The organism is Coleofasciculus sp. C1-SOL-03 (assembly GCF_040220555.1).
In the GTDB taxonomy this organism is placed as follows: Bacteria; Cyanobacteriota; Cyanobacteriia; order Cyanobacteriales; family Coleofasciculaceae; genus Coleofasciculus.
The window spans coordinates 1-57,671 of sequence record NZ_JAVJUO010000058.1 but is presented as its reverse complement, the minus strand read 5'-3'; the positions used below and the strand labels follow the sequence as shown (position 1 = coordinate 57,671).

The 57,671-nt window shown below is 45.9% G+C and carries 49 protein-coding genes and 2 pseudogenes (1 of these 51 running past the window's edge); 26 read left to right on the top strand and 25 right to left on the bottom strand.

Annotated features, from left to right (window positions below):
• The 4 genes from RIE73_RS08480 to RIE73_RS08465 form a co-directional block, all read right to left on the bottom strand.
• Window positions 1–720, bottom strand: the start of a protein-coding gene (locus tag RIE73_RS08480) for a beta-ketoacyl synthase N-terminal-like domain-containing protein (protein WP_446400773.1). It extends 3,273 nt beyond the left edge of the window; 720 of the gene's 3,993 nt are visible here — the first part of the coding sequence; its start codon is at window positions 718–720; its stop codon lies beyond the left edge, outside the window.
• A gap of 226 nt (window positions 721–946) precedes the next feature.
• Window positions 947–1,171 carry a hypothetical protein gene (locus RIE73_RS08475; protein WP_446400772.1) on the bottom strand — a complete coding sequence of 75 codons (225 nt, stop codon included), beginning with the start codon at window positions 1,169–1,171 and terminating at the stop codon, window positions 947–949.
• Window positions 1,172–1,764: 593 nt separating this feature from the next.
• On the bottom strand, window positions 1,765–4,797 hold the full coding sequence (locus tag RIE73_RS08470) for a HEAT repeat domain-containing protein (protein ID WP_446400771.1): 3,033 nt from the start codon (window positions 4,795–4,797) through the stop codon (window positions 1,765–1,767).
• Window positions 4,798–4,830: 33 nt separating this feature from the next.
• Window positions 4,831–6,243, bottom strand: a complete 1,413-nt coding sequence (locus RIE73_RS08465) for an IS200/IS605 family accessory protein TnpB-related protein (protein ID WP_446400770.1) — start codon at window positions 6,241–6,243, stop codon at window positions 4,831–4,833.
• Between the two features lie 39 nt (window positions 6,244–6,282).
• Between RIE73_RS08465 and RIE73_RS08460 the strand changes: the two genes are divergently transcribed.
• Window positions 6,283–6,516, top strand: a complete 234-nt coding sequence (locus RIE73_RS08460) for a transposase (RefSeq protein ID WP_446400769.1) — start codon at window positions 6,283–6,285, stop codon at window positions 6,514–6,516.
• Window positions 6,517–6,565: 49 nt separating this feature from the next.
• Here RIE73_RS08460 and RIE73_RS08455 read toward each other — a convergent pair whose 3' ends face one another.
• Both RIE73_RS08455 and RIE73_RS08450 read right to left on the bottom strand, forming a co-directional pair.
• Entirely contained in the window at window positions 6,566–6,877 is a 312-nt protein-coding gene (locus tag RIE73_RS08455) for a hypothetical protein (protein WP_446400768.1), read from the bottom strand.
• Window positions 6,878–6,941: 64 nt separating this feature from the next.
• Window positions 6,942–7,379 carry a helix-turn-helix transcriptional regulator gene (locus RIE73_RS08450; protein ID WP_446400767.1) on the bottom strand — a complete coding sequence of 146 codons (438 nt, stop codon included), beginning with the start codon at window positions 7,377–7,379 and terminating at the stop codon, window positions 6,942–6,944.
• Between the two features lie 93 nt (window positions 7,380–7,472).
• Here RIE73_RS08450 and RIE73_RS08445 point away from each other — a divergent pair, with 93 nt between their 5' ends.
• Window positions 7,473–7,628 carry a hypothetical protein gene (locus RIE73_RS08445; protein WP_446400766.1) on the top strand — a complete coding sequence of 52 codons (156 nt, stop codon included), beginning with the start codon at window positions 7,473–7,475 and terminating at the stop codon, window positions 7,626–7,628.
• Here RIE73_RS08445 and RIE73_RS08440 read toward each other — a convergent pair.
• On the bottom strand, window positions 7,604–7,864 hold the full coding sequence (locus RIE73_RS08440; protein WP_446400765.1) for a DUF4278 domain-containing protein: 261 nt from the start codon (window positions 7,862–7,864) through the stop codon (window positions 7,604–7,606). The genes RIE73_RS08445 and RIE73_RS08440 overlap by 25 nt on opposite strands.
• A 468-nt stretch (window positions 7,865–8,332) precedes the next feature.
• Between RIE73_RS08440 and RIE73_RS08435 the strand changes: the two genes are divergently transcribed.
• Both RIE73_RS08435 and RIE73_RS08430 read left to right on the top strand, forming a co-directional pair.
• Window positions 8,333–8,602, top strand: a complete 270-nt coding sequence (locus RIE73_RS08435; RefSeq protein WP_446400764.1) for a hypothetical protein — start codon at window positions 8,333–8,335, stop codon at window positions 8,600–8,602.
• On the top strand, window positions 8,595–8,921 hold the full coding sequence (locus RIE73_RS08430; RefSeq protein WP_446400763.1) for a type II toxin-antitoxin system RelE family toxin: 327 nt from the start codon (window positions 8,595–8,597) through the stop codon (window positions 8,919–8,921). The genes RIE73_RS08435 and RIE73_RS08430 overlap by 8 nt, the downstream gene beginning before the upstream one ends.
• Window positions 8,922–9,777: 856 nt before the next feature.
• On the opposite strand, the gene RIE73_RS08425 is transcribed toward RIE73_RS08430, so the two are convergent.
• On the bottom strand, window positions 9,778–14,427 hold the full coding sequence (locus RIE73_RS08425) for a two-partner secretion domain-containing protein (protein ID WP_446400762.1): 4,650 nt from the start codon (window positions 14,425–14,427) through the stop codon (window positions 9,778–9,780).
• 1,091 nt (window positions 14,428–15,518) lie between these two features.
• On the opposite strand from RIE73_RS08425, the gene RIE73_RS08420 reads away from it, so the two are divergent.
• Window positions 15,519–18,143 (top strand): CHAT domain-containing protein, encoded by a 2,625-nt coding sequence (locus RIE73_RS08420; protein WP_446400761.1) that lies wholly within the window; start codon window positions 15,519–15,521, stop codon window positions 18,141–18,143.
• Between the two features lie 511 nt (window positions 18,144–18,654).
• Here the strand turns inward: RIE73_RS08420 and RIE73_RS08415 are convergent.
• From RIE73_RS08415 to RIE73_RS08400, 4 genes are all read right to left on the bottom strand, one after another.
• Entirely contained in the window at window positions 18,655–19,452 is a 798-nt protein-coding gene (locus RIE73_RS08415; RefSeq protein ID WP_446400760.1) for a DUF928 domain-containing protein, read from the bottom strand.
• Window positions 19,453–20,060: 608 nt separating this feature from the next.
• Complete coding sequence (locus RIE73_RS08410) at window positions 20,061–21,965, bottom strand: CHASE2 domain-containing protein (RefSeq protein WP_446400819.1); 1,905 nt, start codon at window positions 21,963–21,965, stop codon at window positions 20,061–20,063.
• 75 nt (window positions 21,966–22,040) lie between these two features.
• Window positions 22,041–22,712, bottom strand: coding sequence for a response regulator transcription factor (locus RIE73_RS08405; RefSeq protein ID WP_446400759.1), 672 nt, complete (start codon window positions 22,710–22,712; stop codon window positions 22,041–22,043).
• Window positions 22,663–23,580 (bottom strand): hypothetical protein, encoded by a 918-nt coding sequence (locus tag RIE73_RS08400; protein ID WP_446400758.1) that lies wholly within the window; start codon window positions 23,578–23,580, stop codon window positions 22,663–22,665. The genes RIE73_RS08405 and RIE73_RS08400 overlap by 50 nt, the downstream gene beginning before the upstream one ends.
• Before the next feature lie 577 nt (window positions 23,581–24,157).
• Here RIE73_RS08400 and RIE73_RS08395 point away from each other — a divergent pair.
• Window positions 24,158–24,325, top strand: coding sequence for a metallothionein (locus RIE73_RS08395; RefSeq protein WP_446400757.1), 168 nt, complete (start codon window positions 24,158–24,160; stop codon window positions 24,323–24,325).
• 89 nt (window positions 24,326–24,414) lie between these two features.
• Here RIE73_RS08395 and RIE73_RS08390 read toward each other — a convergent pair whose 3' ends face one another.
• The 6 genes and pseudogenes from RIE73_RS08390 to RIE73_RS08365 form a co-directional block, all read right to left on the bottom strand.
• A complete protein-coding gene (locus RIE73_RS08390; protein WP_446400756.1) occupies window positions 24,415–25,935 on the bottom strand; it encodes a bifunctional aminoglycoside phosphotransferase/ATP-binding protein in 1,521 nt (506 codons plus the stop codon).
• A gap of 172 nt (window positions 25,936–26,107) precedes the next feature.
• Window positions 26,108–26,737 carry a 50S ribosomal protein L25/general stress protein Ctc gene (locus RIE73_RS08385; protein ID WP_446400755.1) on the bottom strand — a complete coding sequence of 210 codons (630 nt, stop codon included), beginning with the start codon at window positions 26,735–26,737 and terminating at the stop codon, window positions 26,108–26,110.
• A 171-nt stretch (window positions 26,738–26,908) separates the two neighbouring features.
• Window positions 26,909–28,246 (bottom strand): adenylosuccinate synthase, encoded by a 1,338-nt coding sequence (locus RIE73_RS08380; RefSeq protein WP_446400754.1) that lies wholly within the window; start codon window positions 28,244–28,246, stop codon window positions 26,909–26,911.
• Between the two features lie 97 nt (window positions 28,247–28,343).
• Window positions 28,344–28,559 (bottom strand): hypothetical protein, encoded by a 216-nt coding sequence (locus tag RIE73_RS08375; protein WP_446400753.1) that lies wholly within the window; start codon window positions 28,557–28,559, stop codon window positions 28,344–28,346.
• Between the two features lie 9 nt (window positions 28,560–28,568).
• Window positions 28,569–29,438 carry a polyphosphate kinase 2 gene (gene ppk2, locus RIE73_RS08370; protein ID WP_446400752.1) on the bottom strand — a complete coding sequence of 290 codons (870 nt, stop codon included), beginning with the start codon at window positions 29,436–29,438 and terminating at the stop codon, window positions 28,569–28,571.
• A 76-nt stretch (window positions 29,439–29,514) separates the two neighbouring features.
• Window positions 29,515–30,139, bottom strand: a pseudogene (locus RIE73_RS08365) (Uma2 family endonuclease).
• Between the two features lie 296 nt (window positions 30,140–30,435).
• On the opposite strand from RIE73_RS08365, the gene RIE73_RS08360 reads away from it, so the two are divergent.
• The 5 genes from RIE73_RS08360 to RIE73_RS08340 all read left to right on the top strand — a co-directional run bounded on the left by RIE73_RS08360 (window position 30,436) and on the right by RIE73_RS08340 (window position 34,013).
• On the top strand, window positions 30,436–31,122 hold the full coding sequence (locus tag RIE73_RS08360) for a GDSL-type esterase/lipase family protein (protein WP_446400751.1): 687 nt from the start codon (window positions 30,436–30,438) through the stop codon (window positions 31,120–31,122).
• Window positions 31,123–31,465: 343 nt separating this feature from the next.
• A complete protein-coding gene (locus tag RIE73_RS08355) occupies window positions 31,466–32,278 on the top strand; it encodes an ion transporter (protein WP_446400750.1) in 813 nt (270 codons plus the stop codon).
• Between the two features lie 12 nt (window positions 32,279–32,290).
• On the top strand, window positions 32,291–33,133 hold the full coding sequence (locus RIE73_RS08350) for an urease accessory protein UreD (RefSeq protein ID WP_446400749.1): 843 nt from the start codon (window positions 32,291–32,293) through the stop codon (window positions 33,131–33,133).
• Between the two features lie 124 nt (window positions 33,134–33,257).
• Window positions 33,258–33,563 (top strand): urease subunit gamma, encoded by a 306-nt coding sequence (gene ureA, locus RIE73_RS08345; RefSeq protein ID WP_446390755.1) that lies wholly within the window; start codon window positions 33,258–33,260, stop codon window positions 33,561–33,563.
• 132 nt (window positions 33,564–33,695) lie between these two features.
• Window positions 33,696–34,013: a helix-turn-helix domain-containing protein gene (locus RIE73_RS08340; protein WP_446400748.1), complete on the top strand. Its 318-nt coding sequence runs from the start codon at window positions 33,696–33,698 to the stop codon at window positions 34,011–34,013.
• A 185-nt stretch (window positions 34,014–34,198) separates the two neighbouring features.
• On the opposite strand, the gene RIE73_RS08335 is transcribed toward RIE73_RS08340, so the two are convergent.
• On the bottom strand, window positions 34,199–34,516 hold the full coding sequence (locus RIE73_RS08335) for a DUF3067 family protein (RefSeq protein ID WP_446400747.1): 318 nt from the start codon (window positions 34,514–34,516) through the stop codon (window positions 34,199–34,201).
• Between the two features lie 238 nt (window positions 34,517–34,754).
• Here RIE73_RS08335 and petC point away from each other — a divergent pair, with 238 nt between their 5' ends.
• Together petC and petA are read left to right on the top strand one after the other, a co-directional pair.
• The gene (petC, locus tag RIE73_RS08330) at window positions 34,755–35,297 is read left to right on the top strand and encodes a cytochrome b6-f complex iron-sulfur subunit (protein ID WP_446400818.1); all 543 of its coding nucleotides are present in this window, start codon (window positions 34,755–34,757) and stop codon (window positions 35,295–35,297) included.
• A 76-nt stretch (window positions 35,298–35,373) separates the two neighbouring features.
• Window positions 35,374–36,363 (top strand): cytochrome f, encoded by a 990-nt coding sequence (petA, locus tag RIE73_RS08325; RefSeq protein ID WP_446400746.1) that lies wholly within the window; start codon window positions 35,374–35,376, stop codon window positions 36,361–36,363.
• Between the two features lie 196 nt (window positions 36,364–36,559).
• On the opposite strand, the gene RIE73_RS08320 is transcribed toward petA, so the two are convergent.
• The gene (locus RIE73_RS08320; RefSeq protein ID WP_446400745.1) at window positions 36,560–36,727 is read right to left on the bottom strand and encodes a hypothetical protein; all 168 of its coding nucleotides are present in this window, start codon (window positions 36,725–36,727) and stop codon (window positions 36,560–36,562) included.
• Between the two features lie 72 nt (window positions 36,728–36,799).
• Window positions 36,800–37,087: an RNA recognition motif domain-containing protein gene (locus tag RIE73_RS08315; protein ID WP_446400744.1), complete on the bottom strand. Its 288-nt coding sequence runs from the start codon at window positions 37,085–37,087 to the stop codon at window positions 36,800–36,802.
• Between the two features lie 280 nt (window positions 37,088–37,367).
• Between RIE73_RS08315 and RIE73_RS08310 the strand changes: the two genes are divergently transcribed.
• From RIE73_RS08310 to RIE73_RS08300, 3 genes are all read left to right on the top strand, one after another.
• Window positions 37,368–38,411 carry an AI-2E family transporter gene (locus RIE73_RS08310; RefSeq protein WP_446400743.1) on the top strand — a complete coding sequence of 348 codons (1,044 nt, stop codon included), beginning with the start codon at window positions 37,368–37,370 and terminating at the stop codon, window positions 38,409–38,411.
• A 155-nt stretch (window positions 38,412–38,566) separates the two neighbouring features.
• Entirely contained in the window at window positions 38,567–38,770 is a 204-nt protein-coding gene (locus RIE73_RS08305; protein ID WP_446400742.1) for a dodecin family protein, read from the top strand.
• A gap of 169 nt (window positions 38,771–38,939) precedes the next feature.
• A complete protein-coding gene (locus tag RIE73_RS08300; protein WP_446400741.1) occupies window positions 38,940–39,095 on the top strand; it encodes a hypothetical protein in 156 nt (51 codons plus the stop codon).
• A 36-nt stretch (window positions 39,096–39,131) separates the two neighbouring features.
• Here the strand turns inward: RIE73_RS08300 and RIE73_RS08295 are convergent.
• Together RIE73_RS08295 and RIE73_RS08290 are read right to left on the bottom strand one after the other, a co-directional pair.
• Window positions 39,132–39,266: pseudogene (locus RIE73_RS08295) on the bottom strand (POTRA domain-containing protein); the annotation flags it as partial.
• Window positions 39,267–39,613: 347 nt separating this feature from the next.
• A complete protein-coding gene (locus RIE73_RS08290) occupies window positions 39,614–40,039 on the bottom strand; it encodes a hypothetical protein (RefSeq protein WP_446400740.1) in 426 nt (141 codons plus the stop codon).
• Between the two features lie 365 nt (window positions 40,040–40,404).
• On the opposite strand from RIE73_RS08290, the gene RIE73_RS08285 reads away from it, so the two are divergent.
• From RIE73_RS08285 to RIE73_RS08260, 6 genes are all read left to right on the top strand, one after another.
• The gene (locus RIE73_RS08285) at window positions 40,405–42,186 is read left to right on the top strand and encodes a WD40 domain-containing protein (RefSeq protein ID WP_446400739.1); all 1,782 of its coding nucleotides are present in this window, start codon (window positions 40,405–40,407) and stop codon (window positions 42,184–42,186) included.
• A gap of 205 nt (window positions 42,187–42,391) precedes the next feature.
• Window positions 42,392–42,883, top strand: a complete 492-nt coding sequence (locus RIE73_RS08280; RefSeq protein WP_446400738.1) for an NC domain-containing protein — start codon at window positions 42,392–42,394, stop codon at window positions 42,881–42,883.
• A 546-nt stretch (window positions 42,884–43,429) separates the two neighbouring features.
• A complete protein-coding gene (locus tag RIE73_RS08275) occupies window positions 43,430–45,613 on the top strand; it encodes a DEAD/DEAH box helicase family protein (RefSeq protein WP_446400737.1) in 2,184 nt (727 codons plus the stop codon).
• Between the two features lies 1 nt (window position 45,614).
• Window positions 45,615–45,791 (top strand): hypothetical protein, encoded by a 177-nt coding sequence (locus RIE73_RS08270; protein ID WP_446400736.1) that lies wholly within the window; start codon window positions 45,615–45,617, stop codon window positions 45,789–45,791.
• Entirely contained in the window at window positions 45,788–47,866 is a 2,079-nt protein-coding gene (locus tag RIE73_RS08265) for an AAA family ATPase (RefSeq protein WP_446400735.1), read from the top strand. Before RIE73_RS08270 ends, RIE73_RS08265 begins: the two co-directional genes overlap by 4 nt.
• Window positions 47,866–48,336: a DNA phosphorothioation-associated protein 4 gene (locus RIE73_RS08260; RefSeq protein WP_446400734.1), complete on the top strand. Its 471-nt coding sequence runs from the start codon at window positions 47,866–47,868 to the stop codon at window positions 48,334–48,336. Before RIE73_RS08265 ends, RIE73_RS08260 begins: the two co-directional genes overlap by 1 nt.
• A gap of 85 nt (window positions 48,337–48,421) precedes the next feature.
• On the opposite strand, the gene RIE73_RS08255 is transcribed toward RIE73_RS08260, so the two are convergent.
• On the bottom strand, window positions 48,422–49,159 hold the full coding sequence (locus tag RIE73_RS08255; protein WP_446400733.1) for a class I SAM-dependent methyltransferase: 738 nt from the start codon (window positions 49,157–49,159) through the stop codon (window positions 48,422–48,424).
• 105 nt (window positions 49,160–49,264) lie between these two features.
• A complete protein-coding gene (locus tag RIE73_RS08250; RefSeq protein WP_446400732.1) occupies window positions 49,265–50,863 on the bottom strand; it encodes a DGQHR domain-containing protein in 1,599 nt (532 codons plus the stop codon).
• 428 nt (window positions 50,864–51,291) lie between these two features.
• Between RIE73_RS08250 and dndB the strand changes: the two genes are divergently transcribed.
• The 4 genes from dndB to dndD all read left to right on the top strand — a co-directional run bounded on the left by dndB (window position 51,292) and on the right by dndD (window position 57,220).
• Window positions 51,292–52,404 carry a DNA sulfur modification protein DndB gene (gene dndB, locus RIE73_RS08245; RefSeq protein ID WP_446400731.1) on the top strand — a complete coding sequence of 371 codons (1,113 nt, stop codon included), beginning with the start codon at window positions 51,292–51,294 and terminating at the stop codon, window positions 52,402–52,404.
• Window positions 52,401–53,357 carry an HNH endonuclease gene (locus tag RIE73_RS08240; protein ID WP_446400730.1) on the top strand — a complete coding sequence of 319 codons (957 nt, stop codon included), beginning with the start codon at window positions 52,401–52,403 and terminating at the stop codon, window positions 53,355–53,357. The genes dndB and RIE73_RS08240 overlap by 4 nt, the downstream gene beginning before the upstream one ends.
• 32 nt (window positions 53,358–53,389) lie before the next feature.
• A complete protein-coding gene (gene dndC / locus RIE73_RS08235; RefSeq protein WP_446400729.1) occupies window positions 53,390–55,036 on the top strand; it encodes a DNA phosphorothioation system sulfurtransferase DndC in 1,647 nt (548 codons plus the stop codon).
• Window positions 55,037–55,234: 198 nt separating this feature from the next.
• A complete protein-coding gene (gene dndD, locus RIE73_RS08230) occupies window positions 55,235–57,220 on the top strand; it encodes a DNA sulfur modification protein DndD (protein WP_446400728.1) in 1,986 nt (661 codons plus the stop codon).
• Window positions 57,221–57,671: the final 451 nt, after the last annotated feature.

The following is a 57,671-nucleotide window of genomic DNA, read 5'->3' as shown; positions in this document are numbered from 1 at the left end:
CATTTTGAGAGCGCTGAGTGAGCTAGCACAGGCGGCGTCTACGACACAGTTGATTCCGCCTAAATTCAAGCGATTGGCAATGCGTCCAGCCACCACATTGGCAAGCCAGCCAGGAAAGGAATTTTCTTGCCAACCCACGTAAGCGAGTTTGATTTTCTCGATGATTTTCTGGGTATCTGTATCAGAGAGTCCACTACTTTTGAGAACCTTTTCCCAAACCGGATATTGTAATCGGGTGGTTAGGGGGACAATGAGTTGCATCGAGCCTCCAACCACACCTAAAATGACTCCAGTGCGCTCTCGACTAAAGGGGCGAGATTCACCATAACCCGCATCATCCATGGCGGCTTTGGCGACAACTAATGAGAGTAATTGGGCAATATCTGTGGCTTCTAGACTATTAGGAGGTAGTCCAAACTCCAAGGGATTAAAGGCAATGTCGGGGATGAATCCGCCCCGCTTTGAATAGGTTTTATCGGGAACCGTAGGATCGGGATCGTAGTAATCGTCTAGATGCCAGCGGGAGGGAGGAACATCAGTGATGCCATCGGTTTTGTGAATAATATTCTGCCAATATTCCTGTAAGTTTCTCGCTTGGGGAAAAATCGAAGCCATGCCGATAATTGCAATTGGCGTGTGGTGTAGTTGACTCTGCCATTTTTGGGGATTGTTAGGGGTTGGATCAGTTGGTTCTTTCTCTAGAGAGGTGTTATTTTTCACGGTGTTTATCTCCAGGTTGATTGAGGATTAAATTTGAAACAGGAAGGGGATGTTTATGAGGGTTAGCTTGGTGTTTATCGGTTCAACTCCTGTAGAATCTCGTTGATTGACTACCTAATTAACTTCCAGTTTAGACAACCCTCTTTCGGGGTTCAAGAAATATTTTTGGGGAAAATTAGATATTTTTTCGCCATCCCGCCGCTTTGTGCGATCGCGAAAAGGCGGTTTAACTGATGATCCGACGGTGAGAGAGTAATTGCAATTGGTACAATTCGCGAGATTCTTGTCGCACGTAACCCTCCATTGTGGCTTGTTGTAAAGTCATGAAAGCGTTGAGTTCATCGGGGTCATGTTTCTTCGTTTGTAAAAGCTGCCGCAGTTGCTCTTCAGCGGTTAAAGTCAGGTAACCAAGTTTCAAAGCTGTTTGGACTAAATGATGGATAGAAAGCATGTCAAAATCTTAACCTTAAAAGAATAGATGCTGGGTTTTGGAGACGTTGTTTAGAGTCTGTTCCCTAGATTTTCCTATAATAAAGGAATAAAAAAGGGTATGCATTTATTCTTTGTGCCAAGTTTATGGCTAAAGTGGGATGAGTTAATTGCCGGAAAGGACAGATCTTATTGCTGGAATCGGCAAGGAATGATAAAGTATTATGGCAATAAGTAGTCGGACTGGCATAAAACGGTACTGTATTAAGTGTAAGTAAATAGCGCTCAAACTCTTACTGTTCCCTGTTCCCTGTTCCCTGTTTCCTGTTTCCTAATCTCAAATGATGTCCACCTACTTATTGGTAGGGTGTGTTAGCTTAGCGTAACGCACCTTGAACCAGGTTTGGGGAAGGAGCGATCGCAGGTAAAGAGATCCCCGACTTCTTAAAGAAGTCGGGGATCTGTCTGTGTTCACTTATAGCAGTAGACACATCGATTAAGACAAACAAACTGTTGTTCCAGACGTTCCGGCGGAGGAGTCTCTACCATAAGATGTGTCCTAACCGCTATGGCGGTTGCAATACTACCAAAAGCGCTGTATCTGAACTCTCAACTCTAATGGGATGGTATCTGCTGGGGAAATGTTATAGACTGGCTCTCTATCTGAATCTCAGTTGGAACCACACCCGTTCGTTGATTCAATTCCTCCACCACAAAGTTAGGTACTCCAGCTTGAGCCAGACAACAATCTCGCACCGCCAGCAGGAAGCCTTGAATCGCAGCGGGTGTTCCTTCTACATAGTCGGCTTTGTTTAAAAAATTGCGCCATTTTTGCTCATCGCTGCCGTAAATATCAACTAAGTGCAAACCCGCTAAATATTCGGCGATGGGATCAACCGCAAAACGGACTTGATCTTGAGCCGGACCAATAATTTGAATTAAACCCAGACGTTCTTTAAGATGATTGAGGTGTATTTCGGGTTCATCGCCTCCTAGGGCGTTGAGGGCATCTTGGCGTTTGGCTGGTGTGGGTCGATATTTGAGTCTTAGACATTCCCAAGCGATGATTTTGGCATCTTTCTGTACTGTGCAGTTATCCAATGTATCGCTGACGACATTTTGGTTGAGTTCATTTAAGTATGAGAGCATTAATTCAGGAATATTGTCGGGTAAATCCTGTTTACCTGTGCCTTCTTTAGCCGCAATCATCTGTTCAGCAAACAGCCTTGCCAGTAGCACAGTAATATTACGCTGTCCCACCATTAGGGAAAGTTGCCGACAGGCATCAAAGTATTCTGCATCGTCAAATAAACCCCGCTTACCCTGTTGAGTGAGGTAAGCTTCCATAAACGAGGAAAGGCGATTACCAGCAACTCGCATCGGTTGAATTTTTGTCTTCGTCACGCCACCCAGTTTTTCTTCAAATCGGGAAGTGACAATTAAACTGTTAATCGGGAAATCAGGCTGAGCCGGACAGATAGCACGGCGAGTGTCTTCATTCATTTCTGAGAGATGATCCACAATCACCAGAATCCGCCGACGTCGCAGCAGACGTTCCAGGAGTTTATTGGGTATTTTTTCTTCGATGTCGATTAGGTCTTGCAACTGCCCATTAATGGTGTCCAAAAGTAGGGATTGCGGTGATTTATCGGTGGCTTCAATATTGAGGTCTTGTTCAATGAGTACAGGTAACATCTGGTGTTTGCACAGACGTTCAGTTTCATCCTCTGACATTGCCCAGCGAGCGATTTGACAGGCGAGGCTAGTTTTTCCGGCTCCTCCTTCTCCCCAGATGAGTAAGCAGTCTCGTTGTTTTTTAAAGGTGGCGCGTAATTCTTTACCGGTGAGATTGGGGAGGGTTTTACCATTGAGAGTAACGGGCATGGAAATATAGACTTGGCGGTTTTTGACGGTTTCTTTGTCCTGAAATTCGGCTTGAGCGGATTGGATATGTGCCTTGACCCAGGCATCCAGGACTCTGGGGTGATAATGAAAAAACTGGATCATCAGAGCCGTGCGAAGCGATATCTTAAAACCGCCTAGGTTTGGGGGTAATTCGATAACATCGGTGTATTTCAGGATTTGATTGAGTTTCAACAACCACAAGGGGCGCAACCAGAGGAGGATTGACCAAAGGGATGGAACACAGATGAGGTAGACGATTACTGCCATTGCCCAGGGATTCTGGCGAATAAAATTGGAAAAGTGAGCGTTTTGTTGGTCTTTCAGGTCTGCGATCGCCCGACGTACAGCGCTAGTCTCTTCCTCTGAGAACTCAGTTTGATTAGCTTCTAGAATCTTTAGGGCTTTCTCCAATTCAGATCTTGTAGACGCTAATTCTTTCGGAGATAGTGTGTTTACGTTGTCCTGAAGGCTATCAGCCATCAGTCTTAGAGCCGAAGCCGCATTGCTACGAATATCCTTATCTGGGTCTTCGAGCGCTGCTGTTAAGTCGGGGATTGTCTCTTTGGCTTCAGCACCAATATCGCCCAGAGCATAAGCAGCGGAACTACGCATCTGCACATCCTCATTGTTGTCTTGGAGAATTGCTCTTAAGTCTGGAATCGTCTCTTTAGCATCAGCACCGATACCTCCCAAACCATAAGCGGCAGAGCTACGCACCTGCACATCCTCATCGTTGTCTTGGAGAATTGCTCTTAAGTCTGGAATCGTCTCTTTAGCATCAGCACCGATACCTCCCAAACCATAAGCGGCGGCGCCGCGCACGTACTTCTCTGAGTCTTTAAGTGCCGCTTTCAAGTCGGGGACAGTATCTTTAGCCTTGGCACCAATTTTCCCCAAAGTATAAGCGGCATAGCCACGTACATATTTATCGGAGTCTGTGAGAGCCGCTTGCAAGTCGGGGACAGCTTCTTTAGCCTCAACACCCACGTTACGCAAAGCCCAAGCCGCACTTCTACGAACCTGTACTTCTTTGTCTTCTTTGAGTGCTACTCTCAATTGGGGAACCGCTTCTTTAGCACCAATGGTTCCCAGCGCATCAGCCGCCCAGCTTCGCACCTGCGCTTCCTTATCGTCTTTGAGCGTTGCGATTAAATCAGGAACCGCCTCTTTCGCATCATGACCAATGGTTTCTAAAGCATAAGCCGCATAACTACGCACGTCTTTGTCTGAATCTTGAAGTGCTACTATCAAATCTGGAACCGCCTCTTTCGCATCAGCACCAATGCCCCCTAACCCATCAGCGGCACTGCTGCGTACTCGTGCCTCTTTGTCTTGGAGAGCTTTGATCAAATCGGGAACAGCGTCTTTGGCATCATGACCGATATTGCCCAGTGCTGAAGCGGCACTGCTGCGTACTCGTGCCTCTGTATCTTGGAGGGTTTCTATCAAGTCGGGAATAGCCTCTTGAGCATCATGACCGATACTTCCCAGCGCATCAGCGGCGCTGCTGCGAACTCGTGGCTCTGGGTCTTTAAGCACTACGATTAAGTCAGGAACAGCATCTTTCGCTTGAGAACCGATATTCCCTAACCCATTCGCGGCACTCCAACGGACTTGCTCTTTGTCTGATTTTAACCCTTCCAGTAGATCCGGGATAGCTGCTTTTCCAATTCTTCCCAGTGCATTAACGGCACCTTGGCGAACTTGCAAATTCTCTGACTGTAGGGCTTGAACGCACCCCACTCAAATCGAAGATTCTGAGTGGGGATTCTTATGCTAGGCTTGACTCAGCTCCCAAAGAGTACTGAGTGTCACTGGCGTTCGCAGCGTGTGAGAGGAACTTTTGCCTGACCACACCCTAGTTAATTTACTATTGGTTAATATGGCGTACCAATACCGTGCGCCGATGTTGTAGGAAGCAGATAAGTCAGCGTTGTACCGTTTCCCATTTGGGAATATTGCTATTGAGTACTTCTTGTTGCTCCGCTTAATTTTGCCACTACCATCAAAGGCATAGGCACTGGTATATTTAGCGTTAACAAGCTTGACTTTTCCTCCTAACTCAGAGAATTTCTGAATCGTTAACTCAACCAATTTGTCTTTGCACCATTGATGGAATCTCTGTTTTTGCAAAGAACCGTGCTTTCCACCTTTGGCTTTCCAGTTAGACAAGTCCTCGAACACTATCACATTAACATTATGTTTTTGGGCCAACTCAACAATCTGCCTCGAAACGGTTTGAGCAATGTGTTTGTTGATGTTTTTAGACTTTCGATATAAGCCTTGGCAGAAACCCTTGGGTAAGTCTTGGTTGGTAATCTTCCGAGTTAGTTTTGACCGAAAAGCAATACGCTGCTTCCGCTGGTCACGACGGTCTATGTCTCTGGCAGGATTAATGAATTTCCTAGCTTTTACAGTACCGTCCTTGCCAACTATTGAGCAGGTTGCCGTTGTGTTTATACCAATATCAATAGCACAAACATAATCTGAATTGGGTAGATCTTTAGGGTTAATCTCAACGGGTACGGAAAGATGTACACGGCGCTTATTAGCAATAAAAAAGGGGGATAATGGCTTGGCTCCCTCTCTTGTATGCCGACTCTTCCCATGCTTTTTGACTGGAATCTTTTCCATCCAAACCCAGTCAGTACCATTCCAAATTTTTAGCTCGACAAAAGCGAAATTGGAAGAGTATTTAATTTGCTGCCCTTTGTACAACGCTGGATAGCTGTTGCACATTGAAGTTAGCTTAGGTGGCTTGTCGTACCGATGCTTCCTTTTTCCCCTTTTCCAGGCATCCCAACGAGTAACGAAGCTACTAACAATACCCAAGGCATCTTGAATAGCGGCGCGTCTTAGATAGCTGGGAAACTTGCCGAATGAAGGATGATTACCAATAGCTTTCTGGAAATACCAATAGTATTTTGGATTGAGGTTGTCCGCTGTTTTATGAATCAGCTTTTCTAGAGTATTAACTCTTTCCTTGCTAGTCAATTGAGAAAGGTTGCCCCAATTCCCGTAGCTAATTAGTACTAAGGGCTTCAGGAAGTATCGGTATTCAGCCACGGTAAGAAGCGCTAGTTGGCGTTGTTCTTGCGTCATTGTCAATTGCCAGACATCGGTTCGGATGTTTGGCTCTTTTTGGGCTTTTTTACGCTTAGTCCGCTTTTTAGCTTTCCTCTTAACCATAGCCTCGACCTCAGCTCTTATGAATCTCATGCTACTCTAATGTCATCTAGTTGTCAACTTAGCTCTGTATTTATTTCTCTGACGACAACCCGGCTTAAAACCCGCTCCCATTCAGCCTTTGTGCTAATTGCTCATCTTGTCCTTGTCACCAAGTTCAGGAATAGAACTTGTTTCCGTGCGATGATTGATAGACTCAAAGAAATATTTAGGGAAACCTTGCCTAAATGGGATGGCGAGTTGGTGGAATTTAAGGGAGAAAGCGACCTGTCATGAATGTCTCGCTAACCCCATCTAAATCGAAGATTCTAGATGGGGACTGCGCTCAACTATTTCGTTCAATTTCTGATGCAATTTCCGCCTTGGTTGGTTCTTGCGCCCCAGTATTACGGGTTACTCCGAATAGGGGTATAAGACAGAGGATAGTGGTGGCGATCGCGAATTGGGTTGTCAAGGCTTTTTTTCCCATGAAACGTCGTCCTTGGTTCGACTGAAGCCTTGCTGGTAATGATATCTGATTTTGTGGGGGGCTGCCATGATTACTAGGGGTGTCGCTGACAACCACGCGATCGCCAGATTTGGCTCGGAAGGGATTGGGTGTAATCCCTGAAGCATGAGGTCGTTTGGATTTTTCCATGGTAGAGCAATGAATTAAAGGTAAACTATTGAACGTCTAAAACCTAATCAGAAGTCAGTCGATACTATTTGCCATGGGATTGATGCGCTTTTCTCCAGGCTTGAGGTGGTATGCCGTTAAGTTGGCGAAACTGTCGAATAAAATAGCTAGTATCGAAATAGCCCACAGCTTCCGCGATCGCTTGTACGGATTGACGGGTTACCAAGAGTAAGCGACGGGCTTCTGCCATGCGCCGCTGAATAATCCAGCGACATACTGATTGTCCCGTCTGGCGTCGCACTAAGTCGGTTAAGTAAGCGGGAGAGTAACCCACAGCTTGGGCGACATCGCGCAGGCTAATTTGTTGGTGATAATTGGCTTCGATAAAGTTAAAGCATTCACTGAGTTGGGGGATGCAGGGAAAGACGAAGGATTGGTGTGTTGATGAAGAGGTATGAGCCGTAAATTCTCTAACAATAGTTCGGGTTTGGGTGTCATTTTCAATGATCAGAATGGTTTTCATGAGAAACCTACTCCTGTTCTTTAATTTGCAGTCTAGGACTATTTAAATTGGCAATGGGTAGCGAGCATCTCTCCCATTACAAAGATTTGGCAGTTGTTGACATTAAGGATTAAATGCCGAATCGCTTACCTGTTTACCCAGTTGCTGGCGTTGGTCAATCTGTTTTCTGGGGTTGAGAAGCAGGTTGTAGTTTTAGCGATCGCGAACGGAATGGGTGGCGGCTATCATCGAGATGAGGCGCGACTTTGAACCCCTTGTTTTGGGTTGGAATTTAATGGTGAAAGCGGGGATTTCCAACCCCAGACAGGGCTAATATAAGAGATGCCGCGATACTTGAGTTGTCGAATTCCTTCCACAGAAAGGGTGTCTTTCAGGATAGGTTTGCGCCAAGGCTTCCCTCGATAGTTGCCAACCGTTGCGGATTCAGTGCTGGGAATTGCAGTGGGATTTTTAGAGTAAGGAACGCCACGATAACAGAGTTGCATTGGCTTAGTTTCTCCTGGGAATAGCTAAAAATTTGCTCTTTAATTAATACGATACGGAAAGAAACGAAGCGATGCATTCACAGTTTCTGCCAAGTTGATGGTCAGAACTAGACAACGCTATGGCAAAATCCTGTCATTGACTTTGCCGAAAACTGCCAATCCCAGGATTGGGGTGAGTAATTGCCATAGGTACAATTGGCGAGATTCTTGTTCAATGGAACTATCTATTACACATAAGATGTAGGGACGCACCGACGTCTTATGTGTCAACTTAGAGCGAAAAGCAGGGGCGACAGGGGGATCAATCGGAGAATTGAGATCAGCTTACGCTACTCCAGATCCCCGACTTCTTGGTTTACTGCAAAATCATGAAGGTATTGAGTTACCAAGCTACCCAGGATAAGCGTACTCCTTGGCATAGTATGATTTGACCTGGGGAATGTGGGATAAAATTAAGAGGTAGAATTAATGGAATGGCAAGGCGTAATGACAATTATAGAAGCTCTGTCGGAGATCAAATATGTTGCCGATTCTCAGGGAAAAAAGACGGATGTCATTGTCCCAGTGGAAGTTTGGGAGACATTGTTAGCATCTTGGAAAGAATTAGTAGAGCAATTGGAAGAGCGAGAGGATATTGCTATTTTCCAAGAGTGGCTGCAAAAGCGAGCAGACGGAAAGGTAGAGACAATTTCTCTGGATGCTTTAGAGCAGGAATTGATTGGAGATGGTCTTGTATAACGTTGAAGTAACTAGCCAAGCACGTCGAGAGGTTCGGGAACTACCTGGTAATATGCGCCAGCGAGTAATTGGTCTACTCAAGGCGTTGAAAGAGGAGCCGCGACCTCACAATAGTAAACGAATGGATATAACTAAACTGGGAGGTGAACTATCTTTAAATATTGAGCTATACCGCATTAGGATAGAATCTTGGCGAATTTTGTATACACTTGAAGAAGAATTACAGTTACTGACAATTTTAGCCATTCGTAAGCGCCCTCCCTATCAGTATGATGATTTGCTTGAGTTGCTCGCTGAGGTGACTGAAGATGAAGAATAGCTTACCTGTTTGCCCAGTTGCTGGCGTTGCTCAAGCTGTTTTCTGGGGTTGAGAAGCCGGTTGTAGTTTTAGCGATCGCGAACAGAATGGGTAGCAGCTATCATCGAGATGAGGCGCGACTTTGAACCCCTTGTTTTGGTTTGGGGTTGAATGGTGAAGGCGTGAATTTCCAGCCCCAGACAGGGCTAATATAAGAGATGCCGAAAACTGCCAATTAATACGCAAAACCTCTATTTGTAGGGTGTGTTAGCGCAGCGTAACGCACCTTGAACACTAGGTTTTGGGAAGGAGCGATCGCAAGTATTAATGTTTGGAGAAGTTGGGCAGTTAAAAATTGGGGAAGGATGTTTGTGGCGGTGCAATCAGGGTGGGTTGGATTATCCAAATACACATAAGATGTAGGGGCGTACCGACGTGCGCCCTCATCCGATTGGGGAATACCATAATGTGATAAATTGTGATTGGATAAAGTTACCTATCCCCCTAATTTAACCTCTGGTGAAATTTAGCCGGAGATAGATAATAGGGTACAGCTTAGGGATAATTGATTCGGTAGGGGCACGATACTATCGTGCCCTAATCTAGTTCTCTTCAGCGGGTATTTATTTGCTATGACACAGCCAAAATTGTGGAACAGATTTGACCATTGAATCGGGCGCACGGGGCGTGTTGGGCGCACGTCGGTGTGTTGGGCGCACGGGGCGTGTTGGGCGCACGTCGGTGTGTTGGGTGCACGTCGGTGTGTTGGGCGCACGTCGGTGTGTTGGGCGCACGGGGCGTGTTGGGCGCACGTCGGTGCGCCCCTACGTTTCGGAATTCATCAAATCAGGTGCGCCCAACCACTACCTTTTTACCGTTACTCCCCACATAAACGACCCATGATCAACTCCCCATTGGCTAATCGATATATCCCCGTGGGTTCAATAATCGGATCACCGATTTTCCAAGGGCGACGAGTTGAGGATGAAGATTCTTCCCCATCTCCCGCAGGGGGAATTGACCTCACGGTCCCGGTCTGATAGGGTGTATCGTAAAGATCCCCAGGACGAAACGGGATACCCCCCGTACCCGTAATAAAGAAGCTACCCCGTTGCGGTTCATGGCGACGGGCGATGCAACTTTCAGCAATCAGTTTGTCGGTGTCGATTTGATTAGTCGATAAGGGGGTGAGGCTGTTGCGAACCGCGCTGTCGTCGGGTAGGGTAATCACGCCTTCCACAGCACCCGTGGCATTAATATCCACTCGGTCATTATGATCCAGGGTATCAGGATCAGTGCCTTTGGGGGCGGGAGCATAGGCAAAACCGAAGAATACGGGAGTATTAAAGGTGATATCGCCGCCTTTGCCATCTTGGGCGAATGCCAGGATATCGCTATCGGCAAATGCCAGGATGGTGTCAGCAGTTAGGGTAATATTACCGCCACCGCCGACTCCATAGGCGACATCGGTTCTGATGTCACTGTCACCAAATAGGCGGATGTCGGAAGCCGTGATGGTAATCGCACCGCCGGCTGATTGAGTTGCGGAGGTTTCAATTGAGCCATTGTTGGCGGTGAGTTGTCCCGTGTCTACTGTGATAGTGCCAGCCGGGGCGACACCTGTTGATTGGGCGAGTAAACGGGCTTGGTTGGTGAGGGTGAAGGATTCGCTGGCGTTGATGGTGAGGCTACCGCCTAAGCCGTCTGGGTTGGCGGAGTCGGTGGAAGCGGATATCGTTGCGCCGTCGGTAATGGTGAGATTTTGGGTATCAATGGTGAGATTTCCGGCGGCACCATCGCCTGTGGTTTCTACGGAGAGTTGTCCTTGTCCGCGAATGGTGATAGATTCCGGTGCGGTGACGCTTAAGCTTCCTCCTTCACCACTACCAGAAGTGGCAGCGGAGATTTTGGCGTTATCTTGAAGGTTAATGGTTAAATTCTGTCCATTTTCAAAGGGTTGCAGGGTTAAGGCACCAGCGGGGGCGACGCCTTCGGTTTCGGCTAATAAGCCTATTTCTGTGCCTTTGAGGTTGATTTGAGAGGCATTGACATTAATACTACCACCTTCTCCTAAGCTGGTGGCAGTGGCGCTGGTGGTGATGGAACCGTTTTCGGCGGTTAGTTGTTCGGTGTTAATGGTGACGTTGCCAGCTTTGGCGGCGTCTGTAGATTGGGCGAGTAAACTGGCTTGGTTGGTGAGGTTGAAGGATTCAGTGGCGTTGATGGTAAGATTACCACCGACTCCAGAGGGATTGGTGGAGGAGGTGGAGGCGGAGATAGAGGCGCTATCAGAAAGATTGAGTCGCTGGGTGTCAATGGATAGGTTGCCAGCAGCACCATCACCCGTGGTTTCCACCGAAAGTTGACCATTACCGCCAATGGTTACGGCTTCGGGTGCAGTGACAGTTAGGCTTCCTCCCTTACCACTACCGGAAGTGGAAGCAGAGATTTGAGCGTTATCGGTTAAGTTGAAGTTAGTTGTGACAATTTCTATATTGCCGCCGTTGCCAGTAGAGTCAATTTCTGTATTGGCAAATAATCCACTATTAGGTCTTGTTTCTGTGATAGCGTTGGCAACCAATCCACTGATTGGATTTGGAAATTTGGCAATGCGGTTGGCATAATTCGGGTCGCTACCAGAAATCGTCACTCGGTCTATTGCGTTGACAAAAATATTGCCAGCTTGTCCCTGAGCAAAGGTTGTTGTTGTCAATTGTCCGCCAGCCGTCGCCTCAAATGTGCTAGTGGCATTCACTGTGATATCGCCTCCCTGCCCATCCCCTTTGCTGCTTGCACTTAAAGCTGCTCCATCTGCAATTCGGAAGGTTCGAGTATCAATGACAATATCGCCAGCGTCAGAAGTGGTATAGGTACTGGTAAATAACCCGGTGGGTAATCCACTACTGGGAACACTGCCTGAGATATCAACAACATCAGCATTGACGTAGATATTGCCTGCATCTCCACGGCCCCCCACACCAGAAACCAGTCGAGCTTCATTGGTTACTGAGAGCGACTCACTGTCGATAATAATATCACCCCCATTTCCACGGTTTTCTACACTAGAAACCAGTCGAGCTTCATTGGTTACTGAAAGCGACTCACTGTCGATAATAATGTCACCACCATTGCCCACTCCTCTATCTTGAGCCACAAGGGTGAATATATCGCTGCCTCTACCATCTAAGGTGACAGTACCACTAGCCTCTATGATTACATTGCCCGCATCCCCCTCTCCAAAAGTGGCAGTAACCAGTTGACCGATTCTAGCGTCGGCAACCTCTGGAGGAATACCAGTCAAAGAAAGTGACCCAGTGGTGATGCGGATGTCACCACCCCTGCCTACTCCTCCTTTTTCCAACCGACTTCTTGCAAAACCGTTATCAAAGGTGACGCTATCTTCGGCATCGATCACTATGTCCCCTGCTCTCCCTTGTCCCTCAATCGTGACGCTGCTGTTGAGTTCAGCACCACCAGTAACCAACAGGGATCTAGTGTTAATATTGATACCGCCACTGTCACCCATTCCTCCGGGACCAACAAGACTTCTGATAGTACTAGAATTATCCACGGAGACGGTATCGCTGGCGTTAATGGTTACACTTCCGGAATTTCCCTGACCAAAAGTGCTGGCATTCAGTTGAGCATTATTGCTGACAGAAAGCGACTCGGTAGTAATGTTGATGTCGCCACCTTGACCTACGGCTTCCTGTGCTACTGTGCTGAAGACAAAACCACGATTAAAGGAGACTGTATCGCCAGCGACTATATTTACATTGCCTGCATTTCCTCGTCCAAAGGTACTGGAACTCAGTCGAGCACCATTCCTCAAGAAGATTGAACCAGCTCTAGCAGTGATATCGATATTGCCGCCTTCCCCTGTTCCATAGTTCTGGCTATTAATCACGCCGCCATTAACTAAAACCGTTCCTGTGTCACTAGTAATAGTGATATCCCCGCCATTGCCAGAACCACGGGAGAAAGAATTGAGGTCGCCTGTTGTAATATTGTCAAAAGCGGTTAGAGCGATCGCTCCTCCATCACCAAAACTTGAAGAGGTTCTTACCGGACCGTCGAGTGTAATACCGCCGCGAGAGTTTATGACAACTGAGGGATTTCCCGCTCCCCCATTCATATAAATTGCTCCCCACCCTCCCTCTAGAGTCTGTGTAACTTCAATATCTCCACTCAATAAGGAGTTAGGCTGATACTGATTTGTTAACAAGACTCTTCCTGCCAAGGGAACTGAAGCAGCATCAGCAAATACAATTGTGCCGATGTTGATATCTGAACTCAATGGGCTAGGAGTGGCATATGCGGGCGCAATAAAAGTGCCGTTACCAGTTAGAAGTGGTCCACCGATTACATCAGAGTTGACTCCAGTGCGAATATCCAGGGTAGGTTCGCTTCTTCCATCAATAGATAAAGTGGTTCCATCTGCTAAATCTACCCTCTCTACTAAACCATTGTCCGGATCTGCACCTTGAATCCAGACAGAGCCGGGAATCTCTACTTTACCTCCCGCCAAAATGTGCAGAGAAGCTCCTCGATAGGCATTGATAAATACATCTCCGCTAGCTCGAATAATTGGGTCATGGGGACTAGATAAATTCCCCAAATTCCCATCCAACTGTTCAATCCGAAAACTCCCCCCACTCCAATAATGTGCATCGCCGCCCACATCAGCCGCACTTCGCAACACTATATCCCCACCGGAAAACAACCCCGAATCCGGATGATTCAAGGCAAAAATATCAATCCCTTGATTTCCCGTTACCAGCAGATTTACCCCAGCCGCAGCAATAAACGGATTGGTTTGACTATCCCGTATCGTTACCGTATCCTGTGCCTGTAGAGTTAAATCCCTCCCCGAACGCAACTGTCCCTGTAAATCCAGAGTCTCCCCATCTAAGGTCAGATTTCGTCCCGTGGTTAAATTCCCCCGATTAGTAATCTTACCCCCCGCCGCTTCTACAGCATTATAAAATAGCGCCCCAGGACTTACCGAGAGTAAACGACTACTGCGAGGTTGAGTGGCACTAAAAACCCCATCCTCACCCAACTCTATCCCCGACGCTGTGGTGGCGACAAAGGAACCTTCTATATCTAAACTGGCATTTTCACCAAATAAAATCCCATTGGGATTGAGTAAAAATAGATTCGCTTCACCTAAAACCCCTAACCTGCCCAATATAGTCGAGACATTATCCCCCGTAACCCGTGACAGGATATTTTCAATCCCATCCGGATTAGCAAAATAAACCCCTCTCCCTTCCCCAATATTAAACTCCAAAAAACTGTGAAACAGATTCGCGCCGCGAGTGGCGCCCCCATCAATTCTGTCACTGAGTATTTCCCGAATCATCACATCGGGGGTAACCACGGAATTTTCCGCCCCCAGGGTATCATCCGGTATCACCTGGGCGAAGACTCCCTCATTTCCCCCGGTTACCAGTGTGCCGATTAATCCGACAGTGCCAATGATAAACGACTGCCAACGCCCACCCAACTTGTTTATTTTCATCATGGCAAACGTCTCCTGAGAACAGTAATGAATTAAGCCATCCGGTTTTGATGTTGATCAGACGCACGTCGGTGTCAGGGCGCACGTCGGTGTCAGGGCGCACGTCGGTGTCAGGGCGCACGTCGGTGTCAGGGCGCACGTCGGTGCGCCCCTACGAATCTGGCAAAAGCGGGATGCTACGTCTGAATTCCAACCTAATCGTAAATTTGGTATCAAATATGACAAAATGCCCCTGAATAATATCTTGGCAAACCCCAAGTTTCGATACCAATTATGCCAGTAAATTTGATAGTTTTCTAGCCTTGTTTACCAAAATACCAGAACGTGATGGAACCTGTGATGCACTTAAGTGCAATCTGGATTGCCGAATTCTGACAAGCGGGTTGCACAATTACGCCAGGGGTATTGCTGAAAACTGCATGGCGACAGGAAGAACCCTTGTTCCAGTTGTTGTCGGAAATGTCTGGAACAATCGGGAATGGTATCTATCGATAACCTCTCGACAAAAGTCGCCCTGGGTTATTCCAGGGGTTTTTGTAGCTTTTGTTACTGTTTTGCTCTTTCTCGGTTCCAGCATCCCTCTAGGAAATGCTCTCGAAGAGTGGTTATTATAAGAGGCGGAGTCTCCCTAAGCTCATTCCCTTCTAAGAATTGGGAACGAGGCAAACGAGGAGGAAAAAAAGCAAGTTTTAGTAACAAAAATTAATTCAATTGGAGAACAAGCGGAAACTGACTAGAATAAAGTTAATCCGATGGTCACTGACTTGGACGCCGGGAAATCAATTTCCGGCTGAAAGCTAAAGTAAGCTAAAGTAAGCTAAATTGAAGGCTTTGAACCCGTTTCAACGGGTTTAAGCTTTTAGCCCGAACTTGAGTTCAGGGCTTCTTAGGTGTTTGTCGTGAGGGTTTCAACGTGGACGCCGGGAAATCAATTTCCGGCTGAAAGCTAAAGTAAGCTAAAGTAAGCTAAATTGAAGGCTTTGAACCCGTTTCAACGGGTTTAAGCTTTTAGCCTGAACTTGAGTTCAAGGCTTCTTACGTATTTGTTGTGAGTGTTTCAACGTTTATGGCGCTAAAGCGCAACTACAAACGAAATGAAAAGCCAACACCGCCGATTCCAAATCCGCCCCTTTCTCCTGGTTCTATTCCTGTGCAGTCTCACTTTCAGTTTGAGTCTAAGTCAGGTTTCCTTTACCCTTACCCCCCTCAAATTTAGCCCCATCGCCACCGCCCAAACCCTTAATCCTAATCAACTCGTCGAACAAGGTATCCAACGCTACAAAAATGGTGATGTTTACGGCGCCATCGAACCTTGGCAAACCGCCTTAACCCACTACCAAAACACCAATAACCCCGCCAGCGCCGCCATTGTTCAAGAAAACCTCGCCCGCGCCTATCAACACCTGAACCAAAGCGAAAAAGCCCTCACCTATTGGGAAAATGCGATCGCCTATTATCGCCAAATCGCTGATACCCCCCAAGTAGCGCGGCTTCTCGTGGAAAAAGCCCAAACTTATACTAATATAGGACAATCCAGAACCGCGATCGCACTTTTATGTAATCCCTCCCCGAACGACTGTACCCCTGATAGCGCTTTAACCCTTGCCCGTACCAGCCAAGACAAACTCACCGAAGCCGCCGCCTTAGGGAGTTTAGGTGAAGCGTTGCGGCGACGAGGCGACTACAAAAGCGCCCTCACCTATCTGCAAGCCAGCTTAAATTTGGCAACAGAAATGGGTAATATCGCCTATCAAACCTCAACCCTAACTCGTTTGGGAAATACCTACCTCAGCCTTGCCAATATCCATTATCGCCGCGCCAACTCTGCAACCATTCGCGGCGATACCATCGAAGCCGATAAACTCAAAAAACAAGCATTAAACTACGACAGCGAAGCCCTCACCGTCTTTCAAACCAGCCTCAACCTCGCCCAAACCCAGAACAATCCCCTGGGACAACTGCGATCGCTCCTCAATGCCATTACTCCAGAATACCGCACCCAGTCTACCCGCCACACCCTCAAACAAGCCCTCTCCCTCCTAGAAACCCTACCCGATTCCCGTGATAAAGTCTATGGGGCGATCGATTTAGCCCACGTCCTGACTCAAGGAGACACAAACGCGACAACCCAATGCGTCACCCCAGAATCCCCCAGCCAAACCTTACACCTCCTGCAACAAGCCGTCGCCATCGCCCAACGCCTCCAAGACAATCGCGCCCAATCCTTTGCCCTCGGTGAACTCGGTCATTTCTATGAATGTCGTCAAAACTACTCCCAAGCCCTAGACTTGACCCAACAAGCCCGATTAGCCGCCGACCAAGACCTGCTAGCCAAAGATAGCCTCTATCTGTGGGAATGGCAAGCCGCACGCCTGTATAATGCCCAAGGAAACCCAACTCAAGCCATTGAAACGTATGATCGCGCGATCGCAACCTTAGAAAGTATCCGAGGTGATATTCTCCTCGCCAATCGCGACATCCAATTCGACTTTCGCGATACCGTTGATCCCCTTTACCGACAACTCATCGAACTCAGATTAGAACGCGCCTCCCTCTCCTCAACCCCACCGGCTGAGAAAACCAAAACCCTCACCTCGGTTCTCAACACCGTTGACTCCCTCAAACTAGCCGAACTTCAAGACTATTTCGGCGGCGATTGTGTCTTAACCGCCTTCAACCAAGAACGAGTGGATTTAGTCGGAGAAAACACCGCCACTGCTGTCTTTAGTTCGATCATTTTACCAGACCGCACCGCCATTATTGCCAGTTTTCCCAACGGTGAAAAACGACTCACCTGGATTAATATTGACCGCGAAACCCTCAGACAAGACATCAATACCTTTCGTCGCGGACTCGAAAGCTTTTTTAGAACCTATAACCCCCAACCCGCCCAGAAACTGTACGACTGGATTATTCGCCCCTTTGCCACCGATTTAGACCAAGCCAACATCAAAACCCTAGTCTTCATTCAAGATGGTATCCTACGCAGTATCCCCATGGCAGCCCTCCACGATGGCGAGAAATTCTTAGTCCAAAACTATGCCATTGCCACTACACCAACCCTAACCCTGACTGACCCCAAAACCCTCAACCGCCAAGACCTCCTAGCATTAGCCTTAGGATTAACCCAATCCGCGATTATCGATGGTCGCGAATTTCCCCCTTTACCGAATGTTTCCTGGGAAATTAATCAGGTAAAAACACTACTCCCTAGAAGTAAAGGATTACTAGATGAAGACTTCACATCAACTCGCTTACAACAGGAATTAAACCAAACCGTTTACCCCATCCTACATATCGCCACCCACGGTGAATTTGGTGGTGATCCCGAAAACACATTTATCGTCACAGGAAACAATGAAAAACTCACCATTACCGAACTGGATAGAAAGCTGCGGACAGTTTCCCGCCGTTCTGAACCCGTAGAACTCCTCACCCTAACCGCCTGCCAAACTGCTGCTGGAGATGACCGCGCCGCCTTAGGTTTAGCGGGTGTCGCGGTGCAAGCTGGTGCCAGAAGTGCTTTAGCTTCTCTTTGGTTTATTGATGATGCCACAACTGCCCAAATTGCCACGGATTTTTATGCCAACTTACGCGATTCTAGCATCAGTAAAGCCGAGGCACTTCGCATAGCTCAAATTTCGTTAATTGAAGCTGGGGGAAGAACGACTCATCCGGCTTATTGGGCGGCTTTTATTCTGATTGGCAATTGGTTATAACTGAGGTCTTGCATCTTGAGCAGTAAGTTCCAGCATCAGCCAATAATATCAGGTCCGGTGGAATACTTACACTATCGGTACAGACAAGGCAGAGGGCAGAAGGCAGAAGGCTCCAAGGGAAGGAGGAAGGTTGCAAGGTAAAAGGGAATAATGACTGTTTGAACGGACATGATATAACTCAAGTTCTTTGCTAAGAGCTTAAATCCGTTTAAATGGACTTAAACTGGAGATGTAGTCAGCTTTAGCTGACTTGAGCTTTTAGCCTTGGGTTTAAACCCAAGGCGGTTTAAGTTAGCATGGCTACACCCCTACACCCTACTACACCCTACACCCCTACACCCTACACCCTACACCCCTACACCCTACACCCTACACCCCTACACCCTACACCCCTACACCCCTACACCCTACACCCCTACACCCTACACCCCTACACCCCTACACCCTACACCCCTACACCCTACACCCCTACACCCCTACCAATGACCAATGACCAATCAACAATCAACAATTACCTGCGTAATTCTTCAACAACTTGTGTCAATCGCTGACCCTGTTCACTGCCATTTTCTGCCGCTTGTAAATTTTCTAACTCAGCTAAATCCTTAAGTAAATCTTCAAGTAAAATACTTGCCTCATTTCCCGACGCTAAAACTTCCGCCAATGCATCATACCACAACCCTGCCTCAGCATATTGCTTCGCTCTTTCTAGGGGATCAATACTATCAGAAAAAATCCCTGGCGTCTGGACAACATCAATATCCGCCCCCGCCACTAAAGCGCTAGAGGGGGAGTTCGGGTTGCACAGAAGCACAACTCTCCAACCGTATCTTTGTCCAACAGATAAACCAGGTTTATCCTTTGGTAACGATAATGTCATGATTCCCGGAGAACTTTGTAGCGGAATTTCCTGGATTACGTTACGACTCCCACTTGACCCATATTCATAGAGTTGAAAGATTATCTCATAAGGTTGAGCATCCGGAACAAACCAAGCGAAGGTGGGATGAGTAGAAGCCGTTTGTCCCACATGGCTTTGAGGGGCAAGGGCTGTTAAACTTATTTGTGCATCACCCGTACAACCGCCTCTTCTCCCTTCTGAACCATCCTCAAAGGGCGACAGCAGATCAGCAGGAGGTTGGTATAGTCGTCCACCCGTTGAACCGGTATGCGTTGGATCAGGTGCGCCCTCTCCATTTTTCTCGTCAGCGAACGCGACACCGCCTAGTATCAATGACAAACTGAGAAAAGCACTGATTAAGAGTTTACCATTAAATTGTTTTGTTAGCCGCCATAAAATTTGTATCATTGTCTTAGCTATTTAACGCTTTATTTACAGCATACAATCCAAAAACTGAGCATCTCATGCCTATAAGTGTAAACCTGATGACAGAATTGGGATGGTTTGATCACAAGATCCCGTTATTGTCCTGGCTGAAAACTACATAGCCTGTTCTGTGCTGATGATTGCCCAAAATTGTAACCCTTTAAACTCCATTGTTTCAGCCATTTGTTTCAGGATATTTAACCCGAACAGGATAAGGCTGTAGAGACGTAGCATGCTACGTCTGGAACAACGTTACCCTAATCCCAGATAATGTTGTCGATACAGGAAAGTTCAGGAAAAGTTCAGGAAAAGTTTATAACTAATATTCTGTTATGTTATGTAAATATAATTGAAGCTCTTACCCATGACAAATGATACAAAATCCGGATTAGCGATCCTTGTTATAACCGGGAGCATGTCAGGGAAAGCATACAATGTTCACGCTAACCTGATGGCGTTGGGTTACTCTTCGAGAAGGCTCCGCCTACGTTCCTCAACCCAACCTACTTGCGTTGATATGCACCCTTATAACCTAGTCCGCGTAGGCGGACTTTGTTTGTTTAGCAGTGATTTCAATCGCCTCCTCTTGCTTACCAGAACCACGCTTTTGCCACAGACCAGGTTAATTCACAAACGGTTCCTTTGGGAGAATTAGGAAACCGCCGAAACGTTCCTCGCAGTTGTCGAGCCAGATTTTTTGCCTGCTGCGTTCCCCGACCTCGCCATTGATCTAAGTTATCAGATAATGCGTCTAAACCCACGCCATTATCGATAATGCGAAGAACATTCTCACCGTTCTCTTGGGTGCAAATTACACTCAGACGAGTCATCCCAACAGCGTATTTCCCTACATTACACAACGCTTCTTCTAAAAATCGGCACAACCCCCGCTTTTGGTCGAGGCTTAAATATCGACTTTCTAGAGGTTCAAATTTATTAATTTTAACTTTAATGGTTTGAAAACAAGGAAAATCACGAGTTATCGTATTATCATAAACTTGATAGAGAATCTCATGAATTGGTGCATGTAAATCTAATTCCAAATTACCTCCTAGATAAATATTTTCACCTTGGGTTAACGTTTCTCGGCGAACGGATTCATAGACGGTGCGAATTTCTTGGTTCAACTGTTTCAGTTCAGATAACAACAGTTCGGAGTATAAATGGTTTTCTTGAGCCGTGCTTAAAATCCGCGCCAGTCTTTGCAAGGGTCCATTGTGGATAGTATCAAATGTATGGTCAATAATAAATTGTCGCTCTTGCAGTCGTAACCTCAAATCCTGTTGATGTCGATAGAATAACCCAGCGGTGAGTCCAGCACCATTAAAAACAAGAGGAAGAATTGCCGGAACCAGGGGAATCCACCACCCTAAAATCAACCCGAAATAACAAATACCCGTTAGTCCAATACTAGCCATCCCCAATCCCACCAAAATCTTTAAAGGGGATTGAAATAGCCGACCCAGACTAATACCGAAAACCCCCCAGGCAAAAATCCACAAATATTCCCATCCATCTGACCAAACCTGTAAAAGGGGACGCCCATCCAGAACAGCACTGATAATTTGACTCACCGCATGAGCTTGAATTTCCGCTCCATAAACCAGTTTAGGGTTAACACCCGTAATCGCCGCCGAATTTACGATATCTTTAACACTGGCAGCCGTTATACCAACTAAGACGATGCGATCGCGAATCCAATCCGGTTCAACATGTCCACTTTTGATATCATTAAGTGAGATCACTCTAAACGGTTTTCGACCACTGCGAAAATTGAGCAAAATCTGATTTCCGCCAGCATCAGCTCTCACATATCCCCCAGAATTGGGTTGAAACCGAGTCAGTTCAGTGGAACCAAACCGGATAGCATTTGGGTCACGAATCCCCGGTTCTAAGGGAATTCCTTGACTAGATAAATAGGTTTGAGCCAGACGTAGCGTCAAAGACAACTTACGCTCTCCCTGAGGAGTAGAAATGCGAAGCAGGCTGCGTCTGAGATAACCATCCCTATCCAGAACCGCATCAGCAAATCCAGCTTGATCAGGAGGCAAATCGGGTGGTGGGCTAACAGTAAACCCCTCGCGATCGCGCAACGCTTTCTCAATCGCAATTAAGTTTTTGCTCTCTCTAAATACTTCAACCAGTTTAGCGTGACCTGGCTCAACGGGTAAGTCTCTAAAGATATCCAGACCAATCACATTCGGTTGATAGTTCTGTAATAGTCTCAGGAGTTCAGCAATATCTTGATCAGGGATAGGATAGGTTCCTACCTGCTGGATATCACCTTCATCAATCCCGACAATCACAATTCGTTCATCCATAGGTTCAGGAGGACGCAGCCGCAGAAAATTATCCAGCGCTACCCATTCCAAAAATTGCAGCGAACCCATCAGACGAGCCAGCATGACCAGTCCAATAATAATCAATCCTGGCAAAGCCCCGACCCGCCAGATGGCAAGTTCTGCTTGAATGTTTCGCCAAAGGTTACGCTGCACAAGGAACAGGGAATAAGGAACTCTTAACCGGAAATAGGCAATAATGACAAAGGACAAATGATCAATGACTAATAACTAATCAATTAAACCTTCCTCCTTAGCACGCATCTGGGTTTGAATCCGAATATTTTTCCCCGGTTCCGGATAAACGCCCAAAGCGTCTTGAACCTTCGTCCAATAATGACGCACGGTGCGTTCAGCAACATTCATCTGCTGAGCGATCGCTTTATCTTGTAATCCTTCTTGAAAGGCTAGGGTCAACAGTTCCAACCATTCTGGCTTAACTTCCAACCCCGTTCGCATCTCTTTTGGCGTGTAAACCACTCCCTGAAGCGCCCAATCAACCTTAGTTAACATTTCCTTAAGTGGCAGACTTTTGTCTACAATCGTAAAACCCCCTTCATGAGTCGCGATCGCCGGTTTGAGACGCACCAGTGAGCGGACATGAGCACTTTGAACCACAATATTCAGGGTAGGATACTGCTCCATCAAGGTTCTCAACAGTTGAATCCCTGTCTCCGTTCGCGCCATGTCTCCAGGTTGCTCTGGAATAGACAGATCCAGAATCGCCAAATCCGGTTGAGCGCCCTCGACTTGTTGTTGAGCGCCTCGTGCAGTTTGAGCGGTGATCACGTCTGCTTCTGGGTACTGTTTTGTGAGCAGATTCACAGTTCCATCCAAGACGGCTTCGTGATCATCAACCACGAGAATTTTTGACTTGACTCGCTTTGGTGAATTTAGACTCATATTCAAATCCGTCGCAGTCTAGGGTTACTTTGGGGAGCTGAGGTTGGGGCGATCGCCAACGGAAGTGCCAAGTGACCATCAGCTCCTTTCTCTTATAAAAGCACTGTCCTCCGGTGACAAAGTGAAAAGCTTCCTTAAGATAGTCCAAATCTTTGAGACTCGATGGACAAACCACTGTTGATTGATGAGGATAAAAGAGTTGAACTCTAATATCACTGAACTTCCCCTGTTTCGTTAAGCGGACATGAATGGATAGTTGGGTGGAAACCTCTGAGGGAAGCATACCAATTTTTTCAGTCTGGCATTGTTGAAACCCTCTGAGTATACCTCTGGTGTTGGTGTCATTGCTCCAACGGGATGTACCCCCTTGGGATAAGGTAATTCGCAGTAACTCATCTAAGGCGATTAAAATCACTCGAGAGCACTCAGGAGACTCATCCTGCCAATCCCCCGGCAGTTCCATCTGAATGTTAAGCTGGGGATTGTAAGTTTGCCACAGTTCGAGCAAATACTGTATGGCTAGGGGCAAACTTTCCTCAACAAAAGGAGGCGATAGGCGATCGCTCAATTGTCCCAGAGAATGATGGAACTTTTCAATCCCCTTTAACCAGCCTCGGACATGCTCCAGGGAAATCTCATGAGTATCTCCCAGCCATAACTCTAAGCTGCGACGCATCGCCAATGACTCTTGCAACAACCCATTCCGAATTCGCTCAGTTTCACAATACAGTTGAAACCCTCGCCTGCGTTCCCACCATCGTAAGGCTCGTCGCGCCCTAGAGTAGGATAGGAATATCCCCACACAGATGGCTGCACCAGCACTCAAAACGACAGACTCTAGGACAATCAAATAGGAAGCATCAACCATTTTGGGATCATCAATTTTGCTTGGATTAGCAGACTCAGACCAGAAAGCAAGCGATCGCAGCACAGACTCCTTGCTTAAGCAAGATGGTAAGAACACTAAGACTTCAGCCTTAACTGATTGTATGCCAGTACCGTTAGCGGTGTTGTTTACACGTCGCAGCCCATTGCTTAAGATTTAAAAGCGTTTCAAGTCCATACTAGGAGTCTTAGAGCAGTCGCCCATTACCGAAATTGACCAAGTTGGTTGCCTTTTTTGGCTGATCGAATGACACAATCTTGCCAGTCCTTTTGCCGAAAACTGCAAAAAACACCATTACCCTGAAAGGGCGGGTAAGCTGTTCGGCATTTAAACCTTAATGTCAACCACTGCAACATCGTTGTAATACGAGCCAGCAAGATCGCTACCCATTCCCAATTTAAATGCGTGACAGCTTCAGCGACTTGAATAGTAGGTAGGGTGTCGGGCGTTAACTCTTAAGGGAAATTTAATATCTGAACGACTATTCAGGTGTTACGCTAAAAAAAATATCTGAAGACCTGTTCAGATATTGAGTAAAACTCTATTTTGGAGAGAAGCAATGACCACTGCCACTCAAACCCAATGTGCCTGTGACTCCTGCGTGTGCATGGTAAGCACCGAGTCAGCCGTGCAGAAAGACGGCAAATACTACTGTAGCGATGCTTGCGCTAACGGTCATCCCAACGGTGCTGGCTGTGGACATTCAGGTTGTGAATGTCACGCTTAATGGTTCACCAACGCCACATATAGTCGGGCACGATAGTATCGTGCCCCTACGAATTATGATTTAGCTTTATCGACGAGAAGCCTAACGATCTAATCGTGATTGACCTGTGATTGCCAATCTTGAGTCGTGTCCACTGTCGTAACCAGGGACTGTTCAGCCTCGGTGAAAGGTTCAGCCGTGGCTTGTTGGCGACTGAGTAAATCCACCGTTGCATCGGATACATCTCCCGTGCGAGATGAGAGGCGATCGCGTAGGACTTCCATGGGGGCAGTGCAGTGTAGAATCTGTAAGGGCAACTGATGTGCCTGGGCTTTAGCGATCGCATCCCCGCGAAATGCCTGTCGATCATATTTAGCATCGAGAATCACCGGGAAGCCCTGCTGTGCCAACATAATGCCTAATTCTAACAGGCGATCGTAGGTTTTCTGGTTCATCTGGGGGGTATAGAGTTCATCAGTACCCTTGTGATCTAACGGAATACCCGCTAAATGTTTCCGTACCGCATCAGAACGCAGGTGAATCGCCCCCAACTGCTGCGCCAATTGTCGCGCGACTGTGCTTTTCCCTGAACCTGATAACCCGGACATAATCACAACTTGTCCGGAATTCGTTTTCGTATAGTCCCAAGCCAGTCGATAATAATCGGCTGCTGTGTTAGCGGCGTCTTGCTTCGTCTCCTCCGCAACCGCCGGATCATCAAGTAAAAAGGAGGTAACTTTTGCCCGCACATAAGCTTGGCGACATAAGTACAAGGGCAATACCTGCAACCCTTGCCAATCCCCAGTTTGCTCCAGATAGGTATTCAGAAACACATTCCCCAACTCCTTAGCCCCCCGCGCATCCAAGTCCATTACCACAAAAGCGATATCATACATCACATCCACAAAGCGGAAGGGTTCATTAAACTCAATCCGATCAAACAGTTGAATCTGATCATGCCACAGGCAAATATTTCTCAGGTGTAAATCCCCGTGACATTCCCGAATCCGGTTATTTTCCAGACGCTGTTCTAATAACGCCTGTCGTTGGGCAAAAAAGCGATCGCTAAATTGTTTCGTTTCGTTAAACTGCTGTTGGGTTTGCGCCCTACCGATATAGTGTTCCGTTTGCTGATAATTTTCGTCAAACGCCTCACGAATTTGGGCAGGTGTCCCAAAACTGCGAATATAGTCATTGGTTTGGCTTTGAGCATGGAATTGGGCCACAACTCGTCCCAGGTTCTCCATATCCGTTGCCGTCAAATTGCCTTGCTCGAACCGTTTGCTAAACAGGGCATCTTGGGGAAATTGGCGCATTTTCAGGGCATATTCTACGGGCTGAGAGTCATCCCCTAGAATCAAGCGATCGCCCTTTTGACTAATTGGCAACACGTCTAGATAAATCTCCGGTGCTTGGGGTTGATTCATCTGCAACTCTTGCCAACAGAAATGCTCTCGTTTCTCCAACGTGGAAAAATCTAAAAAGCTAAAGTTAACCGCTTTCTTGACTTTATAGGCATAATCCCCGGTCAGAAACACGTAAGACACATGAGTTTGAATCAAATCAATAGGAGTTTGAACCGGATGAGGATAAAAATCCGGTTGCTTCATTTGATGAATTAGATCCGACATCTGTAACTATCCCTCAAACTTTCACAAATGGCATAAGACCAATGACAAATAACGTAGGGCTTGCTTCTCAAGGGCAGCGACTTTTTCACCCTGAACATTTATTATGTCTACCTATTAAAAAAAGCCAGGGATAATCTTGTGTTCCCTGGCTCGAAAAACGATGTCTCTAACGTTAAATTTCTTCTTCGTTCGCTAACAAGGACATTGCTTCATCGACCTCAGATTCCTCAGAGGGTTCAGTTGGCATCGTGGACGGACCGAGGATATTAACAACGGTTCGTTGGGGATCATCCATCGCAGTAGCACCTGCTGGCAATAGAATTTCATGAACATGCAAGCTGGCACCGATATCCAAGTTGGAGATATCAACCTCAATGGCTTCTGGAATATTATCCGGAGCGCATTCAACTTGAAGTTCCGTCATGACATGTTCTAAAATGCCGCCTTGCTTCACGCCAAACGCTGTTCCCACCAAATTTACAGGTAAGGAGATTTGGATAGTATCCTGACTTGCCACTGAGAAAAAACTCAGGTGATAGACGATTGGCTTCCAGGGATGAGTTTGCACTTCTCGCAGCAGTGCTTTTCCCTTCCAAGACAGGTCAGGAATATTGACCTGAACAGGGGTATGGTTAACATCAGCCTGTTTGAGTAAGGTTTCTGCGGCTTTAGCTTCAACCGTGAGAGCGACGGATTCAGCACCCTTGTGACCATAGAGTGTGGCGGGGATTAAACCCTCTCTACGTAAGGCTTTAGGCTTAATTCCCTCGGCTCGTTTTTGACATTCAACTTTAACGTCCATAGCTAATCGTTTGGTTCAAGTATTGGTGTTGGTGATTCGTTATTTGTCTTATGTCTTATGTCATTCGTCGTTCGTCATACTTGCTTTTGGAGAATCAAGTTACGTCACAACAGGAGACAAAGAACAAACAAGCAAGGACAAAAGACCAAGAACAAAGGACAAAGAACAAGTTTATCCCGATGTTACTGGGATACCATTAGCGTCGAGTAATGCTCGTTTGGGTCCATGGATAGGATCTTCTACGATGATAGTCTGGTCACGGCTGGCACCTAAAGACACGAGTGCGATCGGCACGTCCATCAGTTCTGCCAGGAACTTTAGATAAGCTAGCGCCTGCTTGGGTAAATCGTCCAATGTCCGACAGTGAACAGTAGATTGTTGCCAACCGGGTAACGTTTTGTAGATCGGTTGACACTGAGCAAACCGACGTGCATTGCTGGGAAAGTCTTCACAGCGTTGACCATTGATTTCGTAGGCGACACAAACCTTGAGTTCTTCTAGGGTATCAAGAACATCAAGCTTGGTGATTGCCAGACAATCCATCCCATTGATCCGAACCGCATAGCGCCCAATAACCGCATCAAACCAGCCGCAGCGACGGCGGCGTCCGGTTGTTGTACCAAATTCCGCACCGCGATCGCATAAGAGTTGTCCCTGTTCGCCATGAAGTTCCGTGGGAAATGGTCCTTCACCGACGCGGGTGGTATAGGCTTTAGCCACACCAATGACCCGATCAATCATCGTTGGTCCTACCCCCGCACCCACACAAGCACCACCTGCTACTGGGTTGGAGGAGGTGACGTAGGGATAGGTTCCATGATCCAAGTCCAATAACGTCCCTTGCGCCCCTTCAAATAAGATATTGCGTCGTTGTTGAGTCGCATCATAAATTTTCAGCGAACAGTCAACTACGTGAGGACGTAATCGTTCAGCATACGCTAGATACTGATCGATCACCGTCGCCGGATCTAGGGGCGCTAAATTATAGAGTTTTTCTAGAACAGCATTTTTATAATTAATTGTCCAATTAAGCTGTTTGCGTAGGATATCGGCGTCCATGAGATCGACAACTCGAATACCAATACGCTCAGATTTATCGGCGTAGGTTGGACCAATTCCTCGACCTGTGGTACCGATTTTATGGTCACCCCGTCGCTCTTCCGATGCTTGGTCGATTAACCGATGATAAGGCATCGTGACGTGAGCTGTTTCGGAAATGAGCAGTTTTTGGGTAGAAATGCCTAATTGTTCGAGTTGGTCAAGTTCACCAATCAGAACTTGGGGGTCAATGACTGTCCCCGATCCGATAATACATTCTGTTTCTGGATATAAAATCCCAGAGGGAATCAGGTGCAGCTTAAAGGTTTGACCCTGAACCACCACGGTATGTCCCGCATTGACCCCCCCCTGGTAACGGACGACGACATCTGCGGACTTGCTTAGTAAGTCGGTGACTTTACCTTTTCCTTCATCGCCCCATTGGGCACCGATTACAACAACGTTAGCCAAGGGTTTATTATACGCGCTAAAGTTTACACAAATCACCATTATGTGCAGCAGGTGCGATCGCTGTCAATCGATTTGGTGATTCGTCATTTGTCATTCGTCATTCGTCATTTGTCATTCGTTGCTCCCCTCCCTCATCTTCCCCATCTCCCCACACCCGACACCCGACACCCGACACCCCACACCCCACACCCGACACCCCACACCCGACACCCCACACCCCACACCCGACACCCGACACCCGACACCCCACACCCCACACCCGACACCCCACACCCCACACCCCACACCCGACACCCCACACCCGACACCCCACACCGAAACCTCAGAAAATCTCAGGGACAAACGTTTGTGTAGACATAGGCGGACGGTGATACTCCGATTCCGGCTGTCGGGGGGGTAATTCAATCGGGTCTGGTGTTAAATCTTTATAGGGAATCAGACTTAACAGGTGAGAAATACAATTAAGACGGGCGCGTTTTTTCTCATCGGCTTCCACCACATACCACGGCGATTGCTTAATATCCGTCGCCGCAAACATTTCATCCTTGGCTTTAGAATACTCCACCCAGCGAGCGCGAGACTCTAAATCCATGGGACTGAGTTTCCAGCGCTTGGTGGGATCTTCCATGCGTTGACGAAAACGGCGTTCTTGCTCATCGTCACTCACGGAAAACCAATACTTGATCAGAATAATTCCCGATCGCTGAATCATGCATTCAAATTCTGGACACGATCGCAGAAACTCCTGATACTCCTCATCCGTGCAAAACCCCATCACTCGTTCCACACCCGCTCGATTGTACCAACTGCGGTCAAACAGTACCATTTCCCCGGCTGCTGGCAAATATGGCACATAGCGTTGAAAATACCATTGGGTTTTCTCTCGTTCTGTGGGTGTCCCCAGCGCCACAACTTTACACACACGGGGATTCAAGCATTCTGTAATCCGCTTGATTACGCCACCTTTCCCGGCTGCATCCCGCCCTTCAAAAACGACGACAACTTTTAATCCCTTTTGTTTAATCCATTCCTGCAATTTGACTAACTCAACCTGCAACCGACGCAATTCCCGTTTGTAAACTTTTTTCTTCAATTTCTTGGATTTGCCTTTGTCGGTTTTCACTTTTTCTTTTTCTTTGACTAGGGAATTTGTTTGATCTGTCACTTTTCCGTTGGTTGACTTGTTGGACATTATTTAAGATAGCTCTCGCTACTCTAGCTCAGGAAATCATAGAAAACCGCTATACAATATTTTTTTGTATCAAAAATCACTCCCCAGCCTGAAAGACCTGTTGAACCGTCAACTTTAGATCAGGGAACGTGGGTGAAACAATGCGGTCATCTCCCCTAAACTGACTCACCTGATACTCACTGTCAATGAGTTGGTAAACACTAAATGTCGGTCGTTTGGGGTTACCAATGTAGAATGTAGCGCCTCCCCCCTAATCCCAGATAGTCCACAATCCAATACTCAGGAATACCCATCGCCTCGTAGTCTTCCAGCTTCAGCGCATAATCATCACTCCAATTAGTCGAAACGACCTCAACCACCAGACGTGTGGAAGACCCTTGAGTAATAATAGATTCTCGTTCCCATCGGGGATCATCTCCGATAGTTTGGGAATTCAACACAATCACATCCGGTTCATATCCGGACTCATAAGGGATGGGTTTGATCACGCATTCCTTGGAAATAAAACTCTGATGTAAAGCCCTGCGGATTTCAACGTTCAGTTCAGCGACAAGGAAACCGGCTATCCGTGAATGTTTGCCAGTGGGTTTAGGCATTTCAATAATTACTCCATTGTGAAGTTCATAATGGTGTTCTGATTTCTCTGGATACCAAGCAATAAATTCATCGAATGTTACAGGTTTAGGTAAGGCTTGAATCATGGTGTGTGGGGAGAAAGGTTTCTCAAGGATGATTTCCCCACTTGAGGAAACCGTCCTGATTATCTTAACTGGAATGGTACTGACGCCTAAGCTGGTGGGCAATGCCCACCCTACAGGATATCAAGGGTTTCGGCAATCCCCATATACACGCTTTTCAGTGCCATGAATCTTGACTGGGCTTTGGCTAACACAGAAAATCTAGCGACTATGGCGTGAGCCTCCGATAAGGTAACATTGTATCAATTCCTGTAATTGTATCAATTTGTAAACAAGCACCTGACGAACTACAATTGTCTATGCAAACCATCGTTGCTCCTAGCCTTCATCCCTCCCACCGAACTCCAGGACATCCCCTTAAACTGGTTGTCTTGGGCGATAGCCTAATCTATGGATTTGGTGATCCCGAAGGAGGGGGCTGGGTTGAACGGCTACGACGCCAATGCATGTTACCCGAGAGTCCCGGTCATGTCCTCTACAATTTGGGCGTCCGAGGTGATGGTGTCAAGCAAGTCGAAGAACGTCTCGAACATGAGTTTCGCCGTCGGGGGGAACTGAGAAATCGCGTCCCTGATGCCATAATTTTATCTGTAGGCGTGAATGATTCTGCCCGTGTCGGACGTTCCACAGGTCGTAATTATACAGACTTTGAGACTTTCCAACAGGAACTGGCAAATCTACTCAACCAAGCCCAGCGCTTATGTCCGGTTCTGTTTGTGGGAATGGTTCCTGTGGATGAAACGAAGATGCCTTTTCTAGATTGTTTCTACTATACTCATGATGATCAGTATCGCTATAAAGAAGCGACTCGTTTAGCTTGTCTGAGACGCCAGATTCCTTATCTGGATATTTTTGATCTCTGGATGAATCGGGGAACTCAGTGGTGGACTAAGCAACTGTCTTCAGATGGACTTCATCCCAATGTGATGGGGTATCGGGCGTTGCTAGATGATGTTCTGGATTGGGAACCATTCCGTCATCTTTAAACAATTTTGTCGGCTATAGGTCTAAGGCGGGACATTTTGGTTAGGAAAGGGAACAGGGGACAGGGAACAGGGAACAGAGAACAAATTTGTCCCGGCTTGGGTTGGTAGCCTTTTGTCTTATGTCTTATGTCTTATGTCTTATGTCTTATGTCTTATGTCTTATGTCATACTCGCTCCCTGGAAAAGCCAGCCACGTTATTTGTCTGTGGTTATTGAGAATACTCGATTGATTCAATGTAAACGATGTCAAGGATAAGGAGAAGGACGTTAAATTATAGAATTCATGATTCATAATTCAATGGTTCATTAGTCTTTGATTTTTAATCCCTCATCAAAAGGCGCCATGATATATAAAATTAAACTGCGACTTTATCAAATCTTAGAGCGACCTGATATTAGGGATAGAGCTAGCCAAATCGTTGACGGAATTATTTGGACATTAATCGCTCTGAATTTAATTAGCTTTACATTGGAAACAGTTGAGCCAATTTGGCAGCAGTATAGACAATACTTTCTTATTTTTGAGAGATTTTCAATTGCCGTATTTACCGTTGAATATATATTAAGAGTTTGGATATGTACGGTCAATCCAGACTATAAGTATCCGGTATGGGGACGGCTACGATTCATGCTCACCCCTTTAATGATCATCGATTTAATTGCAATTTTACCCTTTTATCTACCCCTCCTATTTCCGGATTTGCGATTTTTAAGATCCTTACGCTTATTTCGCTTTTTTAGGATTCTTAAGTTGAGCCGTTATTCAAGTTCATTAAGAACATTAGGACGAGTGATTCATTCTAAAAAAGAAGAATTAATTGTTAGCTTTTTCGTTTTGTTTATTTTATTATTTTGCGCCTCTAGTCTAATTTATTTTGCCGAACATGAGGCACAAGCAGAAGCGTTTCCCAATATCCCTATGTCCATGTGGTGGGGTGTGATTACTTTAACCACTGTAGGCTACGGTGATGTCTATCCGGTGACGCTAATCGGGAAATTCTTGGGGGCGATATTAGCGGTGATGGGAATTGGTTTATTTGCTTTACCTGCTGGTATATTGGCGTCTGGATTCTCCGAAGAACTCCAAGCGAAACACCCGATGAAACGCAAGCGAACCTCAAAGTTTTGTCCTCATTGCGGAAAACCTATTCATTGATCCCCATTCGGAATGTCTCATCCTAAAACAGAATGGCAAGGCAGTTTAGAGTTAGTCTATGCCAATGATCAGGGCAAAACCCGCTTAGTGCGCGATCGCATAACTTCCCCTCTGAAGGTGCAGCGCCCGTTTTACCCAGAAGGGCAAGGGGTTTGTCATACCGTCGTCTTACATACAGCCGGAGGTATGGTTGGCGGCGATCGCTTATCTCAAACCATTCACCTCCAAGAAAATGCTCAAGCCTTGATTACCACGGCGGCGGCGAGTAAAATCTATCGCAGCAACGGGCAAAGCGCCAACCAACGGATTCATATCCACGTCGAGGCGGGGGCTTGTTTGGAATGGTTACCCCAGCAAACAATTGTATTTAATGGTGCGGTTTATCAGCAGCAGATGAAGGTAGAATTAGCTCCGGGCGCCAGTTGGTTAGCCTGGGAGATTACCCGATTTGGGCGTACTGCCAGGAAGGAACGGTTCTTACAAGGAGATTGGCGATCGCATACCGAAATCTGGCAGCAAGGGCGCCCATTGTGGATTGATCGTCAGTGGTTACCAGGAGGAGAAGCGGTACTCGATAGTCCCCATGGATTAGCCGGACAACCCATTGTCGGAACCCTGATCTGGATCGGGCAACCCGTATCATCGGAGATAGTAGATAATGCCAGAAGCCTGTGGACAGCAACCCAGCGCCAAGGAGAAGCCGGAGTGACGCAAACTCAGAACCAAGGATTATTATGCCGTTATCGCGGTTCATCAACCACCGAGGTGCGAAACTGGTTTACAGAAGTTTGGCAATGTCTACGTCTTACCTATCTGGATCGCACAGTTTCCAAACCACGAGTTTGGCTACTGTAGGGGCGCACCGACGTGCGCCCAATTTAACCATCAATCTGCCCAATTTAATCATCAAATCTATTCCACAATTTTAGCTGTGTCAGCTGATTCAATCGCGTCTACTGTCTAATTATCCATCGCTATTATGCAACTCTCACCCCAGGAAAAAGATAAATTACTGGTTTTCACCGCCGCCCTATTAGCGGAACGACGTAAAGCACGCGGACTCAAGCTAAATTATCCCGAAGCCGTCGCCTATATTTCGGCGGCTATTTTAGAAGGGGCGAGAGAGGGGCGCACGGTGGCGGAGTTAATGAGTGATGGAACCACTCTGCTAACACGGGATGATGTCATGGACGGCATACCAGAGATGGTGCAGGAAGTCCAGGTTGAAGCCACATTTCCCGATGGCACGAAACTCGTCACAGTTCATAATCCCATTCGCTCGTAGGGATTTGGTCACCAAACCCAGACAAAGCTTACAGAAGAAGATTCTCCATTAGCACCTTATTTGATTTGGGGTGATGCGCCAAAGAAAATATTGCTAATATTCCATAGATGGAATATATTGTGGTTAAAGTGAATGACAAAATATACTACCCTATCTGAAGAGTTAAATAAACTTCCCAGAGAGAGACAAGAACGAATTGAAACCAGAGCGTCCCAAATTCGCCTTGAAGAAATTACGCTGAGACATCTGCGGGAAAAACTCGGTTTATCTCAATCAGAATTAGCTGAGCGTCTTGAGGTACAGCAACCAGCAATATCCAAGCTGGAACGTAGGCAAAATCTGGAATTAAATACACTTCGAGCCGTTGTCAATGCTTTGGGTGGAACTCTGGAAATTATTGTCAGAATTCCGAATAAAGAACCGATACGTCTTAGTGATGTTCAAAACTAGGAAATTGTCAAACTTGGGCGCGATCGCAGTGGCGTGTTACACCTTATTTGATGAATTAGAGCATCCAGAAACTGTAGGGGCGCAAGGCTTGCGCCCGATTCAATGGTAAAATCTATTCCACAATTTTAGCTGTGTCAGTCCAGTAGGCGGTATTGTGTTCCTACCAGCCTTCTGCCTCCTGCCTCCTACACATCATCCAATATCCATTCCGACGCCCGTTCCCCCATCTCAATCGGAATGCTCACCGCTTTTCCGAGTCGGGGACGTTCACGAGTTTGCTCGATGTACTCTTGCACTTGGGGAACCGCACCCCAACCATTGAGATAATGGGCAATGGCGTCCAGACGCTCTAGATACTCGACTTCGGACAGGGGAAACGACTTCTGCTCTAGGTACTTCCACATCACCTGAACAAAAATTTTTCCCTGAGTCCGCCGAAGCTGGATGTCATAAGAGCGTCCCCACTTGCTGAGCAGGATTTGGTGCAACTCTTGTCCTGTCATAGATCCCTTACCTGGCTGATTGTTTACATTTTTTTACAAAGATAAAGTTTCTTTACTTTATGAGAAGCGTACAAAAAATGTAATAATACTCATAGCTTACGCCTTAAATCCTTACTTACATAAGGATTGTGGCAACCCTGCTCGCGGTTGAATCCCTCTTCATAAAAGGAGCGGGGTAAAGAAAATGCTGGGAATCATCCCAGAGTTGTTAAAAAAATATACCCTTAGGCGTTCAGTTATGGCTCAAGTATCTGGCTCCCCAGATGTCCCCGATATGGGGCGTCGTCAATTTATGAACCTTTTGGCGTTTGGTACGATTACGGGTACTCTCGTTGGTGCCCTTTATCCAGTCGTCAAATACTTTATTCCTCCATCCAGTGGTGGTGCTGGCGGTGGTGTCACCGCGAAAGATGCTTTGGGCAATGATATCCAGGTTAGCGAGTTTTTAAGCAACCATAACCCAGGCGATCGCACCTTGGCTCAAGGTCTCAAAGGTGATCCCACTTACGTCGTCGTAACCGAAGACAAAGCGATCGCGGACTACGGAATCAACGCGATCTGCACTCACCTAGGATGTGTGGTTCCCTGGAATGCCAGTGAGAACAAATTCGTCTGTCCTTGTCATGGTTCTCAGTACAACAGTCAGGGCAAAGTAGTCCGTGGACCAGCCCCCTTGTCATTAGCCTTGGTTCACGCTAACGTCACCGAAGAGGATACCCTGACCTTTTCCCAGTGGACGGAAACCGATTTCCGCACGGATGACGATCCCTGGTGGACTTAATAGTTTTCGTCATTTGTCCTGAGTGAGGGGCAAATGACATGACCCATTTTTGAATTGTGAATTTTTTCCTTAAGCGATGAGAACACCTTCTTTATCGGTGATGTACAAAAGCAGCAAGCGGATTATTACCCAAGCCCTCTTGCTGACTTTGGCAACAGCGGCATTTTTCTTCATTAGTGATATTTCCCTTCCCCAATCGGCGGCGGCTTATCCGTTCTGGGCGCAGCAAACCGCCCCGGAAACTCCCCGCGAAGCCACTGGACGGATTGTTTGCGCCAACTGTCACCTCGCCGCGAAACCCACAGAAGTGGAACTTCCCCAATCCGTTAAACCGGATACTGTCTTTGAAGCTGTGGTGAAAATCCCCTATGACCTTGATACCCAACAAATTTTAGGAGATGGTTCCAAAGGCGGTCTGAATGTCGGCGCTGTGGTCATGTTACCCGAGGGCTTTAAAATTGCTCCCGAAGACCGCATTCCTGAAGAATTACAGGAAGAAGTTGGCGGACTTTACTTCCAGCCCTATAGCGCCGACCAGGAAAACGTAGTGATTATTGGTCCCCTACCGGGTGAACAGTATCAAGAAATTGTTTTCCCAGTTCTTTCTCCGAATCCAAAAACAGAAAAAGATGTCCATTTTGGTAAATACTCGGTTCACGTTGGCGCTAACCGAGGTCGTGGTCAGGTTTATCCGGCTGGGAATAAGAGTAACAACGCGGTCTACAATTCCACAAAAGCCGGTTTAATTTCTCAAATTACCAAATTAGAAGAAGGCGGCTACGACGTTACTCTTCAAACCCCTGAGGGTGACACCGTTGTAAATACCATTCCTGCAGGACCCGAATTGGTGGTTTCCGAAGGGCAAGAGGTCGCCGCAGGTGAGGCGTTAACCACTGATCCTAATGTCGGTGGATTTGGTCAAGTAGACGGCGAAATTGTCTTACAAGACCCGGCTCGGATTAAGTGGCTAATGGTCTTCATTGGTGCAATTATGTTTTCTCAACTCTTCCTCGTCTTGAAGAAAAAGCAGATTGAGAAAGTACAAGCGGCAGAAATGAACTTCTAAGTTCGGCGCTAGTTCATTGCAGCCAACTCATTTCATGCAAACTAATAAGGGACAGGCTAACTAGCCTGTCCCTTATATTATTCAGTGTTTATAGCAAAAGATAGGAAGTAGAGGGCAGCAGGCATAAGGTTGATTACTCTTGCCTATTCCCTATTGCCTCTCCCCACCACAGCACTTATTCAGCAGCCTCTAATGACTACTCAGCCTCTTTTTGTTCACCTTCATTTTCGTTTTTGGTCTCGCGATTCCCAAAAAAGCGCTTGTTTCTTGAGAAAGACGAAGAAGAAGACTTCTTGCGAAACTGCCGAGCATAAGCTTGGTTGCGAGAGGCTTTCTCTTTTTTCAAATTGCGGCGTTTAGCCATTTTAGATGTCTCCATCAATACAACAAAACGCTTCTGTAGATTCACACATAAGCGCCACAGTCAACTCAAAACCTAGAAGCGGTTGTTTCTGCGACCACCACCGCTTTTTGCACGATCTTCACGAGGTCGCGCTTGATTGACCTTGAGTTCACGACCCATCCATTCAGCGCCGTTTAGCTCAGAAATTGCTGAGGCTTCTTCGTCTTGGGTCCCCATTTCCACAAAGCCAAACCCCCGCAGGCGACCTGTTTCGCGATCAGTCGGCAGATGAACTCGCTTGACGGTACCATACTCGGCAAAGACTTCGCTAAGGTCTTCAGAGGTAACGGAATAGTCGAGATTGCCTACATAAATTGACATCGATTGATGTTCTCCCCAATCAAAAAGTGTGTCGAGAGCCAAGATTTCGGAGAACAGCCTGTCAATACTTTAGGGGAAAAACCTATGAATACTGAAAACAAACGTAGTCACCGCTTTGAGTCTCAATAGACATTGTAACGAATTCCTGCCCGGTTAGGGGATATTGCTGATCATTCCACTGAGAGACATGCAGGCTAAGCATTTTCAAGCCAAGTCTTGAGGTAGATGACAGGGGAAAGCATCGATCGCAGACAATAGGTAGATCTCTCAAGACCTGTCTATGCGCGTATCGGCAAAAACCATTCAAACTCTACTGACAATCATCGCCATCATCTTAGCGATCGCGGCGCTGAAGGCAACCAGTGCGATTACCATACCCTTAGCGTTTGCTTTTTTCATCGCCGTGTTAGTCAATCCTCTGCAACGTTGGCTGAATCGTCACGTACCCCATTGGCTGAGTTTGGTCATTGTCATGCTGGTTCTGGCTGGCGTTGTTGGGTTAGCCATCGGCGCACTGCTATTGAGTGCAGAAATTGTGGAACCTAAAGCACCTCAATACCTTGACCGTTTGCAGCAGATGTTCCAAGATGCGATGGCATGGGCAAAACAACGGGGGCTTCCCGTGGAACAGTTATCCTCCCAAGATTCCCAGGGTCAATTAACCAATGAAGCGATCGGCGGACTCAAGTTTCTCTGGAATGGGTTAAGCCTATTTATTTTAATGGTCTCGCTACTCGTCTTACTTTTACTCGAAGTCGGACAGTACCGAGAGAAAATTGAACGGAGTTTAGCGTCCAAAACCAGTGCGAAGGTGATCAATGCTGTCGCGAGAATGAGCGATAAGCTGCGAGGTTACCTTCTCATTCAGTCGTTCACCTGTGTCCTGACAGGCATACTGACAGGTATATGGTGTTGGGTGTTGGGCGTAGATTTTGCTTTGGTTTGGGGATTAGTCGCCTTTGTTCTCAACTACGTCCCCACTCTCGGTTCGATTGTCGCGGTGATCCCGCCAACCCTACTGGTGCTCATTTTTCAGGGAATCGGGCGAGGAGTAGCAACGTTAGTCGGTTTGGCTGTCATTCAGGTGATTTTAGGCAACTTCGTTGATCCGCGCCTCCAGGGACGTACCCTCAAGCTTTCACCCTTTGTAGCGCTATTGTCGATTGTATTCTGGGGTTGGGTGTGGGGGATTCCGGGCGCCGTACTGGGTATTCCCATGACCATATCTCTGATTGTATTTAGCCAAGAGTTTAAATCAACCCGCGCGATCGCACTCCTGTTTGGCGATACGGATGACCCAGAGTTGAAAAAGAAATTGAAGTAAGTGGGTGGGGGCAATTAAACTTGACAGCAGGGATCATGCTTTGTCATTCGTCATTTGTAGGGATTTGACAATCACTTGAAATCTCTACCCACAGATAGGCTAAACGCCCAATCCAAGTCGCTATTCTAAGTGAAGACAGCTATAGGAGACGATTTATGTCTGTTGCTAAAGTTATTGAAGTTGTTTCTTCCTCGTCAAAAAGTTTTGATGACGCCATACAACAAGGTTTAGCCGAAACAGCCGCTTCTCTACAGGGCATTAGCGGAATAGAAATTATCAATTGGACAGCTGATGTAGAAAACGATAAGATCGTAACCTACAAGGTGACGATGCATGTCGCTTTTAAGGTCGAGCGTTAATCTAATCCTCTAAACAAAGCTGCCACGCATTTAAATTGGGTATTAGTCGCGAGCCAGATGTTCGCCCTACCAGGGCGAGAGCCATTTTTGATATTAAGGTTTAAATGCCGAACAGCTTATTAGAATATCAGAAAAGATACGTTCTGCAAGACTATAAAGGCTTTTTTTGATGATTGAATCCACACAAACACCTGTTCCACCAGCCAAACCCCCTGAACCTTCTAAACCCGATGCCATTCCGGTAGAACCACCACCCCCTCCACCTCCTGTGCAACCACCACCCCGACCGACACCTGTTGATCCCGCCAAGGAAAAAGATCAGTAAGTAGGTGGGAAAAATTAACGTTAATGGTGAGGATCGTCATTTGTCATTCGTAATGGTATAAGGTTCCATGATCTGAATAGTAATAACACCATCGGTGACATTCTGTTGCGGCAAAATCGCTATCGAGGTAAAGTATCCAGCATCACGATAAAGTTGCGCGATCGCATCCGTGGCATTCTGAAGTTAAAAGTTACCCAGTGAGGGGCACGGCAATGTTCCCTACCCTAGATTAGGGATAATTGAATTCGGTAGGGACACGATATTATCGTGCCCTGATCAGTTGATAGTAAGCTTGAAGAAGAGTAGGCTCTGGAAAAAACGCGATACGTTCCTTCTTCAGCAGGCTCCGCCAACGCGAAAATAGTTTAATCAAACTTACTTAAATAAGCATAAACTCGAAGGTCGTGAAGGATAAATCGATTCAGGATAAATATCGTAGCGATCGCGATGATATTATTCGCTAGGGATAATTTTACTTACATTTTTATAGGCGATCCTACTCTACAACTACCTACAATTTAACGGAGTGTAGCCAAAATCGTAGTTCTAAACTGCTCAACATTTTCCGCTTCCTTATAAAATACGACTAAATTAATACTTTTAGTATAAATTACTATCCAACGTTGCTTGATCAAGAAAAATAAAACAATGAAAATTATGCCGAGATAAAACCAAATTGTAGCTAGTCCTAGCCATAATAGCCACCAAAGGCGACCTTCAACGATTTCGATTGAGCCAATATCATCAAGACGAGTGTGAATTTCTTTATTTTCCAAACCATAAGCGAGTTTAATTCTAGTTTGCAATAAATCATCGAGCAGTTTTATCGTAATCTTTGAGCGACCACTAGCCGGAACAACCACATTTCCCCAGATTATTCCAGATTTTCCCTTAATCTCCGTTACAGGTTGCCCGAAAGGGTTAGTGGTTACGCTGTCTTTCATTGTAGATTAATTGAGGTGAACTCCTATCTCCAGCGTCTCTCCTTCTACGGATAATCGCCTCCGTCATCCCACGCGATCGCTTTACGGGAATTTGCTGATGACAGAAAGACACTTTATCCGTTAAAAAACTGCCTCAAACAACCGTAATTAGCATTTGTAAAGTGTGAGTAAAGACTTCGCGATCGCTAAATTATTTGGGTGTCGAATGGGTAAACTAGGTAAAGACGTGTAAAAAGATTAGATTGAACATTGAATTCGGTAGGGACACGATACCATCGTGTCCTGATTAGTTAATAGTAAGCTCAAGCAGCAGATGAGCTAAATTGGAAATTGGACAAAAAAGATAAATTCATAACGTATAACCGATGAAAGATAGTGTAGTTTTTATTGCCAGTGGCGCTACGGCTGGCGCTGGTGTATCTGCCACAATCGGCACGATGGGATTAGTGGGCGGATTTGGCGGAGTAGCCATTGGTATGACTCCAGTTACCGCAGCAGGTGCGGTGGCGGGTGCGGCGGCGTATGGTGCTTTTAAGGCAATTGAAGCAGGGGATGCTAAAGCATTTGGCGCAATTGGAATGGGTGCTGTTGGTGGTGCTTATGTATCCTCAACCATTGGCGGTATGGGATTAGCTGGAAGTTTTGGCGCTGTTGGCATTGGTATGGGTACAATGGCAATGGCTGGGGGAGTAGTTGGATTGGGTGTTTATGGGTTGTATAAAGCCTGCAAACCAGAACCTGGACAACGAATGGCAGGTGCTGTAGACGCTTTTGGGCGCATGGAAACTAAAGTGCTGGAAATGGAAGCCTATACTCAAGCACTTCTGGAATTAGATCCCGTATTTGCCGAAGATAGTTGGAAACAAAAATTCGCGGCTCTAGAAATTGAGGAAGAGTTGGAGGCGCTAAAGGCTCAACAGCAACAAAAAGCTAAATCGACTGCTAATTCTCCATCAGATAATCAAATTTTCAGTAATTTTGAGAAACCGGAAAATCAAGTCAAAACCATTGCCATTGAGTCTCAAGCGTCTCCGAGTTGGCAATGTATAAATATTCTCAAAGGACATCAAGCAAGAGTTACCGCGATCGCGATTAGCGCCGATGGACAAATTTTGGCAAGTGGAAGCGAAGATCAAACCGTTAGTTTATGGGACTTGAAAACCGGAAAACGGGATTTTACTTTCTTTGGACAAGCTAAAGAAGTTTTTGCCGTGGCGATTAGTCCCCAGGGAAAAAAGCTGGTTGCTGGTGGATTTGACAATAAAATCACCAGTTGGCAGGTAGATAGTAAAGCATTGCTACATCCCTTCTTTTACCCGAATTCCACCTACAGTCATTTAGGCTTTATTTCCTGCCTGACATTTAGCCCAGATCGAAAGATTCTGGCTAGTGCGAGTGGTGATAAAACAATCCGATTGTGGGGTGGATACACTGGAGAACTTAAACGTACCCTGAATGCTCATTCAGACACAGTTTGGTCGATTACTATCAGTCCAGATGGTCAAACGCTGGTTAGTGGTAGTGCAGATAAAACGATTCGGGTTTGGTCTTTAAGCAGTTATAAACAACCTCAGATTATTACCGGACATTCTAACTGGGTGACATCGGTGGCTATCAGTCCCGACGGCAAAATTCTGGCAAGTGGTAGCGCCGATGGGACGGTGAAAATATGGAATATCAAGACAGGAAAATTACTCAAAACTCTAGATAAACAATTAAAGGGGATCGTTGCCATTGCCATCAGTCCGAATGGAAAACTCTTGGCAAGTGCTGACAGGAATGCTGTCCATCTTTGGAATGTACAAACAGGTCAATTACTTGGCACACTGGCTGGATGTAATCCTGTGGTTTTCAGCCCAGATGGACAAATCTTAGTCAGTGGTGGTAAAGCAGGAACGATTAAGATTTGGCGTAACCAGTTTGGTGTTAAAACTACCCCCTTTGAGTCGGGATTATCAGGTGAATGGTGGGAAATTTTAGCCGTGGAAATGGACGCCGATATCAACAGTGTTAAGTTTGCATACCGTAAATTAGCTCGTAAATATCACCCGGATATCAATTCCTCGGCTACGGCTATAGCCAAAATGCAAGCAATTAATCAGGCGTATGAAGCCTTTTTGCAGAAATTCAGTCAGGGTTTAAATTAGTATAGTGTGGCACACCTTCTTTGAGGAATTATAAATACATCCTCCAAACCGTAGGGGCGCACCGACGTGCGCCCATAAAATACCGACGTGCGCCCATAAAATAGGCAAATCTAATCCATCATTGTAGCTGTGTAAATCTAGTAAATGAATTGAACCGTGATCAATTAATTAGTCTTGAAGAAGAGTAGATTTTGGCAACACTTTCATGACAGCATCCATTTATAGCTTGCCCATTGAATCAACGTTGGGGATAGCTCGGCATTACTTTATTTCATCAGATGGAACCTTCAATAATTCTATTGGCTGGGGTGCAAACGGCATTGAATACAATGGAAACGGTGCAAAATTAACTCCTGAGCAAGAGAAACGAGTTAAGGAATATCCAGAAAAGTTCGGTTGCTACAATATTCACAGCAACAATTGTGAAATGTTTGCCTGGTATGTCATGATCGGAAGGCGTTATTCCGGTCAAACTCAAGTCAATTCCCATACAAAAATAGGAGCCAATGTTATTTCTCTAGTCCAACCTGTCTTAACGGTTCGCGGGATGAAGTACGTTCAGCTAGAACAAGCGATTATCAAAAAATTAAATGAAGACTTAGAGGCGGCTACAACAGCTAAATTAGAGGCAGAACAAGCCATGCGATATGAGTTTTGGGAAAAGCGCGATCGCAAAAACATGAAAAGGTCTACGTAGGTGCTTGTTTGAGGGCGTGATTGCTAAAATAATCATAGAATAAGACTGTCTAATTATGTAGAGTATATCTGTACATCGAGAACTTCAGGTTAACGATTGAGACTGGGAGCAACAACAGCCAAGTAATTTCAGAAAAATGGGTCAGCAAGGCGATCAATCTCATTGATTATATTCTCAATTTGTTCAGAGTATAATGGCATATTTAAACGAAGATATTAAAGATACCGTGTACAGTATAGCGATTAAATAATATATTGATCGTGTACGTCGGTTTAATCAAAGTTAGTGAAATAAGCATAAACTCGAAGGTCGTGAAGGATAAATTGTCGGGACGGGTTTAGCCGTTTAATTTTGGTATAGACCAATAACCTATCAACAAAACCCGCCCTTCATCCTAACAGGGATGGTTTTGTAGCTGATCACACAAAAAAATCATCGGCTCTCGTTCCTCATCTTCCCTGTTCTCTTTGTCTACACCCGTGAGTTTCACATCTCCAAGAGAATTGCTATATATGAAGATATGACCAAAGTCTAGATTAAGAGGCTATGACAGTGGGATTAAGGGATTTATCGATTCAGGATGAATACCGTAGCGATCGCGGTGATATTATTCGCGATTTCTATCTCCCCTGTCTGGCAAATGCTACCGTTTACAAACGAGCCGTTGGCTTTTTCTCCAGTACCTCAATGGCGGCGGCGGCGAGAGGAATCACCGCGCTGATTCGTTCGGGTGGCAAGATGCAGTTGGTGGCTTCTCCCTATTTGTCGCCAGAGGATGCTGAGGCGATCGCGAAAGGATTGAAGCAACGCCAAGATGTGATTACTGATACGCTTTTGCGTGAGTTAGACCAAGAGTTTGAGCAAGTTGTGCGCGATCGATTAGCCTGTTTAGCTTGGTTATTGGGACAAGGGATATTAGAAATTAAGTTAGCTGTAGCCAGTAATCTTGATCAACCGGGAATTTATCATGAAAAGTTAGGTATTTTTGCTGATAATCAGGATAATATTGTCGCCTTTACGGGTTCAGCTAATGAGAGTTCATCGGCGTTAATTGATAACTTTGAATGTATTGATGTCTTCTGTTCCTGGCATTTGGGTGTCAAAGAACGGGTATTGAGAAAAGCGGAAAACTTTCAGCGGTTGTGGGATAACCAGACGCCCAAGGTAGAGGTAATTAAGTTTCCCGAAGCCGCCGCGCGATCGCTCTTGCGATTACGCCCGGAATACCCCCCGCCAATAGAAGAACGTCAATCAAAGTCAAACCGATCATCAGTTTCAGAAAGTAAAGGAAGTTATAATATAACTTCCTCGAAGGAGAGTGACCCTTTGAGATATCAAAACGAAACGCTCAAAATTCCTAGTGACATAACTTTACGCGAACACCAGCGTCAAGCGATAGGCGAGTGGTTTGCTAATGCTGGACAAGGAATTCTGGAAATGGCAACGGGTAGTGGTAAAACCATCACCGCACTTGCTGCTACTGCCAAGCTTTATGAGTATATCGGCTCTCCATTACTAATTGTCATCATCTGCCCTTACCTGCACCTGATCAGTCAGTGGATAGAACAAGCAAGGCGCTTTGGACTCAATCCGTTGCCTTGTGCAGTCAGTCGCACTCGATGGCAACAAGAGTTATCCGTTCGGATCTACAACTCAACAGCCGGAATTATACCTCTATCAAGTATTATTACATCCAATGCCACCTTCTCCTCTGCACTCTTCCAACACCAAATTCGCAAAGTCTCTCGCCGATTCCTCTTGATTGTCGATGAGGTTCATAATCTGGGTGCAGAGCAGTTGCGGACTTGCTTACCGGAGAATGCTTGTTATCGACTAGGACTTTCTGCTACACCAGAGCGCTGGTTTGATGCGACTGGTACTCAGGCGCTAACTGACTATTTTGGCTCAACCTTAGTTCACTACACCCTGCGGGAAGCGCTTGAGGATGGAGTGCTTTGTCCATACCGCTACTATCCTCAACTTGTAGAACTCACTGATGATGAATTTGAGCGGTATTACGAGTTGACACTCAAGATTGCTCGCGCTTTAGGGAAAAATAATCATGATTTAGACCAAGCTTCTACAGGGCTTGAGGCTTTATTAATCCAGCGATCGCGTCTCATCGCTACAGCACAAGGGAAACTCAAGGCATTACAGTCGCTGTTTACTCCCTTGCGGCACAGCACCCATAATCTGATCTATTGTGGTGATGGTACTGTCGAAACAGAACCTGAGCAGTCTTTAGAACGTCAAATTGACGCAGTTACGAGGCTGTTAGGTCGTGACTTAGGCATGACGGTTGCTAAGTACACTGCCGAAACCCCTCTGAGTCGCCGAGAGGAATTACGGCATCAGTTCGCACAAGGGGACATTCAATGTCTGATTGCTATTCGATGTTTAGATGAGGGTGTTGACATTCCAGAAATACGACGTGCTTTTATTTTGGCTAGCAGTTCCAACCCCCGTCAGTTTATTCAACGTCGGGGTCGTCTTTTACGCACTTCACCAGGAAAGCAAATGGCAGAAATATTTGATTTTGTCGTTGAACCGCCAATAGAACTAACTCGACCTAACTCAGAATATTATGCCCTGATTCGCCGCCTGTTTGGTAAGGAGTTGAGACGGGTCGTCGAATTTGCTAATCTCGCTGTCAATGGTCCAGAGGCGCTTCATCAGTTACTAGATTTACGCGATCGCTTAAACTTGCTTGCTCTCAGTGCGGAGGAATAAAATGTCCGAGTTTGAAGATGTAAAGCAACAAACTGAGGCTATCCTTAAACGCTTAAGTTCTGAAGAACGAGAACTTTTGTGGAGGGTCGTTAAAGCTGAACGGGATAAGTTATACATGAAAACACCCAGAGGAATTAACGACGATATTTGGCAGGCAATTACGGAGATTGTTAAATGATTTTCAAACAATTAACACTGGAAAATTTTCGCCAATTTCATGGTAAACAAATAATCAATTTTTCTACGGATAGCCAAAACAATGTAACTGTTATTCATGGATTCAATGGATCAGGAAAAACCACATTACTTAATGCATTAATTTGGCTATTCTACGGAGAATTTTCACCTGATTTTGAAAATCCAGAGTATTTGGAAACAGAAGCAGCTTTCGTCCAAATTCAACCCTGGAAAAATCTCAGAACATCTGTAAAACTTATATTTCAAGATAAAGGACGAGACTATACCGCTGAGCGGAGAATCGAGATTAGCAAGGATAATCAAGGGAAACGATGGATTTACAAACCTGCTGAGTTAACATTAAAGTATATTGATGAAACCGGAGAAGTTCGCCAACCTGGTAATCCCCAAGACACTCTAGAACAGCTATTACCCAAGGCACTTTATCCATTTTTCTTTTTTAATGGTGAACGCATCGAAAAACTAGCAAGTCAACAAGCCTACGAGCAAATTGAGTCAAGCGTTAAGGTTCTTCTCGACATTGAAGTCTTCGATCGCGCTATCACTCATCTGGATAGTAATGGTAAGGTAGCTAAAGCTCTGAGTGACGAAGTAACGAAACATGCAGGTGAAGAAGGGAAAAAAACTCGCCAAGAACGCGACCAGCTTGAGGAAGTAAAAAATAATGTGCAAGGGGAACTTACCCAATTACGCACTAATCTCCAAGCGCTTCAAAATGAGAAAGATAAAATAGATTCAAAGCTTTCTGAAATGCCTGAATTGGCAAAATGGCAAGCTGAACGAAAAGCGAAAGAACAAGAACTGGAATCAAAAAAAAGACAACTGAAAGAAAAGTGCAGCGACTTAGCGCGGGAGTTATCAAGACATGGCTATTTAGTTTTAGTTCCGGATGTTTTAACCAAAGCAAAGGAAATACTAGCATCCGCTCACAAAAAAGGCGAATTACCAATTCCCATGAAACGTCAGTTTGTCAGTGAACTTTTGGAGAAAGGTGAGTGTATCTGTGGACGGAAGCTAGCTGAGGGGGAACATCCCTATAATTGCGTAACTGAATGGCGAAATCGTGTAGGTTCAGAGGAACTCGAAGCGGCTGTATCTGTGACAAAAGCTAAACTAGAATCCCTGCATAAGCGACGCAAAACAGTTTTACAAGATATTAAGGATGTTCAGGGAAAACGAGGCGAAATCTATCAGGAAATCCGTTGTCTCGAAGAGGAACTTAGTGAACTTTCTTCTAAAATTGGCAGTCGAGAGTATGCTGAGGATCATGGTAGACTGGAAGCCCGAAGAAGAGAAATTGATACAGATATCACAAATTTAACTGTTGAGATTAGCAAAAAGGACGAAGATATTAATAATTTAGACGAACAGATCCAGAAGAAAGACCAAGAAATTAAAAATCTAGATAAGGTAGATGAACAGGGAAAAATTGCTCAACGTCGTCTAACCGTTTTATCAAATGTCAGGTCAGCGATCAAGGCGATACGGAATCTTCGCCACGAGCAATTGAGTAAAGATTTGTCAAAACGATTGGCTGAAGTATGGAACCGAATTGCCATCAAAGACTATCAAGCTTCACTTGATCGCCAATATCACCTTCGTTTGACCAAAAATATCGGTGGTGTTGAGGAACCAGTTCGGGGAGCTTCTACAGGTGAAAAGCAAGTTTTAAGTTTAGCATTTATTGGTAGTTTGGTGGATAAAGCTCGCTCGACTTACGATGAACAGGCTGATAAAAAGATACTCTTTAAAGGAGGACTTTACCCACTGGTCATAGATTCAGCCTTTGGTCAACTTGAACCTGAGTATAAAAGAGATGTGGCTCGATGGATACCTACTCTTGCTCCACAGGTTATCGTCTTAGTTTCTGAATCTCAATGGCAAAAGGAAGTTGAAGAGGAGTTACAAGCAAGAATTGGTTATGAGTGGGTATTACAATGCTCAACGTCTAAAAAGCGAACTAAGAATATTACCTTACGGGGGCGTCAATATAGATATGTCCAAGAGTCAAAGGATGGATTTGAAAAAACAATGATTGTTGAGGTGGAACTTTAATGGGAGAACGAAGCATTTACAGACCCGCAAAGTTTGAGAAGCTTATTGATAAGTTATTAGAGCAGAAAATTTTTGAGACGAAACAAGCCGTTATGATGTTTGCTGCGGCAGTAGGTTGGTATTTTATTGGGAAGCGAGAGCCTAGAGGAAAGGCTGAGCATGGCATTCGTTGGGAGATTTTTGAACGAAATAATGATGATGTATTTATCCACGCTTTAGCTCTGGCTGAGTCAGAGTCCCTCGATATACTGGGTCGCGATCGCCAAGAAGAGGAAGACGATCCGATCAAAGTGTTTGAAGAGTATGCGGCGGCGGGACTAGAGTACATCCAAACTCACTGTGTTGATGCTCCTGGCGATATGCTTGACAATTTTTTGTCCCTTCTTGCTGAGGTAGATAAAAATACGGTCGAACCCCCTCCTGGTTTGGAAGGACTACCTTCAGAGGCTCTTGATTTCTTGGCAGGTTAAAAGGTTTTTTATGTACAAATGGGAGTATTGCAGCAACCAATTTTTATCGTCTCGATGAGTTTGCTTAGTTCAATAAAAGTATAAATTATTGAACTTGCATGATATAAAATACATAGCCATACCAATTTGAATACTTCTGATAGATTTCTATCTCTTGGAACTCATTATCGATATCCTGATTCGCTTGCGGATCATCGCTGTATTTCTGACGTAAATCCTCGATTCTTTCCTTTAAGGGAGTATAATAATTGTCCCACCAGGATGATTCGGGAAGGACAAAATGACCGAGTTGGCGATATCCTGACATTTCTATAAGTTGGAGATTATCATCAATTGTTTTCATGTCGGGGTAATTGACTTGCCAAAATTGTTTTACCTCAGTTGGGGGATTTGGCTGTAACCAGCAGAGTTCGGAAACAACGAGATAGCCTCCCGTTTTGAGAAGAGTTTGCCAGGATTTTAGTCCGGTTTCAAACCCCATGATGTAAATTGCCCCTTCTGACCATACGATGTCAAAGCTATGGGGGGCAAAGTCTAAAGAAAACATGGATTGATTGAGGGGATTAATGTTATCAGAAACGCCCTCAGCTAGCGCCCGACGCTGCAATTCGTCTAAATAGGGTTGATGAGTGTCTACGGCGGTAATTTGTCCATTGGTTAGTTTGGCGAGTTCGATAGTTTGCATCCCTGAACCACAGCCGATGTCTAGAATTTTGGGTTGTGGGGGTAAGTTGGTCAGTAGGGAAAAGGCTTGGCGAGTAGAAGCGTTGTCACCGGGGGCTTCTCTGGGTAGGTTTTGATAAATTTCCAAGAAAATGTTCATTGGTTATTGGGTGTCGAGGCGAGTCGCTGGACTAAGGTGAAGGGGTTTTAAAACCCGCGCAGGCGGGTTTGGTTTGTGTAGTTGCGGTTTCAACCGCCCAGTTAACTACAACACAGGTGGAAGTCCCACGTCTCTGGGCTTGACAAACTTACCATTAAACCCAACGGCTTTCCCTTCAATCGTTCTGGCTTCGGCTAATTCTCGCCGCAGTTCTGCCTTTTCCATCCCATCTTCTGTCCCCGCAATAATATAAATCAGTAATCGGGCGGCTAAATCTCGTCCCGATACCATGATCCGCTTTTTATTCGGGTCAAATAAGACCCCATACCATAGGGATTGGGGTGTCTCCATCTGACTAAATCCCCCTGCGGCGTCGTATTTACTGAGTTTCTTAAATACCGTTTTTAGCGATAACTTTTTCTGAAATACCACAATTCCTAAGGCTTGGGTAAAGGCAATTTGCCCCACGGGACGGAAGAGGATATTCCCTTCCCCGCCATTTTTCTCAAAGCTGAAGCGGCGTAACTGGGGGGTTTCTTCTCCTTGTTCTAACCGTTGATAGCTGGGTAAGCTGGCTAAGTGGTCAAAAAATTGATTAAAGGTGTTAATTCCGGCTTCTAATTCCTCATCATCGGGACGCATCGGGATTAACCCTTTCTTCTCCGGCGGTTTCCAGTGAGGAAATTGATGGTCTAGATACCGTTGAGACATTTCATTTAACGCCTGGAGGGTGGTTAATACGGTGGATTTGGCGGCGACGGTGGCGCTATCCCAATTGACACGGGGATTGCGTCCAGGAACTTCTTTTAATAAGGGATGGTTGACGGCAATTTTGCGGGCGACGATGGAAAAGCCGTCATTTTCATTTAATAGGGCGAGTTGTCCTTTACTTAAGCGTAATGCCATTAAGTTGACGTGGACGAAAATAGACCGGACGCGCCGTCTTGCGGCTTCTCGGGTTTCGCCTTTGGCGACGGCGGGGATGAATTCGATGCCGATTTTTTCTTGGGCGAGACTTTGTAGGTAGGCGGGCTTGAGTTGGTATTCGTCGATCAGGTCGTCTATGGTGATTACACCGCCCACGGGTTTCTTGTTTTTGTTATAACGTTGCAGTCTCCCGGTTTTGAGTAAGGTCATCAGTCCCTGGACGCCCATGAGTCGGTGTTGACCATCTAGGGCGAAGATAGACACGGAGGGGGAGACATCGAGGAGTCCCACGGTTTGGTTTTGGTCGAGGGGAATGAAATCCGCCGCAGACTGGCGGGCGCGTCCTTGTTTATCCCATTCTTTGGCTTTGGGATTGTCTACCCAGGTGGGGCTGTGAACGACGAGAACGGCGGGAAATTTGTGGGCTTGGCGGGCGGCGAGGTATTGGGTGAGGGGGGCTTGACGCGACCAGTCGAGGGGACGTTGCAGGATTTCATCGACGGTTTCTTCATCCCGGATGACGTTATCGGTTTGGGGGTCGAATTTTTGCCGGAATAGGGGGAGTTGGGAGGCGAAGCGGACGCGGCTATCTAACCATTCTAGGGTGACAGACCCGATAAAGGCTTCGGTACTCCCCATCTGGGTTTTTTGAACCAGAAGGCGATCGCTTCTGGCTAAATGGCGATCCAATAGCAGGGCTAGCGCCTGTCGATCCTGGCTGTCTTGTTCCAGGATTTGGCTGGCGATGTCTGCTTTTGGCTTGTCAGGGCTACTCATCGGTTTTATAATATTTTAGTCTGTTTTTAAAAATAACTGATTTAATATTTTTATGTCAAACAGGTTTTTAAAAACCAAAATTGTGCCATACTGAGGTTAGGGGGGTATTGCCGAGTCATCTTTGGATCACCAGAGGGCTTCCCTAATGCATCAACGAAATACCTGTGAGGGCGTGTAGGGGCGGGTTTAGGAACTAGGGCTAGCTTGTGACCGATAAATGAACAACAAAACCCGCCCTGACCCCAAATTGGAGTGATTAAAATGAATGATTCAGGTGTAGGGGCGGGTTTAGGAACTAGGGCTAGCTTGTGACCGATAAATGAACAACAAAACCCGCCCCAAAATCAAAATTCCTAATCGGTAAATCAATGTAAATCAACCAAACTTTATTACTCAAACTATGACCAAGGACAAAGGACGAATGACCAATGACCAATAACCAAGGATTAATTCCTTCCTTCGAGTACGTTTTACCCGCCATTCGCGGGATTCAAGCGGGACGGGAATATTATGTATCCATGTGTCCAGTGCGATTTATTCCTAAGCTGTTTGCGAGGGAGGATGAGGAGAATCCGCCGGATCAGAGAGTGGCGCGATCGCTAAATTCTAAACGAGTCCCAGATATTGCTAACTATATCTTGAATAATCCGGATAATTATACCGTTTCCGCGATTACCGCCGCCATTGACGCTGATATTAATTTTGAACCGATTGGTACAGAGAAAGCAGGGCGAAAAATGGGGCGCTTACGAGTTCCCATGGATGCGCGATTTCAGATTACCGATGGACAACATCGCTGCGCGGCGTTTGAATGGGCGCTGAAGCAGAATCCGGCGTTGGGGTATGAGACGGTGGCGGTTATTTTAGTGTTGGATATTGGCTTGCGCTATTCCCAGCAGATGTTTTTGGATCTCAACCGTTATGGGGTTCATCCAGATGCGTCATTGGCGATTCTCTATGATCATCGCCATCCCCAGGCGACGGTGGTCAAAGCAGTGATTAGAAATATTAATGTGTTCCGAAGCCTAACAGATAGGGAACATCGGACATTACCCGTGCGATCGGGGAAGCTATTTACGCTGCATACCCTCTATAATGCTACGTCTATGCTGTTGGCGGATTGGCAAACGGCTGAATTGGAACAGCAGATTGATTTGGCAATTCGGTATTGGCAAGTGGTGAGTTATTGTATTCCAGATTGGGAGGCGGTGAGACAACGAACTGTAAGCGCCAGGGAGATGCGCCAGGATTATGTTCATAGTCACGCGATCGCACTTTTGGGATTGGGGGCGGTAGGGTCAGTGTTACTCTCGGTTTATCCCCATAGCTGGGAAGAACGTTTGCAGGAATTGCGACAGATTGACTGGTCGCGTTCTAATCCCGATTGGGAGAGGCGGATTATGGTCAAGGGTCAGATTTCGCGATCGCGAACCAGTGTCGGGCGGATGGTGGCTTATGTGAAAGGGTATTTGGGTTTACCGTTAACCTCACAGGAGGAAGAGTTAGACAATGCTAGTGGTTTAGTTGGGAGGGAGACATGAGTCAAGAACAGCAATCAGAAACTAAGCGAAATCTAGCATACTATCGTAAACGTTTTGCTGAACTCAATGTCAGTAGCAACCGAAAACGTGGGGAAGCTCACTATAAGCCAATCTTACTTTTGTCAGTTATTGATCTAATTGCCCAAGACTTAATCCCGAACAACCAGATTACTGTATCTGATGAACTGATTGAAACATTTAATAAATACTGGAATATCCTTGCTGCTGGCTCATCCTATAAAGGGGGTTTACACTATCCCTTTATTCACTTACAAAGCGAAGGGTTTTGGCATGTAACTTTTAAACCTGAATTCAATGGTCTACAGCCTAAAACAACCAACAAGCTGAGACAGGCGGTTGATTATGCCAATCTAGATGACGAACTGTTTGATTTATTACAAGATCCAGTTGCCAGACAGGAATTAATTGATACAATTATTGCGGCATGGTTTTCAGCTAATCAAAAAGCTATCGAAGACATTGTACAAATAAACCAAGATTTTCAGGATTTTACCCAGCACGAGTTAGACAGGCAAGCGAGTGAACCTAAAACGATTTTGAGAAAGTCAGTTGTTAGAAACGCCATTTTTCGGAAGTCGATTATCCAAATTTATGATTACAGGTGTGTATTTTGTCATTTAAAAGTCGTTAAATCGCTAACTCAAACCGTCGTAGATGGCGCACACATCATCCCATTTTCGGAGTCTTACGATAGCAACTTAGATAACGGGCTATCACTGTGTAAAAATCATCATTGGGCATTTGATCATGGTTGGTTTTGTATCGATGATGACTACAAAATCATAGTACCTAGCGATTTACAGGAGGACTCACCAAACGCTAGACCCATGCGAGAGTTTCATGGAGAAACTATTTTGCTGCCTAGTTCAGAGAAATACTATCCCCGACTTGAGGCTATTCAGTGGCATCGCAGAACTTGGCTGAATGCCTAATCCTATATCGTAGCTTTCTAGAGGTTTAAACTATGACAGACAACCAGCAGATGTCGCTATTCCCCCCGCGTACCGTTGCGGAGTTAGTCGAAGACATAGAACAACTCACTCAAGAAATTCAAGAATTATACTGTTTAGATGAAATACCTTGGTGTTTAGGATACTCTGGTGGCAAAGACAGCAGCGCAACATTACAGCTCGTCTGGAATGCAATTGCCGCCTTACCTCTAGAGAAACGCAGGAAAACAATTTATGTTATTACAACCGATACTTTAGTCGAGAATCCTATCGTTTCGGCTTGGGTACGCAAATCCTTAGAACAAATGCGAATGACTGCCCAAGCCCAAAAATTACCCATGGAACCCCATCTACTGCATCCAGATATCAAAAATACGTTTTGGGTTAATCTAATTGGTAAAGGCTATCCAGCGCCACGGCATGGATTCAGATGGTGTACAGAACGATTAAAAATTCATCCGTCTAACCACTTCATTCGGGATGTAGTGAGAGTTAAAGGCGAAGTAATTTTAGTTTTAGGAACTCGCAAAGCTGAAAGTACAAGGCGTGCTGCATCAATGGAAAAACATGAAGCAGGTAAAATAAGTGACCGCCTAAATTCAAACTCTCTTAAATCACTGCTCTACCATAGCGTGAGTTTACCTAACGCTTTGATTTATAGCCCCATCCAAGACTGGCGCACGGATGAAGTTTGGATTTATCTAAATCAATGGCAAAATCCGTGGGGACATAGTAATAAAGACTTATTTTCGATGTATCGGGGGGCGACAGCCGATAATGAATGTCCTTTGGTGGTTGATACCTCAACGCCTAGCTGTGGTGATTCGCGATTTGGTTGTTGGGTTTGCACCATGGTTAATCAGGATAAGTCCATGGCGGCAATGATTCAAAATGATGAGGAGAAAGAATGGATGCAGCCTCTGCTGGATATTCGTAATGAATTAGATGAAAGGAATGATCACGATAAGAGAGATTTCCGCCGCATCTACGGTAGAGTAGAACTCTTTGAACGCGATGTTGAAGGCAAAACTTCAGTTAAACCGATTCCTGGTCCATATAAAAAAGAATGGCGAGAACATTGGTTAAGACGAGTCTTGGAAGCCCAAACTCATGTCCGAAATACTGCGCCCCCAGAGATGCGCGATATTACTCTGATTACTCCAGAGGAACTTAGTGAAATTCGCCGTATCTGGTTAGAAGAAAAGCATGAATTTGACGATAGCTTACCTCGTATCTATGAAGAGGTTACAGGCGAACCCTTCCAAGATTCCCGCCCTAGCGCCGAACGTAAACTCCTGGGTAGCGATGAATGGACAGTCTTAGAAGAAATCTGTGATGAGGATGAAATGCACCTAGAACTCATGGCAAAACTTCTAGACACTGAACGCCAATATCATACTAAGTCACGACGCGGTATCTATGAAAGCCTGGAAAAATGCTTTAATAGCAGTTCTCGTTCTAAAGAAGACGCGATTGACCACGCCCATTATCAGCGACATCTGAAAAATACAGTTCAAGATATCAAACACGATTTGTCAGACGTTCACGAATTGAGACAGGCTTGGGATAAGCCGAAGCAAGAGACATCTAAACAACTATCCTGGGCGAGTTTGAAATTCCCTGAACCCGATTCAGAGAATACTGAAGATGTAGACGAATAGCAAAAATATTGTAGAGGCGTTGCATGAACGTCTCTACAATCGGTGTTCACATTCTATGTTGTTCGTAGTAGGCACTTTAGTGCCATAAGCGCTAAAGCGCTTACTACAAACTTACGACAAATACTTAAGTTAGTGACATTTATATTAGATTGAAGATTATCCCTGATTTTATACGCCCGTCCACATTAGCCCCTAACTATGATATTCCTGGAACTCGCCCTGCAAAACTTTGGTCCCTATCAAGGGCGACAAGTCATCAACCTCCGTCCCGAAACTAACAATTCTACCCATCCGATTATTCTCTTTGGCGGGATGAATGGGGGTGGAAAAACCACCCTAATGGACGCCATTCGCCTCACTCTCTACGGTTCCCGCGCCCAATGTTCCACCAGGGGAAATTTAAGCTATAACGACTTTCTCAACCAATGCGTGAACCGTAACACTCCCCCCACAGAAAAAACCCGTATTGAATTAGCGTTTGAAATCGTAGAAGAGGATAAACCCAGGACGCTGAGAATTGTTCGCTATTGGACAAAAGACCCCAAAGATGGGAAAGATACTCTGGGTATTTTAGTCGATGAAGAGTGGCCCGATAAAGCCCTGGCAAATACCTGGGACGACTATATCGAAAATCTGCTTCCTCTGGGTATCTCCAATCTCTTTCTCTTTGACGGCGAACAAGTCAAAGAATTGGCGGAATTAGAAACCCCACCGCCGCTGGTGGTGAGTGCGATTCAATCCCTGCTGGGGTTGGAATTGGCTGAACGCCTGTCCACAGATTTAGATATTCTCGCCAGTCGTAAGCGCCGGGATATTGCCAATCAGAAAGAACTGGAAACCTTAGATAACATTGAAGCCAAACTTATTGACCAAAAAGAAAAACAGGAAGCAGCGACACAAGACTTAAGCGCCCTAAAATCTAAACTGGACTATGCTGCAAAAGAACAACAGGTAGCCTCGGATAAATTTGTCTCCGAAGGCGGTAAACTTGCCAGCGAACGTAGTCAACTAGAAGCCCAATCGGAAACGCTGATTGAACAAGCGAATCAGGTGCGTCAAGAGATGCGAGAACTGGCGGCGGGTGTGCTTCCCCTCTCTCTAATTTCCCCACTACTGGAACAAGCGAAAGCCCAAGCCGAACAGGAACAAAAACAGCACCAAGTTAAACTGACACGGGAGGTGTTGAAAGAACGGGATGCTCGGTTAATTCAGTATATCAAAAAAATCTCTTTAACCCCCAAGCGAGTCAATCAGATTCAATCGTTTCTAGAGAGTGACAACCAAGAACTGGATCAAGAAATTGCCGCCCAAGAGGAACCGTGGTTGTTAGCCGATGAAGCCGCTATTACTCGCCTAGAAACCCTGCTGAACTATGAACTCTCAACCGCCCAAACCAACGCCCAAAGCCAACGAGAACGCCTGCAAACCCTAGAAATGGATATTGATGCGTTAGAACGACAAATTGCCACCGCTGCATCGCCAGAAGCCTACAACGCCCTGAAACAGGCATTTACTGACGCTCAAAATCAAGTGATCAAGGTTAAAGCCGCTTACGAAAATGCTTCTCGTCGCTATGATGAAATAGATCGTCAAATTAGGGAAACGAAAAAAGAATTAGAAACCTATGCGGATGAAACGATTAAACTGAAAAATAATCAGCATATTATTAATTCGATTGCCAAGGTTAAAACCACATTGGAACTCTTTCGAGAGAAATTAACTCTGAAAAAACTGAACAAACTGGAAATCGAAGTTACCGAATGCTTCCGTTATCTGCTGCATAAATCAGACTTAGTTCATCGCGTCGCCATTGACACCCAAAGCTTTAGCCTGTCTCTCTATGATCCGGAAGGACAACCGATTCCCAAACACCGTCTCTCGGCGGGGGAAAAACAACTATTAGCGATTTCCTTTCTTTGGGGACTTGCCCGTGTTTCTGGGCGTCATCTTCCGGTGGCGATTGATACACCGTTAGGACGGTTAGATTCCTCTCATCGGAGTAATTTAGTGGAACGGTATTTCCCGACGGCGTCCCATCAAGTTATCCTGTTATCCACGGATACGGAAATTCGGGAAACTGAGGTAAAACGCCTACGAGAATTAGATGCTATAGCCCAAGAGTATTGCCTGAATTATGACCCCAAAGAACGGCAAACGATTGTGGAACCGGGTTATTTTTGGTAAGGATTAGGGGAGAATGGGTTGGGGTGGTTTCGCGATACGTTCTGTCGAACAGCCTCCGCCAACGCCTTTTCCCGGCTGATTCCTATCGGGGCTAACGACAAGGTAGAGGGCGGAATGCATAAGGCATAAGGGATATATAGCGCTACGCATTGAGGTTAGGACAATAAAATTGGGTAAAAAGGGAATAGGCAATAGGCAATAGGCAATAGGGGAATGTCCTCACGTATACCCGTAGTGCTATAACGATAAAGTACCCCAGCACCAACCTTTCTGGGCGCAAGCCTTGCGCCCCTACACCCCTACACCCCTACCTGACAGGTGTAGGTTTTTTATTTTATGGTTGAGACAAGACAAGGAGGACAAGGATGGAAAGAAGACAAGGGGGAAAAACCGTACAAAATTAGGTTCGGTCAAACTCACTTCTAAAAGCCGAAACGCCCGATTTTTCGTT

What these genes read in the sequence shown, in the direction of transcription:
- RIE73_RS08475 (WP_446400772.1), bottom strand. Translation starts at nt 1,171, where the DNA reads ATGCTTTCTATCCATCATTTAGTCCAAACAGCTTTGAAACTTGGTTAC.
- RIE73_RS08465 (WP_446400770.1), bottom strand. Translation starts at nt 6,243, where the DNA reads ATGGTTAAGAGGAAAGCTAAAAAGCGGACTAAGCGTAAAAAAGCCCAA.
- RIE73_RS08460 (WP_446400769.1), top strand. Translation starts at nt 6,283, where the DNA reads ATGTCATCTAGTTGTCAACTTAGCTCTGTATTTATTTCTCTGACGACA.
- RIE73_RS08455 (WP_446400768.1), bottom strand. Translation starts at nt 6,877, where the DNA reads ATGGAAAAATCCAAACGACCTCATGCTTCAGGGATTACACCCAATCCC.
- RIE73_RS08450 (WP_446400767.1), bottom strand. Translation starts at nt 7,379, where the DNA reads ATGAAAACCATTCTGATCATTGAAAATGACACCCAAACCCGAACTATT.
- RIE73_RS08440 (WP_446400765.1), bottom strand. Translation starts at nt 7,864, where the DNA reads ATGCAACTCTGTTATCGTGGCGTTCCTTACTCTAAAAATCCCACTGCA.
- RIE73_RS08435 (WP_446400764.1), top strand. Translation starts at nt 8,333, where the DNA reads ATGGAATGGCAAGGCGTAATGACAATTATAGAAGCTCTGTCGGAGATC.
- RIE73_RS08425 (WP_446400762.1), bottom strand. Translation starts at nt 14,427, where the DNA reads ATGATGAAAATAAACAAGTTGGGTGGGCGTTGGCAGTCGTTTATCATT.
- RIE73_RS08420 (WP_446400761.1), top strand. Translation starts at nt 15,519, where the DNA reads ATGAAAAGCCAACACCGCCGATTCCAAATCCGCCCCTTTCTCCTGGTT.
- RIE73_RS08415 (WP_446400760.1), bottom strand. Translation starts at nt 19,452, where the DNA reads ATGATACAAATTTTATGGCGGCTAACAAAACAATTTAATGGTAAACTC.
- RIE73_RS08405 (WP_446400759.1), bottom strand. Translation starts at nt 22,712, where the DNA reads ATGAGTCTAAATTCACCAAAGCGAGTCAAGTCAAAAATTCTCGTGGTT.
- RIE73_RS08400 (WP_446400758.1), bottom strand. Translation starts at nt 23,580, where the DNA reads ATGGTTGATGCTTCCTATTTGATTGTCCTAGAGTCTGTCGTTTTGAGT.
- RIE73_RS08395 (WP_446400757.1), top strand. Translation starts at nt 24,158, where the DNA reads ATGACCACTGCCACTCAAACCCAATGTGCCTGTGACTCCTGCGTGTGC.
- RIE73_RS08390 (WP_446400756.1), bottom strand. Translation starts at nt 25,935, where the DNA reads ATGTCGGATCTAATTCATCAAATGAAGCAACCGGATTTTTATCCTCAT.
- RIE73_RS08385 (WP_446400755.1), bottom strand. Translation starts at nt 26,737, where the DNA reads ATGGACGTTAAAGTTGAATGTCAAAAACGAGCCGAGGGAATTAAGCCT.
- ppk2 (WP_446400752.1), bottom strand. Translation starts at nt 29,438, where the DNA reads ATGTCCAACAAGTCAACCAACGGAAAAGTGACAGATCAAACAAATTCC.
- RIE73_RS08360 (WP_446400751.1), top strand. Translation starts at nt 30,436, where the DNA reads ATGCAAACCATCGTTGCTCCTAGCCTTCATCCCTCCCACCGAACTCCA.
- RIE73_RS08355 (WP_446400750.1), top strand. Translation starts at nt 31,466, where the DNA reads ATGATATATAAAATTAAACTGCGACTTTATCAAATCTTAGAGCGACCT.
- RIE73_RS08350 (WP_446400749.1), top strand. Translation starts at nt 32,291, where the DNA reads ATGTCTCATCCTAAAACAGAATGGCAAGGCAGTTTAGAGTTAGTCTAT.
- ureA (WP_446390755.1), top strand. Translation starts at nt 33,258, where the DNA reads ATGCAACTCTCACCCCAGGAAAAAGATAAATTACTGGTTTTCACCGCC.
- RIE73_RS08340 (WP_446400748.1), top strand. Translation starts at nt 33,696, where the DNA reads ATGACAAAATATACTACCCTATCTGAAGAGTTAAATAAACTTCCCAGA.
- RIE73_RS08335 (WP_446400747.1), bottom strand. Translation starts at nt 34,516, where the DNA reads ATGACAGGACAAGAGTTGCACCAAATCCTGCTCAGCAAGTGGGGACGC.
- petC (WP_446400818.1), top strand. Translation starts at nt 34,755, where the DNA reads ATGGCTCAAGTATCTGGCTCCCCAGATGTCCCCGATATGGGGCGTCGT.
- petA (WP_446400746.1), top strand. Translation starts at nt 35,374, where the DNA reads ATGAGAACACCTTCTTTATCGGTGATGTACAAAAGCAGCAAGCGGATT.
- RIE73_RS08320 (WP_446400745.1), bottom strand. Translation starts at nt 36,727, where the DNA reads ATGGCTAAACGCCGCAATTTGAAAAAAGAGAAAGCCTCTCGCAACCAA.
- RIE73_RS08315 (WP_446400744.1), bottom strand. Translation starts at nt 37,087, where the DNA reads ATGTCAATTTATGTAGGCAATCTCGACTATTCCGTTACCTCTGAAGAC.
- RIE73_RS08310 (WP_446400743.1), top strand. Translation starts at nt 37,368, where the DNA reads ATGCGCGTATCGGCAAAAACCATTCAAACTCTACTGACAATCATCGCC.
- RIE73_RS08305 (WP_446400742.1), top strand. Translation starts at nt 38,567, where the DNA reads ATGTCTGTTGCTAAAGTTATTGAAGTTGTTTCTTCCTCGTCAAAAAGT.
- RIE73_RS08300 (WP_446400741.1), top strand. Translation starts at nt 38,940, where the DNA reads ATGATTGAATCCACACAAACACCTGTTCCACCAGCCAAACCCCCTGAA.
- RIE73_RS08290 (WP_446400740.1), bottom strand. Translation starts at nt 40,039, where the DNA reads ATGAAAGACAGCGTAACCACTAACCCTTTCGGGCAACCTGTAACGGAG.
- RIE73_RS08285 (WP_446400739.1), top strand. Translation starts at nt 40,405, where the DNA reads ATGAAAGATAGTGTAGTTTTTATTGCCAGTGGCGCTACGGCTGGCGCT.
- RIE73_RS08280 (WP_446400738.1), top strand. Translation starts at nt 42,392, where the DNA reads ATGACAGCATCCATTTATAGCTTGCCCATTGAATCAACGTTGGGGATA.
- RIE73_RS08275 (WP_446400737.1), top strand. Translation starts at nt 43,430, where the DNA reads ATGACAGTGGGATTAAGGGATTTATCGATTCAGGATGAATACCGTAGC.
- RIE73_RS08270 (WP_446400736.1), top strand. Translation starts at nt 45,615, where the DNA reads ATGTCCGAGTTTGAAGATGTAAAGCAACAAACTGAGGCTATCCTTAAA.
- RIE73_RS08265 (WP_446400735.1), top strand. Translation starts at nt 45,788, where the DNA reads ATGATTTTCAAACAATTAACACTGGAAAATTTTCGCCAATTTCATGGT.
- RIE73_RS08260 (WP_446400734.1), top strand. Translation starts at nt 47,866, where the DNA reads ATGGGAGAACGAAGCATTTACAGACCCGCAAAGTTTGAGAAGCTTATT.
- RIE73_RS08255 (WP_446400733.1), bottom strand. Translation starts at nt 49,159, where the DNA reads ATGAACATTTTCTTGGAAATTTATCAAAACCTACCCAGAGAAGCCCCC.
- RIE73_RS08250 (WP_446400732.1), bottom strand. Translation starts at nt 50,863, where the DNA reads ATGAGTAGCCCTGACAAGCCAAAAGCAGACATCGCCAGCCAAATCCTG.
- dndB (WP_446400731.1), top strand. Translation starts at nt 51,292, where the DNA reads ATGACCAATAACCAAGGATTAATTCCTTCCTTCGAGTACGTTTTACCC.
- RIE73_RS08240 (WP_446400730.1), top strand. Translation starts at nt 52,401, where the DNA reads ATGAGTCAAGAACAGCAATCAGAAACTAAGCGAAATCTAGCATACTAT.
- dndC (WP_446400729.1), top strand. Translation starts at nt 53,390, where the DNA reads ATGACAGACAACCAGCAGATGTCGCTATTCCCCCCGCGTACCGTTGCG.
- dndD (WP_446400728.1), top strand. Translation starts at nt 55,235, where the DNA reads ATGATATTCCTGGAACTCGCCCTGCAAAACTTTGGTCCCTATCAAGGG.